This is a genomic window from Pseudomonas sp. MDT1-85 (assembly GCF_054898065.1).
Genome location: NZ_CM142715.1, coordinates 3028523 through 3085419 on the forward strand (window position 1 = coordinate 3028523; position 56897 = coordinate 3085419).

Annotated in this window: 50 protein-coding genes and 2 pseudogenes (2 of these 52 running past the window's edge); 31 read left to right on the top strand and 21 right to left on the bottom strand. The window is 59.0% G+C overall.

Annotated elements, in window-relative coordinates:
* From ACYZT2_RS13665 to ACYZT2_RS13700, 8 genes are all read left to right on the top strand, one after another.
* A protein-coding gene (locus tag ACYZT2_RS13665) for a DUF2341 domain-containing protein (RefSeq protein WP_461972875.1) crosses the window boundary here: on the top strand, nucleotides 1-597 show its 3' end. The gene continues 1212 nt to the left of window position 1, outside the view; only the last 597 of its 1809 coding nucleotides appear in the window; the start codon falls outside the window, past its left edge; it ends in the stop codon at nucleotides 595-597.
* An 11-nt stretch (nucleotides 598-608) separates the two neighbouring features.
* Nucleotides 609-1034, top strand: a complete 426-nt coding sequence (locus ACYZT2_RS13670; RefSeq protein ID WP_007901242.1) for an ExbD/TolR family protein — start codon at nucleotides 609-611, stop codon at nucleotides 1032-1034.
* 2 nt (nucleotides 1035-1036) lie between these two features.
* On the top strand, nucleotides 1037-1741 hold the full coding sequence (locus ACYZT2_RS13675; RefSeq protein WP_461972878.1) for an energy transducer TonB family protein: 705 nt from the start codon (nucleotides 1037-1039) through the stop codon (nucleotides 1739-1741).
* A 40-nt stretch (nucleotides 1742-1781) separates the two neighbouring features.
* Nucleotides 1782-3473: a putative porin gene (locus ACYZT2_RS13680; protein ID WP_461972880.1), complete on the top strand. Its 1692-nt coding sequence runs from the start codon at nucleotides 1782-1784 to the stop codon at nucleotides 3471-3473.
* 17 nt (nucleotides 3474-3490) lie between these two features.
* Entirely contained in the window at nucleotides 3491-4120 is a 630-nt protein-coding gene (locus ACYZT2_RS13685; RefSeq protein WP_461972882.1) for a DNA repair protein, read from the top strand.
* A gap of 20 nt (nucleotides 4121-4140) precedes the next feature.
* A complete protein-coding gene (locus ACYZT2_RS13690) occupies nucleotides 4141-4620 on the top strand; it encodes a YbjN domain-containing protein (RefSeq protein ID WP_461972884.1) in 480 nt (159 codons plus the stop codon).
* On the top strand, nucleotides 4617-5567 hold the full coding sequence (locus ACYZT2_RS13695) for a peptidylprolyl isomerase (RefSeq protein WP_461972886.1): 951 nt from the start codon (nucleotides 4617-4619) through the stop codon (nucleotides 5565-5567). The genes ACYZT2_RS13690 and ACYZT2_RS13695 overlap by 4 nt, the downstream gene beginning before the upstream one ends.
* A gap of 198 nt (nucleotides 5568-5765) precedes the next feature.
* Nucleotides 5766-6746 carry a LysR substrate-binding domain-containing protein gene (locus ACYZT2_RS13700; RefSeq protein ID WP_461972888.1) on the top strand — a complete coding sequence of 327 codons (981 nt, stop codon included), beginning with the start codon at nucleotides 5766-5768 and terminating at the stop codon, nucleotides 6744-6746.
* Nucleotides 6747-6940: 194 nt separating this feature from the next.
* Here ACYZT2_RS13700 and ACYZT2_RS13705 read toward each other — a convergent pair whose 3' ends face one another.
* From ACYZT2_RS13705 to ACYZT2_RS13725, 5 genes are all read right to left on the bottom strand, one after another.
* Nucleotides 6941-7276 (bottom strand): hypothetical protein, encoded by a 336-nt coding sequence (locus ACYZT2_RS13705; RefSeq protein ID WP_461972890.1) that lies wholly within the window; start codon nucleotides 7274-7276, stop codon nucleotides 6941-6943.
* A gap of 478 nt (nucleotides 7277-7754) precedes the next feature.
* Nucleotides 7755-8141, bottom strand: a complete 387-nt coding sequence (locus ACYZT2_RS13710) for an AAA family ATPase (RefSeq protein WP_461972892.1) — start codon at nucleotides 8139-8141, stop codon at nucleotides 7755-7757.
* A gap of 34 nt (nucleotides 8142-8175) precedes the next feature.
* Complete coding sequence (locus ACYZT2_RS13715; protein ID WP_461972894.1) at nucleotides 8176-8697, bottom strand: hypothetical protein; 522 nt, start codon at nucleotides 8695-8697, stop codon at nucleotides 8176-8178.
* Nucleotides 8694-9215 (bottom strand): hypothetical protein, encoded by a 522-nt coding sequence (locus tag ACYZT2_RS13720; protein ID WP_461972896.1) that lies wholly within the window; start codon nucleotides 9213-9215, stop codon nucleotides 8694-8696. Before ACYZT2_RS13720 ends, ACYZT2_RS13715 begins: the two co-directional genes overlap by 4 nt.
* Nucleotides 9212-9865, bottom strand: coding sequence for a hypothetical protein (locus tag ACYZT2_RS13725; protein WP_461972898.1), 654 nt, complete (start codon nucleotides 9863-9865; stop codon nucleotides 9212-9214). The genes ACYZT2_RS13720 and ACYZT2_RS13725 overlap by 4 nt, the downstream gene beginning before the upstream one ends.
* Nucleotides 9866-10158: 293 nt before the next feature.
* Here ACYZT2_RS13725 and ACYZT2_RS13730 point away from each other — a divergent pair.
* Nucleotides 10159-11143, top strand: a pseudogene (locus ACYZT2_RS13730) (LysR substrate-binding domain-containing protein).
* Nucleotides 11144-11802: 659 nt separating this feature from the next.
* On the opposite strand, the gene ACYZT2_RS13735 reads toward ACYZT2_RS13730, so the two are convergent.
* The 5 genes from ACYZT2_RS13735 to ACYZT2_RS13755 form a co-directional block, all read right to left on the bottom strand.
* The gene (locus ACYZT2_RS13735; protein ID WP_461972900.1) at nucleotides 11803-14286 is read right to left on the bottom strand and encodes a hypothetical protein; all 2484 of its coding nucleotides are present in this window, start codon (nucleotides 14284-14286) and stop codon (nucleotides 11803-11805) included.
* A gap of 306 nt (nucleotides 14287-14592) precedes the next feature.
* Entirely contained in the window at nucleotides 14593-14883 is a 291-nt protein-coding gene (locus ACYZT2_RS13740) for a type II toxin-antitoxin system RelE/ParE family toxin (protein ID WP_461972902.1), read from the bottom strand.
* A complete protein-coding gene (locus ACYZT2_RS13745; protein WP_253553759.1) occupies nucleotides 14876-15121 on the bottom strand; it encodes a type II toxin-antitoxin system ParD family antitoxin in 246 nt (81 codons plus the stop codon). Before ACYZT2_RS13745 ends, ACYZT2_RS13740 begins: the two co-directional genes overlap by 8 nt.
* 184 nt (nucleotides 15122-15305) lie before the next feature.
* Nucleotides 15306-15572: a short-chain dehydrogenase gene (locus ACYZT2_RS13750; protein ID WP_461972904.1), complete on the bottom strand. Its 267-nt coding sequence runs from the start codon at nucleotides 15570-15572 to the stop codon at nucleotides 15306-15308.
* Nucleotides 15569-15853 (bottom strand): DUF3077 domain-containing protein, encoded by a 285-nt coding sequence (locus ACYZT2_RS13755; RefSeq protein ID WP_048397630.1) that lies wholly within the window; start codon nucleotides 15851-15853, stop codon nucleotides 15569-15571. Before ACYZT2_RS13755 ends, ACYZT2_RS13750 begins: the two co-directional genes overlap by 4 nt.
* A gap of 540 nt (nucleotides 15854-16393) precedes the next feature.
* Here ACYZT2_RS13755 and ACYZT2_RS13760 point away from each other — a divergent pair.
* Nucleotides 16394-16909, top strand: coding sequence for a GNAT family N-acetyltransferase (locus tag ACYZT2_RS13760; protein ID WP_461972907.1), 516 nt, complete (start codon nucleotides 16394-16396; stop codon nucleotides 16907-16909).
* 126 nt (nucleotides 16910-17035) lie between these two features.
* On the opposite strand, the gene ACYZT2_RS13765 is transcribed toward ACYZT2_RS13760, so the two are convergent.
* The 4 genes from ACYZT2_RS13765 to ACYZT2_RS13780 all read right to left on the bottom strand — a co-directional run bounded on the left by ACYZT2_RS13765 (nucleotide 17036) and on the right by ACYZT2_RS13780 (nucleotide 20657).
* Nucleotides 17036-17728 carry an aspartate/glutamate racemase family protein gene (locus ACYZT2_RS13765; protein WP_461972909.1) on the bottom strand — a complete coding sequence of 231 codons (693 nt, stop codon included), beginning with the start codon at nucleotides 17726-17728 and terminating at the stop codon, nucleotides 17036-17038.
* A 116-nt stretch (nucleotides 17729-17844) separates the two neighbouring features.
* Nucleotides 17845-18159 (bottom strand): DUF2599 domain-containing protein, encoded by a 315-nt coding sequence (locus ACYZT2_RS13770; RefSeq protein WP_461972911.1) that lies wholly within the window; start codon nucleotides 18157-18159, stop codon nucleotides 17845-17847.
* An 87-nt stretch (nucleotides 18160-18246) separates the two neighbouring features.
* Nucleotides 18247-19176 carry a halovibrin HvnC gene (locus ACYZT2_RS13775; RefSeq protein ID WP_461972913.1) on the bottom strand — a complete coding sequence of 310 codons (930 nt, stop codon included), beginning with the start codon at nucleotides 19174-19176 and terminating at the stop codon, nucleotides 18247-18249.
* Nucleotides 19177-19274: 98 nt separating this feature from the next.
* Nucleotides 19275-20657: a hypothetical protein gene (locus tag ACYZT2_RS13780; protein ID WP_461972915.1), complete on the bottom strand. Its 1383-nt coding sequence runs from the start codon at nucleotides 20655-20657 to the stop codon at nucleotides 19275-19277.
* A gap of 237 nt (nucleotides 20658-20894) precedes the next feature.
* Between ACYZT2_RS13780 and ACYZT2_RS13785 the strand changes: the two genes are divergently transcribed.
* A complete protein-coding gene (locus tag ACYZT2_RS13785) occupies nucleotides 20895-21389 on the top strand; it encodes a hypothetical protein (protein WP_461972917.1) in 495 nt (164 codons plus the stop codon).
* 129 nt (nucleotides 21390-21518) lie between these two features.
* Here ACYZT2_RS13785 and ACYZT2_RS13790 read toward each other — a convergent pair whose 3' ends face one another.
* Together ACYZT2_RS13790 and ccoN are read right to left on the bottom strand one after the other, a co-directional pair.
* Nucleotides 21519-21740 (bottom strand): cbb3-type cytochrome c oxidase subunit 3, encoded by a 222-nt coding sequence (locus ACYZT2_RS13790; RefSeq protein ID WP_461972919.1) that lies wholly within the window; start codon nucleotides 21738-21740, stop codon nucleotides 21519-21521.
* 15 nt (nucleotides 21741-21755) lie between these two features.
* Nucleotides 21756-23183 carry a cytochrome-c oxidase, cbb3-type subunit I gene (ccoN, locus tag ACYZT2_RS13795; protein ID WP_461972921.1) on the bottom strand — a complete coding sequence of 476 codons (1428 nt, stop codon included), beginning with the start codon at nucleotides 23181-23183 and terminating at the stop codon, nucleotides 21756-21758.
* Nucleotides 23184-23623: 440 nt separating this feature from the next.
* On the opposite strand from ccoN, the gene ACYZT2_RS13800 reads away from it, so the two are divergent.
* The 4 genes from ACYZT2_RS13800 to ACYZT2_RS13815 all read left to right on the top strand — a co-directional run bounded on the left by ACYZT2_RS13800 (nucleotide 23624) and on the right by ACYZT2_RS13815 (nucleotide 27567).
* Nucleotides 23624-24847: a nitrite/sulfite reductase gene (locus ACYZT2_RS13800; protein WP_461972923.1), complete on the top strand. Its 1224-nt coding sequence runs from the start codon at nucleotides 23624-23626 to the stop codon at nucleotides 24845-24847.
* Nucleotides 24844-25338, top strand: a complete 495-nt coding sequence (locus ACYZT2_RS13805; RefSeq protein WP_461972925.1) for a DUF934 domain-containing protein — start codon at nucleotides 24844-24846, stop codon at nucleotides 25336-25338. Before ACYZT2_RS13800 ends, ACYZT2_RS13805 begins: the two co-directional genes overlap by 4 nt.
* Before the next feature lie 297 nt (nucleotides 25339-25635).
* A complete protein-coding gene (locus tag ACYZT2_RS13810) occupies nucleotides 25636-26604 on the top strand; it encodes a hypothetical protein (RefSeq protein ID WP_461972927.1) in 969 nt (322 codons plus the stop codon).
* Between the two features lie 285 nt (nucleotides 26605-26889).
* Nucleotides 26890-27567, top strand: a complete 678-nt coding sequence (locus ACYZT2_RS13815; RefSeq protein ID WP_461972929.1) for a DUF3313 domain-containing protein — start codon at nucleotides 26890-26892, stop codon at nucleotides 27565-27567.
* 132 nt (nucleotides 27568-27699) lie between these two features.
* Here the strand turns inward: ACYZT2_RS13815 and ACYZT2_RS13820 are convergent, their stop codons facing one another.
* Complete coding sequence (locus ACYZT2_RS13820) at nucleotides 27700-28125, bottom strand: YciI family protein (RefSeq protein ID WP_461972931.1); 426 nt, start codon at nucleotides 28123-28125, stop codon at nucleotides 27700-27702.
* 362 nt (nucleotides 28126-28487) lie between these two features.
* Here ACYZT2_RS13820 and ACYZT2_RS13825 point away from each other — a divergent pair, with 362 nt between their 5' ends.
* The 12 genes and pseudogenes from ACYZT2_RS13825 to ACYZT2_RS13880 all read left to right on the top strand — a co-directional run bounded on the left by ACYZT2_RS13825 (nucleotide 28488) and on the right by ACYZT2_RS13880 (nucleotide 46493).
* Entirely contained in the window at nucleotides 28488-28766 is a 279-nt protein-coding gene (locus tag ACYZT2_RS13825; protein WP_461972933.1) for a hypothetical protein, read from the top strand.
* A gap of 138 nt (nucleotides 28767-28904) precedes the next feature.
* On the top strand, nucleotides 28905-30902 hold the full coding sequence (locus ACYZT2_RS13830) for an S-type pyocin domain-containing protein (protein ID WP_461972935.1): 1998 nt from the start codon (nucleotides 28905-28907) through the stop codon (nucleotides 30900-30902).
* On the top strand, nucleotides 30892-31167 hold the full coding sequence (locus ACYZT2_RS13835; RefSeq protein ID WP_461972937.1) for a bacteriocin immunity protein: 276 nt from the start codon (nucleotides 30892-30894) through the stop codon (nucleotides 31165-31167). The genes ACYZT2_RS13830 and ACYZT2_RS13835 overlap by 11 nt, the downstream gene beginning before the upstream one ends.
* Before the next feature lie 107 nt (nucleotides 31168-31274).
* Nucleotides 31275-32858 (top strand): bacteriocin immunity protein, encoded by a 1584-nt coding sequence (locus ACYZT2_RS13840; protein ID WP_461972939.1) that lies wholly within the window; start codon nucleotides 31275-31277, stop codon nucleotides 32856-32858.
* A 47-nt stretch (nucleotides 32859-32905) separates the two neighbouring features.
* Nucleotides 32906-33350, top strand: a pseudogene (locus tag ACYZT2_RS13845) (SRPBCC family protein).
* A gap of 141 nt (nucleotides 33351-33491) precedes the next feature.
* Nucleotides 33492-33992 carry a thiol peroxidase gene (gene tpx, locus ACYZT2_RS13850; protein WP_461972941.1) on the top strand — a complete coding sequence of 167 codons (501 nt, stop codon included), beginning with the start codon at nucleotides 33492-33494 and terminating at the stop codon, nucleotides 33990-33992.
* Nucleotides 33993-34172: 180 nt separating this feature from the next.
* On the top strand, nucleotides 34173-35489 hold the full coding sequence (locus ACYZT2_RS13855) for an MdtA/MuxA family multidrug efflux RND transporter periplasmic adaptor subunit (RefSeq protein ID WP_461972943.1): 1317 nt from the start codon (nucleotides 34173-34175) through the stop codon (nucleotides 35487-35489).
* Nucleotides 35486-38590, top strand: a complete 3105-nt coding sequence (locus tag ACYZT2_RS13860) for an MdtB/MuxB family multidrug efflux RND transporter permease subunit (protein WP_461972945.1) — start codon at nucleotides 35486-35488, stop codon at nucleotides 38588-38590. The genes ACYZT2_RS13855 and ACYZT2_RS13860 overlap by 4 nt, the downstream gene beginning before the upstream one ends.
* Nucleotides 38587-41694, top strand: a complete 3108-nt coding sequence (locus ACYZT2_RS13865; RefSeq protein ID WP_461972947.1) for an efflux RND transporter permease subunit — start codon at nucleotides 38587-38589, stop codon at nucleotides 41692-41694. Before ACYZT2_RS13860 ends, ACYZT2_RS13865 begins: the two co-directional genes overlap by 4 nt.
* Entirely contained in the window at nucleotides 41691-43166 is a 1476-nt protein-coding gene (locus ACYZT2_RS13870; protein ID WP_461972949.1) for an efflux transporter outer membrane subunit, read from the top strand. The genes ACYZT2_RS13865 and ACYZT2_RS13870 overlap by 4 nt, the downstream gene beginning before the upstream one ends.
* Nucleotides 43167-43431: 265 nt before the next feature.
* Entirely contained in the window at nucleotides 43432-45513 is a 2082-nt protein-coding gene (locus ACYZT2_RS13875; RefSeq protein ID WP_461972951.1) for a putative bifunctional diguanylate cyclase/phosphodiesterase, read from the top strand.
* Between the two features lie 233 nt (nucleotides 45514-45746).
* Nucleotides 45747-46493, top strand: coding sequence for an SDR family oxidoreductase (locus tag ACYZT2_RS13880; RefSeq protein ID WP_007901312.1), 747 nt, complete (start codon nucleotides 45747-45749; stop codon nucleotides 46491-46493).
* 151 nt (nucleotides 46494-46644) lie between these two features.
* On the opposite strand, the gene mapR is transcribed toward ACYZT2_RS13880, so the two are convergent.
* The 3 genes from mapR to ACYZT2_RS13895 all read right to left on the bottom strand — a co-directional run bounded on the left by mapR (nucleotide 46645) and on the right by ACYZT2_RS13895 (nucleotide 50045).
* Nucleotides 46645-48054, bottom strand: a complete 1410-nt coding sequence (mapR, locus tag ACYZT2_RS13885; RefSeq protein WP_048397653.1) for a GntR family transcriptional regulator MpaR — start codon at nucleotides 48052-48054, stop codon at nucleotides 46645-46647.
* 131 nt (nucleotides 48055-48185) lie between these two features.
* On the bottom strand, nucleotides 48186-49616 hold the full coding sequence (gene ccoG / locus ACYZT2_RS13890; RefSeq protein ID WP_461972954.1) for a cytochrome c oxidase accessory protein CcoG: 1431 nt from the start codon (nucleotides 49614-49616) through the stop codon (nucleotides 48186-48188).
* Nucleotides 49617-49811: 195 nt separating this feature from the next.
* On the bottom strand, nucleotides 49812-50045 hold the full coding sequence (locus ACYZT2_RS13895; RefSeq protein ID WP_461972956.1) for a DUF3203 family protein: 234 nt from the start codon (nucleotides 50043-50045) through the stop codon (nucleotides 49812-49814).
* Nucleotides 50046-50175: 130 nt separating this feature from the next.
* On the opposite strand from ACYZT2_RS13895, the gene ACYZT2_RS13900 reads away from it, so the two are divergent.
* Nucleotides 50176-50676, top strand: a complete 501-nt coding sequence (locus ACYZT2_RS13900; RefSeq protein ID WP_461972958.1) for an MgtC/SapB family protein — start codon at nucleotides 50176-50178, stop codon at nucleotides 50674-50676.
* Between the two features lie 17 nt (nucleotides 50677-50693).
* On the opposite strand, the gene ACYZT2_RS13905 is transcribed toward ACYZT2_RS13900, so the two are convergent.
* Nucleotides 50694-50876: a hypothetical protein gene (locus ACYZT2_RS13905; RefSeq protein WP_461972960.1), complete on the bottom strand. Its 183-nt coding sequence runs from the start codon at nucleotides 50874-50876 to the stop codon at nucleotides 50694-50696.
* 216 nt (nucleotides 50877-51092) lie between these two features.
* On the opposite strand from ACYZT2_RS13905, the gene ACYZT2_RS13910 reads away from it, so the two are divergent.
* The 3 genes from ACYZT2_RS13910 to glgB all read left to right on the top strand — a co-directional run.
* Nucleotides 51093-53090: an alpha-1,4-glucan--maltose-1-phosphate maltosyltransferase gene (locus ACYZT2_RS13910; RefSeq protein ID WP_461972962.1), complete on the top strand. Its 1998-nt coding sequence runs from the start codon at nucleotides 51093-51095 to the stop codon at nucleotides 53088-53090.
* Nucleotides 53091-53255: 165 nt separating this feature from the next.
* Entirely contained in the window at nucleotides 53256-56597 is a 3342-nt protein-coding gene (gene treS / locus ACYZT2_RS13915) for a maltose alpha-D-glucosyltransferase (RefSeq protein ID WP_461972964.1), read from the top strand.
* Between the two features lie 2 nt (nucleotides 56598-56599).
* Nucleotides 56600-56897, top strand: the start of a protein-coding gene (glgB, locus tag ACYZT2_RS13920) for a 1,4-alpha-glucan branching protein GlgB (RefSeq protein ID WP_461972966.1). 1934 nt of this gene lie beyond the right edge of the window; 298 of the gene's 2232 nt are visible here — the first part of the coding sequence; it begins with the start codon at nucleotides 56600-56602; its stop codon lies off the right edge, out of view.

Sequence of the window (56897 nt, forward strand, 5' to 3'; positions counted from 1 at the left end):
GCGTTCCGCGAGCAGTTCGCCAAGGTCGGCACGCGCCTGGAGATGTTCGCCGACGATCAAGACCTCGCCCAGCGTTTGCAGCACTCATCCCTGTGGCGCTTGTATCAGGTGGCGGTGAAGGAAATCCGCACCCGCCGCGAGCAGGGCGCCGACACCTCATCGGTGTCGGCCGCGACCATCGAAGCGATTCGCTGCTCCATGGACGGGGTGCGCACCCGCGAAAATCAGGCGCTCAGTTCAAAACTCTCGACTCTGTCCAACGCCATTGCCGGCGGCCCATACATCGGCCTGCTCGGCACGGTGCTGGGGATCATGGTGGTGTTCCTCGGCACGGCCATGGCCGGTGACGTCAACATCAACGCCATCGCCCCGGGCATGGCCGCCGCGTTGCTGGCCACGGCCATGGGCCTGTTCGTCGCGATCCCGGCGCTGTTTGGCTACAACCGGCTGATCACCCGCAACAAGGAAGTCAGCGCCGACATGCGCGTCTTCGTCGATGAGTTCATCACCCGTCTGGCGGAGATGCACGGCGAAAGCCAGTCCAGTGAGGCGGCCCATCGCCGCGGCAATCACACCCACGCATCCGTACCGGCCTGAGGAGCACTGACATGGCTAGCGTCAATACCTCCCACGACGATGACGATGATGCCGCAGTGGACAGCATCAACATCACGCCCCTAGTGGACGTGCTGATGGTGGTGCTGGTGATGTTCATCCTCACCGCCACCGCCCAGGTTTCCGGCATCCAGATCAACCTGCCCAAGGCCAGTGCCTCGGTGTCGCTGTCCGAAGCCAAGACCAAGGCGATCTCGGTCAACGACGGCGGTCAGGTGTTCCTCGATGCCTACCCGGTGACCCTGGCGGAGCTCGAAGACCGCTTGCGCATCGAGAAGGCGCAGAACCCTGATTTCCCGGTGATCGTGCGCGGCGACGCCACCGTGCAGTACCAGAAAGTCATCGAGGTGCTGGACCTGTTGCGCCGGCTTGAACTGTCCCAGGTCGGTCTCGTCACCGGCAAACCGACCCAGGGCTGACCATGACCGCACAACTCCCCATCCGCCCGTCGCCCGTCAAGTCGTCACCCCTGCGCTTTGTGAAGTGGGGCGCCGGGTTGCTGCTCGCCGGCGTGGCCGCGTGGTTTCTCTGGCAGTGGGCCAACGACATGAGTGGCGTGCGCCGGGAAGCGCCGAAGGTGCCGACGATTATCCCGTTGCCGCCACCGCCACCTCCGCCGCCGGAAAAACCGCCGGAACCGGAAACCCCCGTGGAAGAAAAAATGGTCGAGCCTGAACCGACGCCCGAGCCAGAAGAGGTCAAGCCCGAAGAAGAGGCGCCGCCATCGCCCGTCGATGACCTGGCCAACCCGATGCAAATGGACGGCGACGCCCAGTCCGGCAATGACGCCTTCAACATCGGCGCCGGCAAGGGCGGCGGCATGGCCGGTGCCGGAGGCGGGCGCTTGGGCAACGGCACGTACAGCCAGTTTTTGGCGTTCACCTTTCAGCGCTTGCTGCGGGAAAACCCGGACCTGCGCAACCTGGCTTTTTCGCTGCAGACCGACGTCTGGCTGAGCAGCGTGGGCGAGATCACCCGGGTGGAGCTGGTGAAGTCCAGCGGCAACCCGGAAGTCGACACCCAGGTGCTCACCGCGTTGCGCGGCGCGCCGCATTTAACCGAACGGCCACCGGCCTCCATGACCTTGCCTGTGCGCTTGTCCCTGCAAGGGCGGCGTCCGGGTTAACCGAACATTTTCAGGTTTTGCCAAAAGGAGTTGTGTGCAGATGATTTCCAACGTGAATCGATTGTCCCTGGCGGTCGGCATGGTCATTGCGACCCTGGTCGGGCACGCAGTGGCAGCCCCTGCGCCCTCGGAAAACGCCACGATCAATCTGATCCGCTTGCTGGTGCAGCAAGGTGTGTTGAAGCAGGAACAGGCCGACGGCCTGATCGCTCAGGCGGAAAAAGAAGCGGTGCAGGCGCGTCAGGCCAGCACGGCGGTTGCTGCCGGCCCGGCTGCGGCGCCCGGCGATGTGCGTGTGCAATATGTGCCGGCCGCGGTGCGCGATCAGATCCGCGACCAGGTCAAGGCCGAAGTCATGGCCACCGCCAAACAGGAAAACTGGGCCCAGCCCAATACTTTCCCGGACTGGGTCTCGCGTATCAGCTTCGACGGCGACATTCGCCTGCGAGACGAGTCGCGCTACTACTCGGGCACCAACAGCAACGAAATCGTCGACTTCGCCAAGCTCAACAACAACGGCCCATACGACGTGAACCCCAACAGCAGCACCAGCCTGCCGCCGTTGCTCAACACCCGTGAGGACCGTGAAAACCTGTTCCGCCTGCGGGCGCGCTTGGGCATGAAAGCGGTGATCTCGCCCGAATGGACCGCCGGCATTCGCATCGGCACCGGTTCGGACAATAACCCGGTGTCCACCACCCAGACCCTCGGTGGCGGCTTCGGCAAAAAAGACATCTGGCTCGATCAGGGTTACCTGACCTGGAAACCGTCCGATCAGCTGACCCTGACCGGCGGGCGGATTGCCAATCCGTTCTTCGCAACCGACATGCTCTATTCCACCGACCTGAACTTCGACGGCGTGGCAGCGATTTTCGATCACAAGCTCAATCGTGATTGGGGACTGTTCGGCACCGTCGGTGCGTTCCCGGTGGAGTACACCAACGACACCAGCAGCAGCAACGGTTTCGACAAGGAAGAGAGCGACAACAAGTGGCTGTACGGCGCGCAGATCGGCGCCAACTGGGCGATCAACTCCAGTAACCGCTTGAAAGGCGCGTTGGCCTACTACCGTTTCGACGACATCGAAGGCCAGCGCTCCAGCCCTTGCGAACCCTGGGCCGGCGCACCGGGCTGCGACAGCGACGGCAGTCGCTCGGCGTTCATGCAAAAAGGCAACAGCGTGTTCCTGCTGCGCGACATCACGCCAAACCCGCTCAACCCGTCCACCACGGCGCAACCGCAATTCGTCGGCCTGGCCTCGGAATTCAACCTGCTGGACCTCAACCTGGTGTGGGACACCGACCTGCCGGAAGACTTCAAGCTGCGCAGCCAGGCCAATTACGTGCGCAACCTCGGTTACGACGAAGGCGAGATGCGCAAACGCTCGGCCGGGCAGATCGTCAACAACCTCGACAGCGATGGCAACATCGAAAGCGGCGCCAATGCCTGGATGGTCCAGTTCACCCTTGGCAGCGCTCTGGAGCTGAAGAAGCAGGGCGACTGGAATTTCTTCGCCGGCTACAAGTACATCCAGCCGGACGCCTTGCCGGACGGTTTCAACGACTCGTCGTTCCACTTGGGTGGCACCAACGCCAAGGGTTATTTCCTCGGCGGTAATTACGGCCTGGCCAAGAACGTCGTCGCCACCGGTCGCTGGTTGAGTTCCGAAGCGGTATACGGCGCGCCGTTCGACATTGACGTCATGCAGCTTGAGATCAACACGCGCTTCTAAGGCGCCGGGAGAGGGTTATGAACACTCGATTTTTGCTGCTGGGGCTGGGGTTATTGATAGCACAGGGGGCGAGCGCCGAAGGCATGGAAGAACGCCTGCGTACCCAGTTGCGCAGCACCACCCAGCAGCTGCAAACCCTGCAAAGCCAGCAGGCTCAGGCCAGCGCCGCGCAAGTGGCGGCCGAGGGTCAGGCCAAGGCCGCGCAGGCGCAAATCAAGCAACTGACGGCGGAACTGGCCAAGGTCAAAGGCGTGGCCGAACAACTGGCCGGCCAGCATGACAGCCTGCAAAATAAGGCCCAGGCGCAAGCGGCAGCCAGCAGCGAGCAGGTCGGCAAGTTCAAGAAGGCTTACGAAGAATTGTTGGTGATGGCCCGGAGCAAAGAAGCCGAACGCGCCCGGCTCGAGACGCAACTGGCTGAACGTGACACACAAATGCAGCAATGTTCGGTCAAGAATCAACAGATGTACGGCGTGGCCAAGGAGATCCTCGCGGCCTACGAAAAGATCGACGTCGCCGAGGTGATGAAGATCCGCCAACCGTTCGCAGGCGCAGCCAGGGTCAAGTTCGAAGAACTGGCCCAGGGCTTTGGCGACGAACTCTACAAGACACAATTCGACGCGCCCCAGGCCGCGATCGCTCATTGAATGACAGGGAAGACTTTCACATGACTCAATTGATCAGCCACGTATCGCCACAATCCCTCACCGACGTGCTGCAAGCCGCCGGTTACCGGGTCAATCAAACCGAACAGAACGGCATCGTGCAATTGCTCAGCGCCAGCCAGGGCATCGGTTACGCAGTGCGTTTCGGCAATCCGGCGACCGAGCAGGGCAGCTACGTCGACTTCACCTTCAGCTGCGCCTTGAGGGTGCAGGGCGAGTTGCCGGCCGGGCTGGCGGAACTGTGGAATGCATCGCGACGCTTTGCCCGGTTGTCGGTGCAGGGCGAGTTTCTGGTGATGGAGATGGACGTGGTGGTCGCCGCCGGCGTGAGCGACGATCACCTGCGCGGCAACCTTGAACTGTGGGATCGCTTGCTTCAGGAGTTCATCGTTTACCTGCGTGAATACAGCCAGAACGCTGCGCAATTTCAGGCTCAGGCTGAAATCGCCGAGGCGCCGGCGCAAGAGGTGCCAGCCCTGTGAAAAAACGTACGGTAGTGGCCGGCGCAGGTGCGTTGGCCGTGCTGGTGATTGCCGTTGCGTTGGGACTGCGTCCGGGTAATGACCCGATCGCCGCTCAGCAGCCGGCGCCATCGGCGGTATTGGCAACGAATGAGCCTGCGGTCGCGCGACTGGGCAATCAGCAGGTCGCCCCTGAAGAACTCAAAGCGCTGCTCGCCACCTTGCCGACGGAAGCTCGCGAACAACTGCGGGCCAATCGCGGGGCGCTGGAAAGCTGGATTCGCTCGCGCCTGGCCGAAAAAGCCGTGCTCGAACAGGCGGACGCCCAAGGCTGGCGGCAGCGTCCGGAGGTCGAACGGCAAACCCGCGCCGCCACCGAGCAGATCGTTTTTCGCGACTACTTGCAGTCGGTCAGTCAGGTGCCGACCGATTACCCCAGTGCCACCGAATTGCAGCAGGCGTATGAGGCCGGCAAGGCCGGTTGGGTGACGCCGCCGATGTACCGGGTCAGCCAGATTTTCCTCGGCGTGGCCGATCCGCAGACACTCGAAACGGTGCGCAAGCAAGCGCTCGAACTGAGTAAAAAAGCCCAGGCCGCGCCGACGGAATTTGCGGCGTTGGCGAGTCAGTATTCGCAAGACCGCGTCAGCGCCGAACGGGGCGGCGACACCGGGCTGCAACCATTGCAGCAACTGGTGCCGGAAGTGCGCGCCACGGTGGCGCGGCTGAAAGTCGGCGCAGTCTCCGATCCCGTACAAAGCGCAGCCGGTTTCCACGTGATCAAACTCACCGAACAGCAACCGGCCCGCACCGCGACCCTGGAAGAACTGCGCGAACGCCTGACCCAGGCCTTGCGTGCCCAGCGTCAGGAACAGATCGCCAAGGCCTATCTGGAAGGTATGCTCAATACGGCGACGTTGAGTATTGATGGGGCGGTGTTGAATAAGGTTCTGGAGGAGAAACTTTAGTTTGGCGGTGTGGCGCGGGACGCCTTCGCGGGCAAGCCTCGCTCCTACAGGATGGAGTTGAGCCGGCTTTTGTAGGAGCGAGCGATGCGGCGATCCGACTTGCCCGCGAAAGCGTCATCACATCCACCATCGACCAACCCTATCTACCCCAATCGCAACGCACGCTCAAAACCAACAAAGATCGACAGGGAGTCATCGATGTCATTCATAGAACCCACAGGACGTCAGGGTGTTGTCGAATACCGATCCCCGCAGGGGCCATCGGAATCCTGGCTGGCACGGGCCGCCGGGATTGATGCGGAGGTGGCGCAATACTTTCTGGTCAGCGCCCGTTGTGGCTGTTTCATGCAGGCCGCGCGCAGCCTCAATGTGCGAGCAACCTTGCTGCGCAAGCACCTGGCGCAGCTGGAAGATCATCTGCAACGTTCGCTGTTCAAATTCCAGGGCAGTTCGCTGACCTTGAGTCGTGACGGGCAGCAGTTGCAGGCGCAGTTGATTGCGCTGGTGCACGAGCGCAAGTTGCCGGTGATCGAACAACCGTTGATTCGCCTGGCCGTGGCCGAATCGATCCTGCACGACATCCTCGGCCGCGATCTGGTCTCGCTGCTGCGCCGCAACGCCAGTGTGCGCATGGACATCATCTCGCTGGACAGCGAACTGTCGCTGCAAGCGGTCAGTGCCGACGTCATCCTCTGGCTCGCCCACGGCGAAACCCCGCACCCCGGCCCGACCTTCGCCACCAGCGAACCGCAACATCTCGCGCGCCTCGACTACCTGCCGCACATCGCCAAACGCTACAGCCGCGTGACTGCGCGCCCGGAAACTCCTGATGACCTGGCGGATTTCATGCTGGTGCAATGGCAGCATGATCGTCAGATTGACAGCTTTCGGCCGTGGAATGAGCTGGTCGAACAGCGCTTGGCCGGAGTGGTGCAAATGCAGTCCTACGAATTGATGCTGGAGATGATCCGCTGCAGTGCGTGCATCGGGTTATTGCCGGCGTACATGAGTCGCTTCGACCGTGGTTTGGTGGCATTGCCCGGACTCTTTGCCGAACCCATGCAATTGCAGGCATGGCTGGCGGTCAACGCCGACTCGCAGAACGTGCCCGAAGTCCAGACTCTCACCGACCTCATCCATCACACCTTCAACGAACGCCAGGAGTGGTTCCAGACCTGACGCATTCCCCTGCAGGAGTGAGCCTGCTCGCGATTACGCCCTGCCAGGCAACCAAACTCCAACTAAACGCACCCAATCCAACTGTCGGCTAGCCTGCTAACGAAAGCGTCCGATCAGCTATTAAAGATCTCACTGAACGGGCGCAACAGGAAAATTGCAATTCCAGCTCAGACCCGCAACCGAATCGCCAATACTCATAGCCTCCCCGACACAACTACGGTCAAGGTTCGGGCTGCCGATGTTGCGCCGGATCCATACAGCGCCTTGGCGGTAAAACTGTGCGACGCTACGGCCAGGCCGGCAACGGTCATTATCCAGCCCCCAGTTGTCGCATCAGCAGTCGCTTCACCTTTGGATACCGCACCGTCGAACACCTCGACTTTCTGGCCTTTGGCAGCGATGCCACTGAGGGTCACGGCAGTTTCCACCGTGGTCCCGCCCTGCGGAATTTCGGCGCCGCTGGGGGAGCCTTTGATTGACGTTAGCATTGGTGCGTCGGCTGAGGTTTCCGTCTGTTTGAAAGTCGTCATGTTGAAGCTCCTGCGTTGTGTTTGGACAGGAACTATCAAAGCACTTTAAAAAAGATCGCACACCTGTCAGATCTGACAGGTGCATGAGGGAATCCGACGAGTGGTGTCTTCCTCTAGATTTGTCAGTGTCAGATCCGCAAACGAATCTACCGCCCCAACACATCCATCGCATCACAGCCCACGTAACAACATCGCCGCCGCCTGCGCCAATTGCTGCACATAAGCACCTTTGGCTGACGAAATATCCAGACTGGTCAGACGCTCCATCATTTGTGTCACTGCCAGCAATGAACTCTTTGCGCTGCTTTACAATAAATCCACCTAATCGCGCAGATCGCTATCGCTTTGATAACTCTATTTTTTTGCTTCGGTCAAATTAAAAACTGAATCGGGGCGGCAGCTTCAATAATGTTTTTTCTTCACTTAGGCACAAATGCCAGAGCTTTGAAAATGTTGTACGGGAGCCCTCCTGAAATACTCAAACTGCCGTGAATGGCACAAAGAGCTGGGTGCAGGCGACGTTTTCGATAGAGTTCAGGTCGGGATCGAACGTGCTTCCGGAAAATAAATAAGACCAGTTATCGCCATTCTCAAATCCGATGCTGTAACCCGGCAATATCTGACGTGGCGGATTCTCGCGTGGCAACGAGGACAAGATCTCCGGATGCTTCAACGCCCTGATCATGTCGATGACTGTTGATTTACCCGAACCATTTTCGCCAATGAAAATGTTGATATTGCCAAGCGTAATCGGCTCGCTACGTTGCAGTTCATTCAAGTGCGTGAAAAAAACATTTGAATCTACAGCGTGCTCAGGAGTATTGAGCGTGCGTATGGCCGACAGCCAGATATGCTTTATTTTCATTTATTGACAGGCCTCCTGGCCTGGAAAGTAGAACTCATGGGCTGTAAGGAATCAGCCGGTCATCATCCATTTCTCGTAGCAACTGATCGAGCATCTGCCGCTTGTTTTCCACGCTCGCGATCGGCACGTACCAGGCGATCACGCTCCAGCCTTCGCGGGAGTAGTTGTAGGTCTTCAACGGTTCGCCATCCTTGAAGACCATGCCGCGCAGGTTGTCCTTGTAGTGATAAGGCATCGGGAACGTGAACAGCGTAAAAACGTTTAACAACCCCAGCAGGTTGACCCCGCCCTCACGCGGTTCGGTGATCAACAGGCTGTAGCCGTTGCGGGTGTAACCGCCGTCGAGCAGCGAAAATGCGCCGGTTTCTTTCAGGACGCTGACGGTTTCCCGTTGATGTTGTTCGTCTATGCGCGAGTATGCAGGCCCGAGGCCGAGTGTTACCGGCACGTAGGCCTGGTTGGCGCGGTAGTCGAGTGGCTGCAAGGTGTTGGCGCAACCGCCGAGCGTCAGCGCGGCGCAGAACAGGGCGGCGACTTTTAGCGAAGAGCGATTCATTGCGCGGTCACTACGGCAGGGACCAGCCGATCATGCTGTACGTCCTGCGCGAACGCGCGGGCGATGCGGCTGAGGTTCTGGTCACGCATCTCACCGCCCGGATTCAGCAGCCACGTGTATTTATGAGTGCTGTTGCGATAGGTGTATTGCTTCAGACGCTTGTTGCCCTGGAACACGGTGAACTCGCTCTGGGTGTTGATTTCGTCCGACAATGGCAGCAGAAACAACGTCGCGCAGCTCAGCAGAATCACCGGAAAGGGCGGCAGATCGCGCTGGACGTTGAGTTTGACTTGTACGTTGTACTCGTCGCCTTTGCCACTGCCGGTTTCGATGGTGCGGAACACGCCGGTCTGGCGCAGGTGATTGCGCAAGCTGGAGGCGTTTTCCGGGTCATCGACCATGACGTGGATCGGCGCCAGATAATCCTGACCGTCCGCCAGTGTGCGCACAGGCAAGGTGTTGGTGGCCGCGCAACCGGTCAACAGGGCAGCAGTGGTGAGGGCGATGATTTTTTTCATGGTTTGACGTCCACGGCCGCACCCGGAGTGGGGCCGGCAAAGATGTAGGGTTCGGCGCTTTTCAGGTCGAGTTTCAGCGGTTGCAGCGTGGGAAGCCCTGGGGCCAGACGTTGAGCGATGACAGCATCGCGGGCGTTCTGATTGCTCCAGCGGAATGCGCAGAAACCTGCGGTCAGGCAAAACGAGCGAAATTCGCCGATGTAATAGGCCTTGCCGGCCTCGAGGCGTAGGGGCAGGTTGAATTTCTCTCGCGCTTCGGAGGAGCTGTAAACGGTGCCAAGGCCGGGGTGGTAACGCGCGGAGAAAAACTGAAAGTCATAGAACTCGTAATCGCCCGGCTTGAGCGGTAGCACGAATACACTCGCCGCACCGGTACCGTCCTGAACATCCTGCGGCGTGGAGTAGGCGCCTGCCATCTTCCAGATACCGGCGGCGCTGTAGTCGGAACCGCGCTTGCGGAAAAAGATGCGCTGATTGTCGGCGGCGGACAGCTTAAGTGACTGTGGCCCGATCGAGCCGACAAGGTAACTGACCGGCTCGTCGGCTTTGGGTTGTAGAGGCTCGCTGACCCAAGAGGCGCTTTCGGTAATGCAGCCGCTGAGCGTCGCGGCCAGCAAAACAGCCGCGCCGAGTTTGAATAACTGAAACATGAACATCCCTGAATCTGCGTGTATTGATTGACGGCAAACAGAAAGGTCAATCAATGCCTTCCTGGCTTTGCGCTTTTTTACGGGTGCGCAGAATAAGGGAGGTGGTGGCATTTGGCTAGCGCTGATGGTTGCACTGCGTACCCGCAGGAGCGAGCCTGCTCGCAATGGCGGTGTGTCTTTCGACATTTGCGGCGCTGATCCACCGCTATCGCGAGCAGGCTCGCTCCCACAGGGGATCATGGAACATTCATAGCGCCGCAATAAACCCAACAAAGATCGACAGGGAGTCATCGATGTCATTCATAGAACCCACAGGACGTCAGGGTGTTGTCGAATACCGAACACCGCAGAGGGCATCCGAATCCTGGCTGGCACGGGCCGCCGGGATTGATGCGGAGGTGGCGCAATACTTTCTGGTCAGCGCCCGTTGTGGCTGTTTCATGCAGGCCGCGCGCAGCCTCAATGTGCGGGCAACCTTGCTGCGCAAGCACCTGGCGCAGTTGGAAGATCAGTTGCAACGTTCGCTGTTCAAGTTCCAGGGCAGCGCGCTGACCTTGAGTCGTGAAGGTCAGCAATTGCAGGCGCAGTTGATCGCGTTGGTGCACGAGCGCAAGTTGCCGGTAATCGAACAGCCATTGACTCGCTTGGCCGTGGCCGAGTCGATCCTGCGATATTCTCGGCCGCGATCTGGTCTCGCTGCTGCGGCGCAACGCCAGTGTGCGCCTGGACATCATTTCCCTGGACAGTGAACTGTCGCTGCGAGCGATCAGTGCCGATGTGGTGGTATGGCTGGCGGGCACCGATTCGCCATTGCCAGGCCCCAGTTTCGCCATCAGCGAACCCCAGCGTCTGGCACGGCTGGACTATCTACCACACATCGCTAAAAGGTATTCACGGGTCGCGGCGCGGCCGGACAGCCTGGGTGACCTGGCCGATTTCATGCTGGTGCAATGGCAGCACGACCGTCATGTCGCCGCTTTTGGCCCATGGAACAGTTTGGTGGAGCAGCGCTTGGCGGGGGTGGTGCAACTGCATTCCTATGAACTGATGCTGGAGATGATCCGCTGCAGCGCCTGCATCGGTTTGCTGCCGCACTACATGAGCCAATTCGACCGGGGGCTGGTGGCGTTACCCGGGCTCTTCAAGCAATCGATGCAGCGCCAGGTGTGGATGGCGGTCAATACCGACTCCCGGAACGAGACCGGGGTGCAGGGGATTGTCGAGCTGATCCATAACACTTTCAACGAACGGCGGGAGTGGTTTGGATTGATCGGCTAATCCTCTGGCAAGAACACTTCTGTGGCGAGGGAGCTTGCTCCCGCTGGGCTGCGCAGCAGCCCCAAAACCATTCAACCCGTTTGTATCCGATAAAACCGCATTCACCGGGTTTACAACTGCTCAATCGGAACCAATACACACCCGTGGCCCGCCATGACCCTCCAAAGATGAGCAGCTGCCTTCCCCCCGGCAGCTCCAAAGTTCAATGTTAGAGCTGGCAAAGACTGCGTTTTTTGTTTTTTTGCCTCCCCGGATTGGCGTAGTGCCAAGGATTTTGCGGCGGTTGACTGCAGTGATCTGCGTCCGCGCTCTCTCCTGTCCTCTCGCCCGTCACGGCTCATCCGTGATCGTGTTTGTCGGCCTGGATTTTTTAACGACGCGCGCCTTTCTCTGCTTGGGCCTTCTTTTGCTCGATGCTTTTTTATGGGGACTGTGCGCGGGGCATCAGTCTTGATATCTCTGGGGCCAAAGGCACCGATGTGCAACAACTGGCGCATGCGGCGGCGATATTGCTGCGCGATGGTTGTGATGTGATGGTTGTGCTGGGGCGGCGAATTGGCGCGCGGGTCTGACGTCGAAGCCCAGACCTACTGTCGCGAGGGGCTTGTCAGAACGCCGCATCGCCCCCTTCGGCTGTTTGGTCTTTCTCTCTCTCGTTGTTATGTCTGGGCATTAAATTTCATGTCATCAACTCGAATATCAAGTAGGCTGCCGCTGCTTATTTCGGCTCCCCTAACATCAAGCTCAATTCGTTTAATATTAGATGCTTCAACTGTTACGCTTGTATAGTCAGCATGTCCTGTTGCCGGTATCCTCAATTTTCTTAGCGGCGTAGCTCCATCTCCATAAAAAGTAGCAAAAAACACCCCGTTTGGAGTGCCTTGAGAATATATGGAATATATAAAGTCCACGCGAGAGCAAGGGACTCTTAGGTTTAACGTTGCGCTCGATGCGGCATGGGGTCTGCAAACAAAGTATAGAAGCGTGCCTCCGGTCTGGTTTATTGTTCTTACGTAGCTCGAATTGACTTGTGTGGAAGTGATCGTCATGTAGGTTGTTTCGAGAGTACTTATAATTTGCACGGGATACTGTGAAAAATCTTCTGTAAAAGACACAGGTAGTATTGAAAATACTCTTACTTGTGAGGAAGGTTGCGAACCATACAGCGCCTTAGCGGTAAAACTATGTTTCGTCGTGGTCAGGCCTGTAACTATTAGCATCCAAGCGCCTGAAGTGGCATCAGCGATGGCTTGCCCCTTGGATAACGTGCCGTCCAACACAATGACCTTCTGACCCTTGGCGGCGACGCCGCTCACCATAATTGCTGTTGCTGCGGTGAAACCGTTATTTGGAATTTCAACGTCGCGGGGAGAACTTCTAACTGAGGTCAAGGTGGGAGCGCTGGCCTCTGTCACGGTCAAGTTGCGAACATTCGAATACACCGCCGTGTTGTGATACAGCGACTTCGCATACAACCGCCGTGCACCCAGCCGTATGGTGATGATGTGTTCCCAGATCCCAGTTGTCTCGTTGGCGGTCACGGTTCCCTTGGACACTGCGCTAGCACCGTTGCCGTCGAAAATCTCGACCCGCAGCCCTTTGCTGGCGGTGCCGCGCAGCTTCAACGTCGTGCTGACCGTGAGGCCGGCCTCAAGCACTTCCTTGCCAGCGCTGTCCAATACGTTGTCGAGCGTCGGCACCGCCAACTCCACCGCCTTGATGGTGTACACCCGATCCGGAAACACCACCGCATTCGCTTCAACATTGCTCTTGTCCAGCGCCACTTTGTATTTGATCGTCAGCATTGTGCCGTGCCCCAGTTGCTTGAGGTAGCTGTTGACCAGCCCCTCGGGCCAAAAGCCTTGATTGATCCACGTGGCATTGACTTGGGACGGCAGCCCTGACCAAATCGCCAACTCATGTACCGAATCGTTTGACTTTTTCCCCTCAAGCCGCAGCCAGCAGGGTTGTCCCGCTTCAATCAATGTATGGAGCAACGCATGAATGGTCGCGTTTTTAGCACCCAGCGCCAGTACATCCAGATAGTTATTGGCATCGGCTTCCACAATCATCGGTGGGATCAAGGCCGTTGCCGGCAGTGTCAAAATGTTCAACAGCAAAGGCGGGGATTCGGTGGCGATGCCGTTGCGCGCGAACACATAGGTAGCGGTTATCTGTTGTCCCAGGCTGTACGCCAACACCGAGCGTGGCACCGCAATCACCAGTCCCGCGCTGACCAGTCGTTGCGGGCTTGTGTAGGAACCCGCCGCTACGTCCGTGGCGCCTTTCCACTTCACCCATAACTTGTCGTTTGGCAGTAACGGGCCTTGCGGCACTAATACCCGGACTTCCGAATTGACCGGACTGAATTGATTGCCGTTCATGCCCCGCACCGTAGGGGCCTGCAAGGACACGCGACCGAGGTGGATATCCAGACGCTTTTCGGGTGACCTGGCGACGTTGCCCAACTGGTCGAACACTTTGAACTCCACCACCGCACTTGGATTATCACCGGCCTTCTCAAAGGAATCGGTAAACAGCGTGTGGGTGATCGGTGTCGGCGCGTCGGGCACATCGAAGCGGAATGTCGCATCTCCCACAGAAAATTCGATTCGGTCAAAATTGCGTCGATTGTTATAAGTGAAACCGAACGGCACACCCTGCGCGGCACGCTCCGGTCCGACCCCGTCCTGAATCACATCCGGCGGGAGCACCACATCCAGCGTATCGGGAAGGCGCAGGTGGTACAGCACCAGCAAATCCCGGGATTGCTCAACGTTGCCGCCTACGCGGGTGACCTTGTAATACAGGCCATTAACGCCTTGATCCAACCACCCGTGAGGCAAGTACAAACGTATACGTAATTGCTCTTCACCTGGCGCAACGGTTTTGCCGGTAATGGGTGTGGGGTGGCCTTGTTTGTAGAGATCGATGCGGTCATCGGCCGCCATGGTCCAGGAGAGGAGTTTAAGTTCTGTCCAGGGGTCGATCAAACACTCGAGGCCTTGTGCCTGGCCATCGTAAAGCACCTTGGGAATCCCGCCGTGTGCAATGCCATCCGGTTTCACTGGTGTCACCCAGCCCTGGATGATGACCGGATACAGGACAAACAATTGGTTGAACGTCGAAGACTGGATATCCATGAGGTGCTCCTGAGCGGCTGGGCTTTGCCCAATCGGGCAAGGCACATCTCACACCAGGAAGCAGAAATTCGCACCTGTCAGATCTGACAGGTGCGCACGGTTTTGCGACGAGCGGTCGGGCTGTGGTCGAAATCAAAACAAAAAGATCGCAGCCTTTGGCGACTCCTACAGGGTGTACTTGATCCCTTTTAGGAGCTGCCGAAGGCTGCGATCTTTTTGATCTTGCTGGTATCAGGCGCGCAAACGAATCTGCCGCCTTCAAACATGCCCATCAACCACATCGCCCGAGCAGGTTCCGAGACGGCGTCAGAGGTTGCGCTGCGCTTCCATCCGATCATGCAGGACTCTGATGATCGCTATCCCATATGCAGTGATTCGAAAATAGATCATGTGCCGCTCCACGCTACAGCGTCGATAACCGGGACGGACAACGTCGCACGCCGGTGCTGTTTTCGGGCGCAGGGCTAACTGCTCAAATGCTGTAGTAATGATATCGATGTAACGATTGGCCTGATCCAGACCCCATTGTTGCGCCGTGTAACTCCAGATCGCCTCAAGGTCGCCCTCGGCGGCGGGGGTAAGACGATATTCAGCCATGCGCGGTCAACATTCTCTTCTTGAACGCCTCGGGATCGAACGGGCGAGGTTTTCCACTGGATTCACCTTCCCGCAGGGCGGCGCGAATTGTTTCCAGCTCGGCGTTTCGCTCCTGTTCACGGCGGATCAAATCGCGGATGTATTCGCTGTCGTTGGTGTAATGACCTGCTTCTATCTGGGCTTTAATCCAGTGGTCTTGCTGGTCGGTGACGGTAATGGTTTTGCGTACGGTTCCCATGATTGGGCCTCCGGATAGGTGGGCGCGTGCTCGCAAGCTATCATACTATTGGTGCGTTAACGAGCATTGAACCCTTCGCCGCAGGCACTAGGCCCGGCACCTTTAAAAGCAAAAGATCGCAGCCTTCGGCGACAAATCCCATGTAGGAATTGCCGTAGGCTGCGATCTTTTGATCTTGCTGGTATCAGGTGCGCAAACGAATCCGCCGCCCCAGCACATCCATCACATCACAACCATCGCGCAGCAACATCGCCGCTGCATGCGCCAGTTGCTGCACGTCGGAGCCTTTAGCCCCAGTGATATCAAGGCTGGCCAGGCTTTCCATCATCTGCGTCACCGCCAGAAAACGGCTGGCTGCGCTGCTGTGCAGCACATCCAGCGGTGCTTGGGTGGCAACGAGTAACACTGGAATGTTGTCTTCGTTCTGAGTCATCGGCATATGCGGATTCATGCGTCACCCCCCGCCTGAGCGGCGTGCAAACCGTCGACTGAAGCTTGCACCAATGAGCGTGCGGTGCCGAGCATCTGCTGACTGGCCCAACGCAACGAAGCACTGTGTTCCGGGCGGGTGGCGGTGGGGGCTTGATGGGCGAGGGCTTCGGCACAGCTGAGGTAGACCGAGGCGTGCTCCAGGGCGTCGAGTAACGGGATGCCGGGTTGTACGGCGAAGAGGTGATGGTCGACGTGGTCGCAGCGGGCGAAGGGGGTGGATTTTGTGGTTGGATCGGTCATGTGTGTAGCTCCTGAGAAAAATTAGAGCTGCCACTAGATCGCCGTCAAACGAAATTAGGGTGGCAACTGCACGCAGGTTGACGGACCGGTCTCAAGGCACCCGGCGCATCCGAAGATGCCCCACGTACAGTTGCCATATCACTTTGCTGCGGACGAAAGTGTACGCGTGCAAAGTAAAGGAACTATACGCCTTGAGAGATACAACCGAGCCGTCAAACCCGATCACGAATGAGTCGTGACAGGCGCGAGGATAGGGAGTGAGGGCAGGGCAGTCAACCGGCGAAACGCTGCTTTGCGTGTAGGTCTGTGCTGGTATGAATTCCATTCGTTCATAACCTCAACAAGCCACCCCAACCCCGTAGGAGCTGCCGAAGGCTGCGATCTTTTGATCTTGTGTTTTCCGGGTACAGCAAAAGCAAAGTCAAAAGATCGCAGCCTTCGGCAGCTCCTACAGTCAAGGATGCATTCGCCGGATCTGGCAGATGAAGGGTGCGGCGGTTTAGAGTGATCGGCCACACACCGATCAAGGACGAATCCACCATGCCCGACCACAACCCCGCCATTCACCTCGAACGCTTCAGCGAGCAGCACATCGAGGGCATTACCGCGCTCTACAACGACCCGGCCGTGGCCCGGCAGGTGCTGCAAATGCCGTTTCAGTCCACCGAAGTCTGGCGCCAACGCCTGATGGCGGACAACGAGCGGGCGGTGAAACTGGTGGCGCTGCATCAGGGAACGGTCATCGGCAACATTGGCCTGGAACAGTTTTCGCGGATCCGCCGCAGCCACGCCGGGAGCTTCGGCATGGGTGTCGCCGTGGCTTGGCAGGGCAAGGGCGTCGGCTCGAAACTGCTGGCAGCAGCGCTGGACATCGCCGACAACTGGATGAACCTGCAACGGGTCGAGCTGTCGGTGTACGCCGACAACGAAGCGGCCATCGGCCTGTACCAGAAATTCGGTTTCGAGACCGAAGGCCTGTTTCGTGACTATGCGGTGCGTGACGGTCGGCTGGTCGATACCCTGAGCATGGCGCGCCTGCGTCGCACCAGTAAGTGAAAAAATTTGAGCGACGAAAGTCCTGTAGGAGCGTGGCTTGCCCGCGAAGAGTGCGCCGCGGTTTTTCAGGTATTACGCGTCATCGTTCTTCGCGGGCAAGCCTCGCTCCTACAGGTTCTGCGCGAGTCAGTCGCCCAACGCAAACTCCACCGCCGCCTGCGCATGCAGTTCGGTGGTGTCGAGCAGGGGCAGGGCGCTGTGTTCGGGTTTGATCAGCAGGCCGATTTCGGTGCAGCCGAGGATGATCGCCTGGGCGCCGCGTTCGGTCAGCGATTCGATCACCCGTTGATAAACCTGGCGCGAGACCTCGCTGATCACCCCGACGCACAATTCGTCATAGATGATTCGATGCACGGCCTGACGTTCCTCGGCCTCCGGCACCAGTACCGTCAGGCCCTTGGCCGTCAGACGAGCCTTGAGGAAATCCTGCTCCATGGTGAACGCGGTGCCCAGCAAACCCACCCGTAGCGCACCGACGTCCAGTGCCGCCTGAGCGGCGGGCTCGGCAATGTGCAAAAAAGGAATATCGATCGCGGCCTGAATCTGCCCGGCCACCTTGTGCATGGTGTTGGTACACAGCACCACGCACTCGGCACCACCCGCTTCCAGACGCCGGGCCGCATCCACCAGAATCGCCGCCGCGTCGTCCCAGCGCCCGGCGTGCTGGGCCTGTTCGACAGGGCCAAAGTCGACGCTGTACATCAGCAATTTCGCCGAGCGCAACGGCCCGAGGCGATCGCGCACCTGCTGGTTGATGAGACGGTAATACTCGGCGCTGGACTCCCAGCTCATGCCGCCGATAAGGCCGATGGTGCGCATTGGATTTCCTCAGGCTATGGCCTGTGTTGATAGGCCAGGCCTGAAGGGAGTTTCCATTTGTTCGATGGCGGACACCAGCGATAAATCAACTGCAATGCTCATGTTTTGGTGAAGTGTCATGGTGCCTTTTCAGGCAAGGGAACTACGTGGTTGCAGCCGGCCTCCAAGGTTTTTGCATACCCCACATCAGGTCGCCACGGTTCCAGGATCCACTGCGGTTTATCCCTCGCTATCGCCAGATGACAAATCAACTGATGACGCAGCCCATGGGTATTTTTCCAGTAGCGGCTATTGGAATAGTCGCGGCTGAGTTCATCCCACAGATAGGGAGTCCCTTCTGGCGGTGTTTTCCTCGCACAGGGTGTGGGCGTGATTGCAAAGGCCCACTGATAGTCCCGATAAAACCATTGCGCACTTTCAATATATTTCACACAGCGTTCCACGGTCAGGATGTAGCTAAAGGGGTGAGCTGATGCCCAACATCAAACCGACACTCATCAGGCACCGCTGTAGGGTCTTCATTGAGCCACCGCCTGGTCGGCCTGAACGTAACTAAAAGTGGCGGTGCCAGTGGCGCTGGTGGCAGGCGTCAGACGGATGATCGGAACCACGATTTTCGGGTTGGTCGAATTGTAGAAATCGCTTTGGTTGTACCGCGCATCGGCGAGCGGTTTCGGATCGCTGCCTCCGGCGATATAAAAGAACGCCATGATAGGGAAAGTGTTGGGCCGGCCCGATGCCCACGTTTTAATAATGACTTCATTGTGTCCGTTAAACCCTGCAGCACCCAATAATGACTTTCCCAGTAAGGATTGGTAGAACGCGGGACCGGAGTAGGTATTTCGATCATCCCTGATGTCGAATCCGCATTGACGCAGATTTGGATTGCCTCCTGCGATATTCCATACGCTCAACCATTGTTGCGCAGTGGTCACGCTAGCATTCTGACAGAGTTGACTTTGAACGGGATAATCCTTGTAAGGACCGCAAACTGCCGTCGTGCTTCGGTGCCACCCCCAAGCGTCCATTGGATACGAACACAAATACTCCAGATCAATCTTGTCGGTAGGTGCTTCGAAAATGGGATACAGGATGTAGCCATTGCCGTAACCCCATGCCAGCCGTCCAAAATTTGCATCGGCTCTGAGGTACGAGAACGAAACGCCGCCACTTTTTATCGATGTGGGGCTGGGATCCCAGACCTTATAAGAGGCGTCTTTTACCGTAACTCTGAGGGTCACGCCCGAGCACAGGAACGCGGGTTGTGAGTTGGAGTTATTGCAATTGAGGAATTTTCGACTGTAAAGCGTGTTCAACTGAGTGGCGATGGCGGGCCCATTCAGCGCCTGGACATTATTGAACGCTCCTACTTCACTCGGTGGTTTTGTATCGACCTGAGTGCAACCCACCACCAACGCGATTAACAGCCAACCGACAATTTTTTGCATGACAGGGCTCCTCGTCAAACACTGACGTGATCTGGTTTTAGTTCATGGGTTAGCAAGCGCTGGGCGCTCAACTAAAGATAATCAGAATAAGCGGATGGCTATAAAGAGACTCTTAGCAGCCATGAAAAAATAAGCGGTTCCACGGTGCCGATTCTTTTTAGCGTGTAATTGAACAGTACGCGACGTCCTCGGTTTTCCGTCAGCCATGCCTGCTGTATCGGCAAATCTGTATAAGAGCTTTGGGTGACAGGAACTTCCTCACCGTATCGGGTAACGACACCGAAAAGTGCAAGGCGTGCTTTGTAATTGTCCTCCAGCGTTGGGTAATACACCCTGAGGTTGAGCTTGTCCGAGGAGAGTGTGGGTTCTGGAAGGTGGTGTTTTTGCCCGGTGATTGTGATGTTAAGGTCTTTGGATTGCAGATCTTCGGTGGTGCCTGGCAGCCTCACGGTATAACTGATCTGCGCGCCGCTGCCGAGACAATCAACCACTTCCAGCCTTGGAACCAGAAATCTCAGTACCTCTCCGGCATAGGCAACGGTTTGAATCTCGCTGCCATAAGTCGAATTGCGCCCGAGCCAATAGACTTTGACAGTTTGCCCGGAGGCGGAGCCGGTGTAAGCAACCTCGACCGTGGCGAACTTGGCCTCATAAAAGTCTTTCTCGAAGTTCAATCGAGTGCCGCCGAGTTCCCTGGCTTCCAGCACTTTTGGCTGTTTGAGATCCAGCACCGGTTTTTGGATGTGCACATCGATATAAGTGGTTTTCGACCAGATTGCTCGCGGGCCGGTCGAGTTGCCGACTTGATCGACAACTCTGAAACGCATAGCGAAATGGGGATTGTCCCGCGGGAACGCATCGGCGAACAGCTTCAGAATGACGATGCCGGCTGCGGCCTGGGGGGCCGTTACGGTGCGCAAAACCGTATGTCCATCACAATCCAGCGTGATTTTGTCGTATGCACGCATGTAGACGTAGCTCAGCCTGACGTCCACTCCTTGCGCGACGCGAGCGGCATCCAGTCCGTTGTCGATGACATCCGCGGGAAGCGTCATCAGGAGATTGGGGTTGTCCCCGGAGCCCACCACTTCGCCCGCCGGGCGAGGGGTGTGATACAGCACCACAAGATCGTCTGATGTCTCGGGGCCCTGACCGACACGTGTGACTCTCAAGCGAATCCGGTTGACGCCGTTGCGCAGAAAAGCAGCTGGCAGATCCATCGTGAACCGCTGGTTCTCCTCACCCGGATTGATGGTTTTGTTGTCCACCGCTGTGGGCTCCTCGTTGATGAGGAGTTCTGCAGTGTCGTAAGTAGCTTGAGAAAACCAGGGATCGATCAGCACTTTCACCAGCGAGTTGACGATGAGGGAAAGTGCCAGGCCTCCTGTAACGTCCGGGTCAGGATGGATGACCGGGATCGTCAACCCGGAGATGATCACCTTATCAATTTTTAAAACCCCGACGTCTTCCTTGCTGCTCATGGCTCGCGTTCCTTGATCGCTATATGGGCCTTGCGGACAGGTTTATCTAATACCCGGTCGTCATGCCCCGCAACTGATAGATCTGACAGGGGAGCCCTGAAAAACAGGCAAAAGGCGACCGTTCGTCGCGTTGATCTGCCGCGGCACTGTAGCCGTTCGCACCTTTGCCATACACAAGCCGTCAGCATCTGCCATGCTCAACGTCCGCAGCACCGCTTCAACCAAAGGAACACTGCAATGGACGACGTACAGCAACTGGGCGAGATGCTTCGCCACTATGCAGATAGCGAAGCGCACAAGAAGCAACTGTTTGAGTCCCAATCGGCCGTGTGGGCGACGCGCATTGGTGAGTTGTTCGATCAGATCCAGCAGTGGCTGGCACCGGTCCTGACGCCGAATCTGTTGGAAGTGAGCCGCGAGGCGTATGTCGCGTCCGGGGCGAGCGTGCCGCTCGAGACGTCGACGTTCAAGACCGAGAAACTGAGTATTGTGATTGCCGGCAAACCGGTGGAGTTTGTGCCGGACGTGATGGGCGCGGGTGGGCAGATTTCCCTCGCAGTGATGGGCTTGACCGCCGCGCGTTATGGCAGCATTTCGCTGGTGTGCCTGCCACCGTCCAGCAATTGGCAGTGGCGCAAGACCAATGGCTTGAAAGACCCGGACACCTTTGCCTTCGATGCGAATTTCCTGGCGCAGCAGCTGCAGGGCCTGATTCCCCGCGAGCGCGGCTGAACTCTTTGGGCATTGCACATTACCCTGTGGGAGCGAGCCTGCTCGCGATGGCGGTTTAGCAATCAACATTTATGTTGACTGACCCTCCGCTATCGCGAGCAGGCTCGCTCCCACATTGATCGTGGTGCCTCAGATTTCGAGGTTGCCCCAGCCCGGTTTTAACGCTTCCGGCGCCACCGCTTTCACGGTTTTGCCCGTGGCCAATTCCACCCGCCGCGCCACTTCGGGGTCATCGGCGAACGGAATCAGGCTGGCATCGTCCAGGCTCTCGGCGGTCTGGTGTTTCAGGCAATACTCGACCGCCAACCAAAGCCCCAAAACGCCCAATAAATTCAACCCCATCTCGATCATGTCAGGCTCCTTGCCTCAGGCAATCTGCGCTTCAAGTTCGGCCATTTTCACGTCCGACACCCGCACCGTGCGCCAGGTGTTGTAGGCCATCAGCAACATGCCGCTGAGGAAGAACACTCCGCCGACAAAGCGCACCACAAACCCCGGATGACTGGCTTGCAAGGCTTCAACGAAGGAGTAGGTCAGCGTGCCGTCATCGTTGATCGCGCGCCACATCAAACCCTGAGTGATGCCGTTGACCCACATCGAGGCGATGTACAGCACGGTGCCGATGGTCGCCAGCCAGAAGTGCGCGTTGATCAGGCCGATGCTGTGCATCTGCGTGCGGCCGAAGACTTTCGGGACCATGTGGTAGATGGCGCCAAAGGTGATCATCGCCACCCAGCCCAAGGCCCCGGCGTGAACGTGGCCGATGGTCCAGTCGGTGTAATGGGAGAGGGCGTTCACCGTTTTGATCGCCATCATCGGCCCTTCAAAGGTCGACATGCCGTAGAACGCCAGTGACAGCACCAGAAAGCGCAGGATCGGATCGGTGCGCAACTTATGCCAGGCACCCGACAGGGTCATCATGCCGTTGATCATCCCGCCCCAACTCGGCGCCAGCAGAATCAGCGACATCGCCATGCCCAACGACTGCGCCCAGTCCGGCAGCGCGGTGTAGTGCAAATGGTGCGGGCCAGCCCAGATGTACAAGGTGATCAGCGCCCAGAAATGCACGATCGACAAGCGATAGGAATACACCGGCCGATTGACCTGTTTCGGCACGAAGTAATACATCATCCCGAGGAAACCGGTGGTCAGGAAGAACCCCACCGCGTTGTGCCCGTACCACCACTGCACCATGGCGTCGGTGGCCCCGGAATACACCGGATAGGACTTGAACCAGTCCACTGGAATCGACAGGTGATTGACCACATGCAGCATGGCGATCACCACGATAAACGCACCGAAAAACCAGTTGCCGACGTAGATGTGTTTGGTCTTGCGTTGCACCACGGTAGTGAAAAACACGATGGCGTAAGCGACCCAGACTACCGTCATCCACACCGCGCCGGAGAATTCGATTTCGGCGTATTCCTTGGTGGTGGTGTAGCCCAGTGGCAGGGTGATCAGCATGACCACGATCACCGATTGCCAGCCCCAGAAGGTGAACGCGGCGAGCTTGTCGGAGTACAGCCGCACCTGGCAGGTGCGTTGCACCGCGTAGTAACTGGCGGCGAATTGCGCGCTGCCGGCAAAGCCGAAAATTACCAGGCTGGTGTGCAGCGGGCGCAAGCGGCCGAAGGTGGTCCATGGCAGGTCGAGGTTCATCTCGGGCCATACCAGTTGCGAGGCGATCCATACCCCCATTGCCATGCCGACGACACCCCAGACGATGGTAGCCACGACGAATTGGCGAACGACCTTGTAGTTATAGGCCTGTCCGATTGTTGCTGTGCTCATGGTCAGTTCTTCCACGGTTGCAAAGTCTTGCCAGGCCACCCGGTCTGGCATGCCATGAACTGTAGAAACCCTGCCGCGAACAAAACAGACTCAGAAAAACCGAGTTTATGCGGATCAGATGCGGCGCATGCCTGCGGCCATACGCCGCGTTCTGATACGGTTTTTTAGTGTTTAGGTGAATCTGTAACGCGCTGCGCTGCTGCTTCATAGTCCACACCATGAGAACAACCGAAAACCCCGTAGCAGCTGTCGAGCCTGCGAGGCTGCGTTCGGCTGCGCAGCAGTCGTGAGTCCGGCGACGCGGTCTGCCTGATGCACCGCAGTGCCTGGTTTTACGACGGCTTCGCCGCCGAACGCAGCCTCGCAGGCTCGACAGCTGCTACGGGGGATGCTGAACCGCGGGTAGAGGGTGAGATCAATCCTGATGAGGTGGCAGCTACATGTATCAGTACGACGACTATGACCGGGCCCTGGTGTTCGAGCGTGTTGCGCAGTTTCGGGATCAGGTCGAACGTTTCATGGCAGGCGATTTGAGCGAAGAAGAGTTCCTGCCCCAGCGTTTGCAGAATGGTCTGTACATGCCAAAGCATGCGCGCGTTGGCGGCGGCTTGGGGCGCACGCCGATCCTCGGTTTGCAGATTCGCGAAGGTTTGCCGTGGCAGCACTTGCTGTCCTACGTCGAGGCGGTGCTGCGGGTCTACAACCGCCATGGGCGGCGCGATAACAAGTACAAGGCGCGGATCAAGATTCTGGTCAAGGCCTTGGGGATCGAAGCGTTCGCCAAGGAAGTGGAGGAGGAGTGGCAGCATCTCAAGGACGGTCCGGCGCAGTTGACCGACGTCGAGTACGAACGGGTGGCCAGTGCTTTTGTCCCTCCGGACTACCGTTCCTTGGCCGACACCGATCTTGATTTCGGCACACGCCTGGCCGAAAACCCGGCGTTCGCCCGTTGGGTGGCGCGCAATGTTCAGCCGCACAAAGTGCCGGGTTACGCAAGCGTGGTGCTATCGACCAAACCGGGCATCGCCGCGCCGCCGGGGGATGTCACGGCCGAGCAAATGGAAGTGGTGGCCCAGTGGTCCGAGCAGTTTGGTTTCGGTGAAATCCGCATCGCCCATGAACAGAACATCGTTCTGCCGGATGTGCCCAAGGCCGACCTTTACCCACTGTGGGGTCTGGCCTGCGAGCAAGGCTTGGGATGCGCCAACATTGGTTTGCTGACTGACATTATTGCTTGCCCGGGCGGTGATTTCTGCGCGCTGGCCAACGCCAAATCAATCCCTATCGCGCAAGCGATTCAGGCGCGTTTCGAGGATCTGGATTACCTGCATGACCTGGGTGATATCAGCCTGAACATCTCCGGCTGCATGAACGCCTGCGGCCACCATCACATCGGCAATATCGGCATTCTTGGCGTCGATAAAAACGGCAGCGAGTGGTACCAGATCACCCTCGGCGGCGCCCAGGGCAAGAACAGCGCGTTGGGCAAGGTTATCGGCCCGTCCTTCAGCGCCGCCGAAGTGCCTGATGTCATTGAACGGATCATTGGCACGTTCGTTCGTTACCGGGAAAGCGAAGAGCGGTTCGTCGATACCTTGGCGTGCATCGGTCTGGAGCCGTTCAAGGCGCGGGTGTACCCGAAAATGCTGGAGGTGTCGGCATGAACAATCTGATTCGTTTGCAAGACGGCGGCGCCGAGTGGGTGCGCGATGATCCGTGGCAGTTGATTCGTGAGGTAATGGATGTGTTGCCAGCGGGACCGCTGATACTGCCGTTACCCCAGTGGCTGGCCCAGAATGCCGACAGGACGTCAGCGCTCGAAGGCGTCTGGCTGGGGCCCGACGACGAAGTGACAAACCTGATGCCGTGGTTTCCCAACCTGCCGCTGATTGCCCTGGACTTCCCGAATTTTCGCGACGGACGCGCCTACAGTCAGGCCTATCTGTTGCGTACCCGTTTCGGTTGGCAAGGCGAATTACGCGCGATTGGCGACGTACTGCGCGATCAACTCAGCCACATGCGCCAATGCGGTTTCGACAGCTTTGCCGTGCGCGAGGACAAATCTGCTGAAGATGCGCTGAAGGGATTGGCGGGGATGAGTGTGCTTTATGGGCGCTCGGTGATCGAGCCGCGGCCGTTGTTTCGGCGGCGCTGAAGCCCCGTGGCGAGGGGGCTTACCCCAATACTGGTAAGTTAAGAGTTTTGAGCGACGAAAATCCTGTGGGAGCGTGGCTTGCCCGCGAAGAATACACCGCGGTTTTTCAGGTATTACGCGTCATCGTTCTTCGCGGGCAAGCCACGCTCCCACAGGTTCTGTGTTTTAACTTACCGGCTCGGAGCAAGCCCCTTCGCCACAGGGATCTCTCTTGTCTGGGTATTTTTGCTTGGGCCACTGATGGCATTTTGGTAGAGTCCGCGCCTCATAAGGAGTCAGCAAAGAAAGGAGTCTGGTTTGAGCGGGGGCAAAAAGATTTTAGGGCTTTTCGCGTTGCTGCTGATGGCGGCTCTGTGGGGCAGTTATTTTTACGTGTTCAAAGAAAACCGTAACGGCCAGCTCGGGGAGACGTTCAGCAGTTACGCCTGGTGCGGCACACCGCCGGCCAGCGATGCCACCGGCTCGGGCAGGGACCGACTGTCGCTGCACATCGCCAACAACGTCCACGGCGAGTTCATGCTTTCGGGCGCGGTGATCGTCTCCGAGCGAACCTTTGATCGTTATGACCTGAGCCGCAACGAACTGCGGCTGCGCATGGAGCCCATGCAGTGGTCCTACGGCATTGCGCCGATTCTCATGGAACAGGTCAAGATCAACCCCCTGAGCCGCAACCTGTCTTCGACCAACAAAAGTGCCTATGCCGAACTTGAGTCCAGACCCATCGGCGTCCTGGGGCGGTCGACGGACTTTCCGTTCGACACCTATCGCTACGGCTACAAACCGGTGCTGTACATCCTCAAGGGCAACGAGCGCATCGATTTGAAGTTCAGGAACATCACCACCAGCATGGAGATGTCGAACACCTTTACGCCGACCCAGAAGTACAACCGTGTCGAGTACATCAACGAGAAAAATTCGTTGATTAGCGAGGAAGACTACAAGCCTTACGGCGCCAACGAATGCGCGTTCAGCGTCGAGCGCAAGGGCTCGTTCAAAGTGATTGTGCTGCTGTTGTTGCTGGTGATGTGCCTGCCGCTGCTTCATGTGTTTTATCGCGATGAGCCGGGCATCGATTTTCTCGCGACGCTGGTGAGTATTGGTGCGATCCGGGTGTTTCTGGTGGGGCCGTTGAACGACTTCCAGCTGTACACCATCGACTTCCTGTTCGCCGCGGTGATTATCCTGGTGGGTACGGTGTCGTTGATCAAGGCGATGCGGGCCAATAGTCGGCGGGAGCTGGCGGCGAAAAGCGGATCTTCGTGGTGATTGACCAGGTTTTTCCAGATGGGATTTTGTGTTGTTTGAGCTGATGTCTTCGCGGGCAAGCCTCGCTCCTACAGGTCCGGGTCGTATGCAGTGCTGCCAACCACCCAAACCATGTAGGAGCGAGGCTTGCCCGCGAGGGGGCCTTTGAATAGTGCCGCGATCACTTCAACGGCTGCGGCAATAGATGAATATTGTATGTTTTGATAACAAAATGCCGGGCATTGGCTATACCTGTAATTCCTATCTGCAATATTGTTGCCTGGCCTTCCGACAGGAGTTACAAGCATGAAGCTTGCATTAATGATGAGCACACTGTGCATCGCCTCTATCGGGGTGGTGGGTTGCTCCAGCAAAGTCGTCGAGCCAGACCAGTATTCCGGCTTTCTCAAGGACTACAGTCAGCTGAAGGAAGCCAAGTCGCCTTCGGGTGCCGTGGTGATGCGCTGGATGGACCCCGAGCTCGATATCAACAAATTCACCAGTGTCTACGTCGAACCGACTCAGCTCTACCCCAAACCGCAACCGACGGTGAAAATCCCTCAGACCACACTGAACGGCATCACCAGCTACTACGATCAAGCACTTAAACGCGAAATTGGCAAATCCCTGCCACTAGCCAACGGTCCCGGCCCTGGCGTGATGGTGGTGCGTGCGGCGATTACCGCCGTCAGCAGCAAGACCGAAGGCCTCAAGCCTTATGAGGTCATCCCGATCGCTCTGGTGGCAGCGGCAGTCAGCACTGCCACTGGCATTCGCGACCAGGAAACCGATCTGGCCACCGAAGCAGTGTTTCTCGATGGCGGCAGCAACAAAGCGCTCGCTCAGGTCGTGCGCAAGGGCACCGGCAAACCGCTGGAAAACTCAGATCAGGTGATGAAGCCCAATGACGTGAAAAACGTGATCGATGGCTGGGCGTCGGATCTGCATCAGTCGTATCTGAAACTCAAGTCCGAGTCCAAGTAATGCGGCGGGGCTGAGGGCCTCTTCGCGAGCAAGCTCGCTCCCACATTGATTCTGTTCGATCACAGATTTTGTGTACGCCAGAGATCAAATGTGGGAGCGGGCTTGCTCGCGAAAGCGGTCTTTCAGTGTGCTTCAGTGCTTCTTCCCCTGCGCACGCACTCGTTCTTCCTGCTCGCGCAACTGCGGTGTGAATTCGGCACCGAAGTCTTCGGCCTCGTACACCTGGCGAATCTCGATCTCGGCCTCTGTCCCCGGCATCGGGTTAGGGCAGCGTTTGACCCACTCGATCGCTTCCTCTTTCGACTTCACCTGCCACAGCCAATAGCCGGCGATCAGCTCCCTGGTGGCGGCGAACGGACCGTCGACCACCGTGCGCTGGTCACCCGAGAAACGCACACGGGCGCCTTTGCTGCTGGGCTGCAGGCCGTCGCAATCGATAAGAATGCCGGCCTTGGCCAGTTCCTCGTTGAAATTGCCCATCGCGGTCATCAGTTCTTCGCTGGGCATCACACCGGCCTCGGAATCCGGGCTGGCTTTCACAATGATCATGAATCGCATGGTCTTGTCTCCGTGGGATTTGAGTGACTCATTTCCTGGTCGAATGGCGGTCGCCTGAATCGACAGTACCTCTAACAAAAGACCGCAAAAAGAATGGATGGGTTACCGGTGTGAGCACCTCGATTTAAATCCACACCGATAACTATGTACCGCACCTGACCACTGCTCCATTGACATGCTGTGCCCTACAGACAAGGAGTGACTGTATGGCACAGAACATATTGAACGATGAATCGACAGGGGAAGTTGTCATCAGGCCGGGACCCTCATCCTCGGGCAGCGTTTTCAGCGTCGGCGGAGGGGTTTCAGGCGGATTCGGTGGTACGAGCAGCAAGAAGAGAAAAAGGGCCCGAAAACGGGCCATGGAAGCGCATCGTCAAGCACAAGAAAAAGCGCGTGTGCAGGCGCAAGCCGAGGCCGCGCGGGCGCAAGCTGCTGCCGCACAAGCCCAGGAACAGGCACGCGCCCAGGCGTTGAATCAGTTTCTTGCGGGGCTGGCGCAACGTCATGACACCGTCAGAGCCGAGGTGGACCGTCGCTTTGCCGACAAGGCCGGGCAACTCTCGGCATCCCTTGAGCACGAAATCTCGGCTGCGCGACGGCCGCCCAACAGCGACTCGAGCGAACGCTGGCAGATTTAACTGATCACCAAAGAAAAAAACGAGGTCGACGGGCTCATCGCCCGCAAGACCGTTGAACTCAATGCAAAAAACGCGGTTGCTCGATCTTTCGATGGGCACGATCCATTCACCCGCACCTCGAATGATTACCTGGCACGATTGGGGGCGTTCGGCCAAGCGCTCAATGATGGTCACCAAATTTGGGAAAACGCCTACAACGCGGCCCATGAAGCGCGGTTGCTGACCTCGCAAATCAATGGGCTCACGGATAAATCCAATGCGCTGGCCAGACATCACGCTGACCAGACCATTGTCTGGTGCGAAAGGGAAGCCATCTGGGAGGCCCAGCGTCAGTACGCCGAGCAGCGTGAAGCCCGCGTTCGCTTCAAGCAGCAGGCTGATGAAGATGTACGGGTTGAACGGGTCAGGCAGGCCAACACGCTGACGGCTCCTGTTACTTCGGTTGCCGCTGGCGGAATGGTTTTGACGCGTGACAGCGTATTTGTGGCGCAGCAAGCTGCAGCAGCGCTTGAGACGGCTGTCCAGTCTGCCGTCAATACCCTCATCGATTTTGGACGCATCGCAGCAAAAACGGGACCGGTGTTCGTCACCGCAATGGTGTACTCGCCAACCCTTGGCAATGGCGAGTTGAGCGCCGAGCAGCGTCGGCGTTTATTTCAGGCTGTCGGGGTGCCGGCGCAAGCGTTGGGCCTTGCTGACCGGCAAGCGTTGCAATCGATTGCCGATGCGGGCGGTTCGGTGGAGGTCGCGTATCGACTCAAACCTGAAACCGTAGCGCAAGGCACTGCGATCATCGTTGCCAGCACAGGTGGGGAGATAGGTGCCCATGTACCTGTCGTCAACGCAGTGCTTGACCCGTTGACCGGCCGCTATAGCGCCGAGATTCCCGGTTCGCCAACCAGGCACCTGCAATTCACACCGGACACCCCTCAGGTTGTCACTGCCAGTCAGCCAGGGCTGAGCGTGTTGACACCACAGGTCGAGGCCATTGCGACGGGCGTCGATCTGCGTATCAGCGATTGCATAGTGTGCGTGCCTGGCCAGCCGCCGATTTACTTCACTTTCAATCTGCCACCCATGGGTTCGGGCGTTGTCACGGGGATCGGTAAACCGGCGGCGAATGACTGGTGGAAAACTGCGGGCCAGCCTCAGGGCGCAGCCATCCCGGTACAGATTGGTGACCAGTTCCGAGGCCGGGAAATCAACTCGTTCGGTGCTTTCGACGAAGCGCTGTGGCGAACGCTGGGCGAGCATCCGGCTCTCACCGCCCAATTCGATGAGGTCAACAAAAAACGCATCGAACAAGGCTTCGCGCCTTATGCGCCGAAAAGTACCTGGGTCGGTGAGCGACGCGAGTTCGAACTGCGCTATCAGGAGCGGGCAGAACTCGGCGCCAATCCTTTCAACCTCGACAAAATCAGCATCACCACGCCGCAAAGCATCCAGGGGCGGCTGGGGATCACTCCAGCGGCTCTGCCCTGGCCGATTCGTCCGGTCGGCGTTGGCACCTGGACTCCCTTGGTTCCACCAGGTATCGAACACCTCGGTCCTACAACCTCACCGGTTACACCGTCGATTCCTGCGGTTTATCCCGGCGCACCCGTCATCCCGGTCCTACCGCCAAACGAGACGTTTCCGGCTGTTGACGAAGGGCAGATCGGTGCCAGTATTCCTGGGTATCCGGCGGACATGGAATTGCCTTCGTCGGATGTTCTGTTCCTGGATCGGCGAGACGATTCAGGTATGGCGATGGGGTTTGGGAAGCCGGTTTCCGGAGTATGGCTCGGCGACGCTGCACGAACGGAGGGTGCGCCGATTCCCGAGCAGATTGCGGATCAGTTGCGGTGGATGGAGTTTCGTAATTTTCATGGGTTCAGGCGGGCGTTTTGGAAGGCTGTTGCGGCGGATTCTGAATTGAGTAGCCAGTTTAATGGAGGCAACCTGGACAGAATGCGAGATGGGTCTGCTCCTTTTTCTGCTGTTGTGGATCAAGTCGGGGGGCGTATGGTTTTCGAACTTCATCATAAAATCGAAGTTTCAAAAGGTGGAGATGTCTACGGCTTGGACAACATATCGGTGATGACTCCAAAACGTCATATTCAATTGCACAAAGGGAATAGCAATCATGATTTTTAAAGAGAGGCTGGAGGATTACAACGAGGCGGAGTTTTTATATTTTTTGGAGGAGTTTTTCCATCAGACAAGTGGTTTGAAAGGAAGAGCGTTGGAGGATTACAGGGACAAACTACTCGCACATTTTGAGTTGGTAACCGAACATCCAGGCCGTTCAGACGTCATCTTTTACCCAAAAGAAGGCCAAGAGGACAGTCCAGAGGGCATTCTGAAAGAAGTCAAAGAATGGCGCGCACTTAACAATAAACCCGGCTTCAAGCCAGAGTAACTACCCTGCTTGAAACGCAAACAACTCAAAGGCATCTGCTCATAACAACTTGAGCAGATGCTGTTATCTGGCAGCCGTTGTGTGCCAGAAACAAGGAAGCAATAAAGATGGAACTTAAAGCACCACTCAAGGATTACACCGAGCCCGAATTCCAGGCACTGGTCGACAGAATCTGGGCCGTCGATCTGCCGAAACAGGACCATGACCGACTAATCAATCATTTCGATAGCATCGTCGGTCACCCCAAAGGGGCAGACCTGCTGTTTTATCCGCCAGAGGACGATACGAACACCTATTCATCGGGCTCGGTCGTGTACTACGTCAAAGACTGGTACCACAAACAGAACCGTGCAGCATTCAAGGGGGAGGAGGCTCCTGTTCCACGTCCGGTTGTTGCAAGACCGGGAACGCCGTTGACCCTGGCGCAGATGACGCAACAGCGCATTGCCCATAATCTGGCGGACGTGCAAAAAGCCGCCGTCGATCTGGTGGCCTCGGAGCGGGCGGCGGAACTGGCACTCAATCTTTTCGAGCAACGGATCAAACATCTGCGTCAGCGACAGAGCGCCCAAGTGGACATCCATGGGCGCGAGGCAGACATTCGTGCTCTGGAGGTCGCCGAGTTTGAAGCGCGCCTGGCAGCTCGCCGGTACGAATACTGGAAAATGAGCCTCACATTCAAGCGAGACAGCGCCCGGCGCGACCTCTCCTACGCCCGGTCCGAGCACGCACAGTGGCAAAACATAGCCCACCAGATCAACGTTACTTACGATCGTTATCTGACGAAGTTGAATGACATCAATCAACGTCTCCACCGCTTTCAAGTGGACGCTGAAGCGCTGCTGGTGGCCACGCAAACACAACTTGTTGATCAGCGTTATCAGCAGGGAACAGGGCCGAATCAGGCGTCCGAACTGCTTTTTGCGCCGCTTGCCTTTGCCAATGCGCGACCGGGTATTCTTCTCGATGGCGGCCTTTCGCAACCCTTGGAGATCCAACGGGTGGCATTGCAAAAAGCCATACGCTCGGCAGTGGCGGAGTTTACCTGGCAGATCACCTCGGGAGCGCAAGACCATCAAGGTCACTACGCAGCGGTGCTGCAATTCGATTTTTCCAGTCGAGCCGAAGTGGGGAGGTATGGGCTCAGCGTTCCTCTGCTCGAGTTGCTGCCAATCGAGGGCCAGGATTGGCAAGGCATGGCCGCGACGGGTGCCGAAGTCAATCTTCCGTTCAGGATGAGCAGCGGCACGTACTCCGTTCCACCAGGGACGATGTCCCGAGGCCTGAGGGAAATAAAGACGTTGCTACAGGTGGCCATTACGCCGACTAATGGCGGTGTATTGTCGTCCAGAGTGAGGGTGCGAGCCGCCGTCTGGAATGAGCACCTGAAGACCTACTGCTTCACCGCCGACGGGCCGGCGCCGATGATCGTGAGTTGGAGCGCGCCAGCCAACCTTGAAGCCATCTTGACCCTGGCGCCAGCCCCCGAGTATCGACTGGGATTCCTTCGGTCTTTGCCTGTGCCTGTATTGGAGTCTTTCAGTGACATGGCCGCGATTCGTTTCGACGACTATGTCGTAGTCTTCCCGCCAGCGTCTGGCCTGGACCCGCTTTACATCGTGTTCAGAGACCGGCGTGAATATCCCGAAATGATCATTGCTGAAGCAAAGCCTGACGCGACTGTGCTCTAACGCAGCTGCTGATCAACCACCCGCCAAACAAAGGAATGTTACCGTCTATGCCTGTTCTGGAACTCACTACCCTGATCCCCAACCGCACACCTGAGCTAGTCCTCGAATTCTGCCTGGAAGGCGCCAACTTCCCGAAGATCTTTGCGCGTCACACTGTTGAGTAATATCGATTTAAGTAACCTGCGCATCGAAGCCGGGCGCCAGTTTCGCTTTTGCCATTGGATGTTCAATATCATTCCTGTGGGCTGGACGGTGGTGATCCGCGAAGTTGGCGAGCACCATTTCATCGATGAAATGCTCAAGGGGCCAATGGCTGCCTTTCGTCATGAACATCGGGTGGCGGCGGGTGAGGGCGGTACGCTGTACACCGACCGCGTGACCTACGCGGCCATGGGTGGCGCGCCGTTGGAGTGGCTGGTGGTCAATGCCTACATGCGGCGGATTTTCGAAGCGCGGCACCGCAATATGTTGCGGTTGCTCGGATCAATGTAGGGGTTTTGCGTGACGATTTGTATCCAGTTTTGTGCGACGAGATATCACAATTTGTATCTGGGCATAGGTCGCCAGACCATTTCGTGGTTAACTTCGGCCTCGTCAAAATTCTCTACATCAACGTTCAGAAGGACTCCGTTCATGGCTCAAGTCACTCTTAAAGGCAACCCGGTTCAAGTCAACGGCCAATTGCCACAAGCCGGTTCTCAGGCGCCAGCCTTTTCCCTGGTTGCCGGCAATCTGTCCGACGTGACCCTGGCGAGCTTCGCCGGCAAGCGCAAAGTGCTGAACATCTTCCCAAGCGTTGATACCCCGACCTGCGCCACTTCCGTGCGCAAGTTCAACGCCCAGGCCAATGACATCGCCAACACCGTGGTGCTGTGCATCTCCGCTGACCTGCCGTTCGCCCAGGCTCGTTTCTGCGGCGCCGAAGGCCTGGAAAACGTGCAGAACCTGTCGACCCTGCGCGGTGCCGAGTTCATCGAGAACTATGGCGTGGCCATTGCTGACGGCCCGCTCAAAGGCCTGACCGCCCGTGCCGTCGTGGTTCTGGACGAAAACGACAATGTCCTGCATAGCGAGCTGGTCAAGGAAATCGCGGAAGAGCCGAACTACGATGCAGCGCTCGCAGTCTTGAAATAAGTAAACCTTTACAATTGTTAACGGCCTGGCCCTGTCCAGGCCGTTTTCATTTGTGCTTCAGTGTCTTAGCCAAACCTCCTGTTACGTAAGCCAAAGGTAAATTGCCGGTAAAGGCGCTTTGCTTAATACCCATCAGTGCTTATCGTTCAGCCTCCTGTAGAAAGAAGCTTCACGCGCCCAATGGTTGATCATTCCATGCAATCCTCCGCTTCCCGCAATCCTCGTCGCTGGCTCTTCGGCCTGCTTGTCCTGTTGGTCATCGCTGGCCTGTGCTGGAAATTCTGGCCCGCAGGCAGCAGCCCGAAGGAGGGCGCAGGGCAGAAAGCCGTTGCCGGGCAGACCGGTCGGTCGGGGGGGATGCGTCCAGGGTTTGGTGGGGCATCCGGGCCGGTCCCTGTGCGCGTGGCGCTAGCGGTCAAAGGCGATTTCCCGCTGTATTACAAGGCGCTGGGCACCGTCACCGCGCTGAACACCATCAATGTGCGCAGCCGGGTGGGCGGCGAACTGATCAAGATTTCGTTCGAAGAAGGGCAGATGGTCAAGGCAGGCGATCTGCTGGCCGAAATCGATCCGCGTCCTTACCAGAACGCCTTGCTCCAGGCCGAAGGCACCTTGCTGCAGAATCAGGCACAACTGAAGAATGCTCAGGTCGATGTCGAGCGCTATCGCGGCCTGTACCGCGAAGACAGTATCGCCAAGCAAACCCTGGACACCGCCGAAGCATTGGTCGGCCAGTACCTGGGCACGGTCAAGACCAATCAGGCAGCAGTCAACGACGCCAAGCTCAACCTGGAATTCACCAAAATTCGCGCGCCGATCGCCGGGCGTGTGGGCCTGCGTCAGCTGGACGTCGGCAACCTCGTGGCGGCCAACGACACCACGGCGCTGGTGATCATCACCCAGACTCAACCGATCAGCGTGGCGTTCACCTTGCCGGAAAACAGCCTGGATACAGTGCTGGCGCGCTATCGCACCGGGGCCAAATTGCCCGCGGAAGCCTGGGATCGTGGCGACACCAAACTGCAGGCCACTGGCGTGTTGCAGAGCCTGGACAACCAGATTGACGTCACCACCGGCACCCTGAAATTCAAGGCCCGCTACGAGAACCGCGATCAAGCGCTGTTCCCCAACCAGTTCGTCAACGTCCACTTGCTGGCTGACACCCTCAAAGGCGTGGTGCTTGCGCCTTCGGCGGCGATCCAGTTCGGCACCAACGGCACGTTCGTCTATGCCATGGACGGCGACAGGAAGGTCACCATCCGCCAGTTGAAAGTCGGCGCCAGTGACGGTGACAACACGGTGATCACCGAAGGCCTGGCCGCTGGCGATCGGGTGGTGCTGGAAGGCACCGACCGCCTGAAGGAAGGCAGCGAAGTGGAAGTGGTCAATGATCCCAAGGACGTGCCAACCACCCCGACCGAACACCTACAAGGCAAGTCGGCCGCCACTGCACCTGACGCGACGGCCACCGACAAGGCGAAAAAGGGCGGAGCATGAACATCTCGCGGCTGTTCATCCTTCGCCCGGTCGCCACGACCCTGAGCATGCTGGCGATTATTCTGGCCGGCGTGATTGCTTATCGGCTGCTCCCGGTGTCGGCGTTGCCTCAGGTTGATTACCCGACTATTCGCGTCATGACGCTCTATCCCGGCGCCAGCCCGGATGTCATGACCAGCGCCGTGACCGCGCCGCTGGAGCGTCAATTCGGGCAGATGCCCGGCCTGACCCAGATGGCGTCCACGAGTTCCGGCGGCGCTTCGGTGCTGACCCTGCGGTTCAGCCTCGACATCAACATGGACGTCGCCGAGCAGCAGGTTCAGGCCGCGATCAACGCCGCGACCAATTTGCTGCCCAAGGACTTGCCGGCACCGCCGGTGTACAACAAGGTCAACCCGGCGGACACCCCGGTGCTGACCCTGGCCATCACCTCCAAAACCATGCTGTTGCCCAAGCTCAATGATTTGGTCGACACGCGCATGGCGCAGAAAATCGCCCAGATCAGCGGCGTCGGCATGGTTAGCATTGCCGGCGGTCAGCGTCAGGCGGTGCGCATCAAGGTCAACCCAGAGGCCCTCGCGGCCAACGGCCTGAACCTCTCGGACGTGCGCACGTTGATCGGCGCCTCCAACGTCAACCAGCCCAAGGGCAACTTCGACGGCCCGACCCGGGTGTCGATGCTCGACGCCAACGACCAACTGACTTCACCCAAGGACTACGCCAATCTGATCCTCGCCTACGCTAACGGCGCGCCATTGCGGCTCAAGGACGTGGCGGAGATCGTCGACGGTGCCGAGAACGAACGTCTGGCGGCGTGGGCCAATGAAAATCAGGCGGTGTTGCTGAACATCCAGCGCCAGCCCGGCGCCAATGTCATCGAGGTGGTCGACCGGATCAAGGCCTTGCTGCCGAGCATCACCGACAACCTGCCGGCCGGCCTCGACGTCACGGTACTCACCGACCGCACCCAGACCATCCGTGCCTCGGTCACCGACGTGCAGCACGAACTGCTGATCGCCATCGCGCTGGTGGTGATGGTCACGTTCCTGTTCCTGCGGCGGGCCAGCGCCACAATCATTCCGTCGGTGGCCGTGCCGCTGTCGTTGATCGGCACCTTCGGTGTGATGTACCTCGCAGGCTTTTCGGTCAATAACCTGACCCTGATGGCGCTGACCATCGCCACCGGTTTCGTGGTGGACGATGCGATCGTCATGCTGGAGAACATTTCCCGATATATCGAAGAGGGCGACAGCCCGCTGCAAGCGGCGCTCAAGGGCGCCAAGCAGATTGGCTTCACCCTGATCTCCCTGACGCTGTCGCTGATTGCGGTACTGATTCCACTGCTGTTCATGGCGGACGTGGTGGGGCGCTTGTTTCGCGAGTTCGCGATCACCCTGGCGGTGGCGATCCTGATTTCCCTTGTCGTCTCCCTGACCCTGACGCCGATGATGTGCGCACGGCTGCTCAAGCGTGAGCCCAAGGAAGCGGAGCAGGGCCGGTTCTACCGCTCCAGTGGCGCGGCCATCGACTGGATGATCGCCGCCTACGGGCGCAAATTGCAGTGGGTGCTCAAGCATCAACCCCTGACCTTGATGGTGGCCATCGGCACGCTGGCATTGACCGTGTTCCTGTACATGGTGGTGCCCAAGGGCTTCTTCCCGGTGCAGGACACTGGCGTGATCCAGGGGATTTCCGAGGCGCCGCAGTCGATTTCCTTTGCGGCGATGAGCGAGCGTCAGCAGGAACTGGCCAAGGTTATTCTGGCCGATCCGGCGGTCGAGAGCCTGTCATCCTACATCGGGGTCGATGGCGACAATTCGACGCTGAACAGCGGCCGGCTGCTGATCAACCTCAAGTCCCACGGCGAGCGCGACTTGAGCGCCACTGAAGTGATCGCGCGTCTGCAACCAGAGCTGGACAAGCTGATCGGCATTCGTCTGTTCATGCAGCCGGTGCAGGACCTGACCATCGAAGACCGGGTCAGCCGCACGCAGTACCAGTTCAGCATGTCGTCGCCCGATTCCGAGTTGCTCAGCCTGTGGAGCGGGCGGCTGGTGGACGCCCTGGCGCAACGGCCGGAGCTGACCGACGTCGCCAGCGATTTGCAGGACAAGGGCTTGCAGGTTTATCTGGTGATCGACCGTGATGCGGCGTCGCGGGTCGGCGTATCGGTGTCGAACATCACCGATGCGCTGTACGACGCTTTCGGTCAGCGGCAGATTTCCACCATTTACACCCAGGCCAGCCAATACCGCGTGGTGCTGCAATCGCAATCCGGCGAGAAAATCGGCCCGGATGCGCTGAACCAGATTCACGTCAAGACTACCGATGGCGGTCAGGTGCGCCTGTCCAGCCTGGCGCATGTCGAGGAGCGTCAAGCGCAACTGGCGATCACCCACATCGGCCAGTTCCCCGCGGTGATGATGTCGTTCAACCTGGCGCCCGGCGTGGCACTGGGGCATGCGGTCGAGATCATCGATCAGGTGCAGAAAGACATCGGCATGCCGATTGGCGTGCAGACTCAGTTCCAGGGCGCGGCCGAAGCGTTCCAGGCGTCGCTGTCGAGCACTTTGCTGCTGATTCTGGCGGCGGTGGTAACCATGTACATCGTGCTCGGCGTGCTCTACGAGAGCTACATTCACCCGATCACCATTCTCTCGACGTTACCCTCGGCGGCGGTCGGCGCCTTGCTGGCGTTGCTGTTGAGCGGCAATGACCTGGGCATGATCGCGATCATCGGCATCATCCTGCTGATCGGTATCGTGAAAAAGAACGCGATCATGATGATCGACTTCGCCCTAGAGGCGGAACGTAACCAAGGCATGGACCCGCAAACCGCGATCTATCAGGCGGCGCTGCTGCGCTTCCGGCCGATTCTGATGACCACCCTGGCGGCATTGTTCGGCGCGGTGCCGCTGATGCTGGCCACCGGTTCCGGCGCGGAATTGCGCCAGCCTTTGGGTCTGGTGATGGTCGGTGGCTTGCTGGTGAGTCAGGTGCTGACGCTGTTTACCACGCCCGTCATCTACTTGTACTTCGATCGCCTCGGGCGGCGCTGGGGCCGTAAGCCCGAGTCTGTGGAACCGGTAGAACAGCCATGAACCTGTCCGGACCTTTCATCAAGCGCCCCGTCGCAACGATGTTGTTGAGCCTGGCGATCATATTGCTGGGCGGCGTGAGCTTCGGCCTGTTGCCGGTATCGCCGCTGCCGCAGATGGATTTCCCGGTGATCGTGGTTCAGGCGAGCTTGCCCGGCGCGAGCCCGGAGGTCATGGCCTCGACCGTGGCCACGCCGCTCGAACGTTCCTTCGGCGCCATCGCCGGGGTCAACACCATGAGCAGCCGTTCCAGCCAGGGTTCGACCCGAGTGATTTTGCAGTTCGACCTGGACCGCGACATCAACGGCGCGGCGCGGGAAGTGCAGGCGGCGATCAACGCCTCGCGCAATTTGTTGCCCAGCGGCATGCGCAGTATGCCGACCTACAAGAAGGTCAACCCGTCCCAGGCGCCGATCATGGTGTTGTCGCTGACCTCGGATGTGCTGGAAAAAGGCCAGCTCTATGACTTGGCCTCGACCATCTTGTCCCAAAGCCTGTCGCAGGTGCAGGGCGTGGGTGAAGTGCAGATCGGTGGCAGTTCGTTGCCAGCGGTGCGCATCGAACTCGAACCCCAGGCGCTCAACCAGTACGGCGTGGCGCTGGACGATGTGCGCAACACCATCGCCAACGCCAACGTGCGCCGGCCCAAGGGCTCGGTCGAAGACGGCGAGCGGTTGTGGCAGGTTCAGGCCAACGATCAACTGGAAAAGGCCAAGGATTACGAGTCGCTGATCATTCACTACGCGGACGGCGCAGCGCTGCGCCTGAAGGATGTGGCCAAGGTCAGCGACGGCGTCGAGGACCGCTACAACAGCGGCTTCTTCAACGACGACGCGGCGGTGTTGCTGGTGATCAACCGCCAGGCCGGCGCCAACATCATCGAGACGGTCAACGAGATCAAGGCGCAGTTGCCGGCGTTGCAGGCCGTGCTGCCGGCCAGCGTCAAGCTGAACCTGGCGATGGACCGTTCGCCGGTGATCAAGGCCACTCTGCACGAAGCGGAAATGACCCTGCTGATTGCCGTGGTGCTGGTGATTCTGGTGGTGTTCCTGTTCCTCGGTAATTTCCGTGCTTCGCTGATTCCGACCCTGGCGGTGCCGGTGTCGCTGGTGGGCACGTTTGCGGTGATGTACCTCTACGGGTTCTCCCTGAACAACCTGTCGCTGATGGCGCTGATTCTGGCCACCGGTCTGGTGGTGGACGACGCCATCGTGGTGCTGGAGAACATTTCCCGGCACATCGACAAGGGCGTGCCGCCGATGAAGGCCGCGTACCTTGGGGCCCAGGAAGTCGGTTTCACGCTGCTGTCGATGAACGTCTCGCTGGTGGCGGTGTTCCTGTCGATCCTGTTCATGGGCGGGATCATCGAAAGTCTGTTCCGCGAGTTTTCCATCACCCTGGCGGCGGCCATTGTGGTGTCATTGCTGGTGTCGCTGACGCTGACGCCGATGCTCTGCGCCCGCTGGCTCAAGCCGCATTCGCCGGGACAGGAAAACCGCCTGCAACGCTGGAGCCAGCGGGCCAACGAGTGGATGGTCGGCAAATACGCCAGCAGCCTCGACTGGGTGCTGCGTCACCGTCGGCTGACCTTGCTCAGTCTGTTCGTGACGATTGGCGTGAATATCGCGCTGTATGTTGTTGTTCCCAAAACCTTTTTACCTCAGCAGGACACCGGCCAGTTGATCGGTTTCGTGCGCGGCGACGACGGATTGTCGTTCAGTGTGATGCAGCCGAAGATGGAAATCTTCCGCCGCGTCGTGCTCAAGGACGAGGCGGTAGAGAGCGTCGCGGGGTTCATCGGGGGCAACAACGGCACCAACAACGCCTTCATGCTGGTGCGGCTGAAGCCGATCAAGGAACGCAACCTGTCCGCGCAAAAAGTCATCGAACGCCTGCGCAAGGAAATGCCCAAAGTGCCCGGTGCGCAGTTGATGCTGATGGCCGATCAGGACCTGCAATTCGGCGGCGGCCGCGAGCAGACCTCCTCGCAATATTCCTACATCCTGCAAAGCGGCGATCTCGGCGCGTTGCGCGAGTGGTATCCGAAAGTCGTCACCGCGCTCAAGGCGCTGCCGGAACTGACGGCGATTGACGCACGCGAAGGCCGTGGCGCCCAGCAAGTGACCCTGATTGTCGATCGCGATCAGGCCAAGCGTCTGGGCGTCGATATGGACATGGTCACCGCGGTGTTGAACAACGCCTACAGCCAGCGTCAGATTTCAACGATCTACGACAGCCTCAACCAGTATCAGGTGGTGATGGAGGTCAATCCGAAATACGCGCAAGACCCGATCACCCTGAATCAGGTCAAAGTGATCACTGCCGACGGTGCGCGGATTCCGCTGTCGACCATCGCTCACTACGAAAACAGCCTGGAAGACGACCGGGTCAGCCACGAAGGCCAGTTCGCTTCGGAAAGCATCGCCTTCGACATGGCCGAAGGCGTGACGGTGGAGCAGGGCTCGGCGGCCATAGAGCGGGCGATTGCCAAGGTCGGTTTGCCGGAAGACGTGATTGCGAAAATGGCCGGTACCGCCGATGCGTTCGCCGCCACCCAGAAGAGCCAGCCGTGGATGATTCTTGGCGCGCTGGTGGCAGTGTATCTGGTGCTGGGCGTGCTGTATGAAAGCTACATCCACCCGCTGACCATTCTCTCGACCTTGCCGTCGGCCGGGGTCGGGGCGTTGCTGTCGATCTATGTGCTCGGTGGCGAGTTCAGCCTGATCTCCTTGCTTGGGCTGTTCCTGCTGATCGGCGTGGTGAAGAAAAACGCCATTCTGATGATCGATCTGGCGCTGCAACTGGAACGGCATCAGGGCCTGGAGCCGCTGGAATCAATCCGTAGCGCTTGCCTGCAACGTCTGCGGCCGATTCTGATGACCACTCTGGCGGCGATTCTCGGCGCTTTGCCGTTATTACTGAGCCGTGCCGAAGGGGCGGAAATGCGTCAGCCGCTGGGCCTGACCATCATCGGCGGGCTGGTCTTCAGCCAGGTGCTGACGCTTTACACCACCCCGGTGGTTTACCTCTATCTCGACAACCTGCGCCATCGCTTCAACCGCTGGCGTGGGGTGCGTACCGATGCTGCTCTGGAAACTCCGCTATGACTGACCGTTCGCTTATCAACCAGGTTGCACCGCTGATCACGGCCCGAGGCTCGCGTTTGCTGAGCCTGGCGCTGTGCGTGGCGATGCTCAGTGCCTGCGCCATCGGCCCGGATTACCAGCGCCCGCAAGCCGCCGCGCCGGCACAGTACAAGGAAGCGGCTGGCTGGCGTCAGGCCAACCCTGGCGACTCTCAGGCGCGCGGTGCCTGGTGGGAGTTGTATGGCGACCGGCAGCTCAACGGCCTGATCGAAAAACTCAACAGCGCCAACCAGACCGTTGCCCAGTCCGAAGCCCAGTACCGCCAGGCCCAGGCCTTGGTGCGCAGTGCCCGGGGGGCATTTTTCCCGACGGTGGACCTGACCGTCGGAAAAAACCGCTCCAGCCAGGGCACCGGGAGCAGCAGCTCGAGCTTGAGCAGTACCTCCAGCGGTATTCGCGATACTTACACCGCGCAGGCCGGGGTCAGTTGGGAAGCGGACGTCTGGGGCAAATTGCGCCGAGGCCTGGAAGCCGACACGGCCAACGCCGAGGCGAGTTTTGCCGATCTGGCGGCGATGCGCCTGAGCCAGCAATCAGAGCTGGTGCAGAACTACCTGCAACTGCGGGTGATCGACGAACAGAAACGTCTTTTGGAGGCGACAGTCGAGGCCTATCAACGCTCGCTGAAAATGACCGAAAACCAGTACCGCGCCGGTGTCTCCGGCAAGGACGCAGTGGCCCAGGCCACCACTCAGCTCAAAAGCACCCAGGCAGAGATGGTCGACCTGATCTGGCAGCGCGCGCAGTTCGAGAACGCCATCGCCGTACTGATTGGTCTGCCGCCGGCCGAGTTCAGTCTGGCAGAAACCAAAGACATCCCGGCATTGCCGCAGGTGCCGCTAAGCCTGCCTTCGCAGTTGCTGGAACGCCGCCCGGACATCGCTTCCGCCGAGCGCTCGGTGATGGCCGCCAACGCCAACATCGGCGTGGCCAAAGCCGCCTACTACCCGGACCTGACCCTGAGCCTGAACGGCGGCTATAGCAGCAGCACCTCTAACAACTGGATCAGTGTGCCGAACCGCTTCTGGTCGGTCGGCCCGCAACTGGCCATGACCCTGTTCGACGGTGGACAGCGCTCGGCGGAAGTCGATCGCAGCGAAGCGGCCTACGACGAGACCGTCGCCAAGTACCGCCAGACCGTGCTCGATGGCTTGCGTGAAGTGGAAAACTATCTGGTGCAGCTCAAGGTACTGGAAGACGAAGCCAAGGTGCGCCAGGAAGCCCTGGATGCGGCGCGAGAATCCCTGCGGTTGACCCAGAACCAATACAAGGCCGGGGTCATTGCTTATCTGGATGTGGTGGTGGTTCAGGCCACGGCGTTGAGTAACGAACGCAACGTGTTGAGTTTGCTGCAGAGCCGCTTGATCGCCAGCGTGCAATTGATTGCCGCACTGGGTGGCGGGTGGGATGGGCAGACAAACAGCGAGCTGTAGCAGCTGCCGAGCCCGCGAGGCTGCGTTCGGCGGCGCAGCCGTCGTAAATCCTGTGTACACGGACTTCCTGAAGCACCGCACCGTTTGATTTCACGACGGCTGCGCCGCCGAACGCAGCCTCGCAGGCTCGGCAGCTGCTACAAACGTTTCATCGTCTTGATGGCCTTTTGATGACTTTGTGGATGCGTTCGTCCGCGGAATCAGTACAATCGCCGCTTTGCTCCCCGAGTATGAATGCAGCACGGGGGCGGTCGCGAGAAGTCCCATGCTCATCGGTAGTTATTCCATTACGCTGGTTTTCATATCGCTCTGTGTGGCGATACTTGCCTCTTATACCGCGCTCGACCTCACCGGTCGCATCGCCACGGCCAAGGGCCGGGCGGTGCATCTGTGGACGGCGGGCGGCGCTTTTGCGATGGGGATCGGTGTGTGGTCGATGCATTTCATTGGCATGCTCGCGTTCACATTGCCGATCGATCTGGGCTACGACGCGACCCTCACGGCGCTCTCCCTATTGATTGCAGTCCTGTCCTGCGGTTTTGCTCTGTGGCTGGTCAGCCAGCCACAACTGCCGGCCTGGCAGCTGGCATTCGGCGCGCTGGTCATGGGCGCTGGCATCAGTGCGATGCATTACACCGGCATGGCCGCGATGCGCATGCAGCCGGGCATCGATTACGACCCTGCACTGTTTAGTGCGTCGCTGCTAATCGCCGTCGGCGCGTCGGGCGCGGCGTTGTGGATCGCTTTTCGCCTGCGCCGGCACGCGCCGTATGTGCGCCTGATCCGCGGCGGTGCAGCGGTGATCATGGGTATCGCCATCGTCGGCATGCACTACACCGGCATGGCAGCGGCACGCTTTGCCGACGGCAGTTTCTGTGGCGCGGCGGCCGATGGCCTGAACGGCGAGGGCCTGGACAATCTTGTTCTGATCACCACCCTTGCCGTGTTGAGCATTGCCTTGCTGACCTCGATCCTCGATGCACGCCTGGAAGCTCGCACCGCCGACCTCGCTCAATCGCTGACCGAAGCCAATCGCGAACTCACCCAACTGGCGTTGCACGACACCCTGACCGGGCTGCCGAATCGAGTGTTGCTGGCCGACCGTATCGATCAGGCGATGTCGAGGGTGCAGGAGCAGGGTGGCTGTTTTGCGTTGATGTTCATTGATCTGGACGGCTTCAAACCGGTCAACGATGCTTTTGGACACCACATGGGCGACCAGTTGCTGCGTGAGGTCGGCCTGCGCCTGCGTGAAGATTTGCGCAGCCAGGACACCCTGGCGCGAATCGGCGGTGATGAATTTGTGTTGCTGGTGCAGCTCGCCGAGCCGAATGATGCGCTGAACCTGGCGGCACGACAGGTGGGGCTGATCGCGCGCTCGTTCCGGGTCGCGGAACATGACTTGCAGATTTCCGCCAGCGTCGGTATCGCGCTCTATCCGGGCAACGGTCAGACCGCCGAGGAGTTGCTGATGAACGCCGACGCCGCGATGTACCACGCCAAGGGCGCCGGGAAAAACGGCCACCGCTTCTTCGACGCCTCGATGAACAGCAACGCGCGCAAACAGCTGCAGTTGCTGCAAGACCTGCGCAACGCCGTCGATCAGCAGCAGTTCAGCCTCTACTATCAACCCAAGTTCGACGCCGGCAATGGCCGACCGGTGGGTGCCGAGGCTTTACTGCGCTGGGAGCACCCGACCCAAGGCATGCTGCAGCCGGACACGTTCATTGACCTCGCGGAGAAGACCGGGCTGATCATTCCGATCGGCGAGTGGGTGCTCAACGAAGCTTGTCGTCAGATGCGCGAATGGTACGTGCTCGGTTATACCGATTGGCGCATCGCGGTGAACCTCTCGGCCTTGCAGTTTTGCCATGCCGGGCTGGTGCAGAGCGTCGCCAAGGCCCTGGCCACTCACCATTTGCCGGCCAACAGCCTGACCCTGGAAATCACCGAAACCACTGCCATGAGCGACGCTGATGCGAGCATGACGGTGCTGCAGGAACTCTCGGAAATGGGCGTTGACCTGTCCATCGATGACTTTGGCACCGGCTATTCGAGCTTGATGTACCTCAAACGCCTGCCGGCCAATGAATTGAAAATCGACCGGGGTTTCGTCCGTGATCTGGAACACGACAGCGATGACGCGGCCATCGTCTCGGCCATCGTCGCCCTCGGCCAGGCGCTGGGCTTGCGGATCGTCGCCGAAGGGGTGGAAACCGATGTCCAGCAAGACTTCCTGACCCAATTGGGCTGCGACTCGTTGCAGGGTTACCTGCTGGGGCATCCGTTGCCGGCCGATCGTTTCATGGCAGATATTCACCGGGGGGAGCAATTGGCTGCCGGCTGATAGACCCCTGTGGCGGGGGGCAACCCCTGTAGGAGCGAAGCTTGCTCGCGAAGGCGGTGTGTCAGTCGACATCATTGTTGCTTGATGTACCGCCTTCGCGGGCAAGCCTCGCTCCTACAAGGTCCGCCCCTTGGGTTTGTGTCATTGGAATTGACGCAGGCCCATGCAAAACCTGCCAATGGCGGTTATTCTTGGCCCCGACTGCATACGCTTGTAACGGGGGAAATGCCAGCATGGACAAAGTCATCGTCATCACCGGTGCCAGCCGCGGAATTGGCGCCGCCACGGCCCTGTTGGCCGCAGAGCAGGGCTATCGGATCTGTATCAACTACCAGTCCGACGAGCAGGCGGCGCACAGTGTGCTGGAACAAGTCCGCGCACTCGGCGCCCAAGCCATTGCGGTGCGCGCCGATGTCAGCATCGAAGACGAAGTGATCGGTCTGTTCCACCGCGTAGACACCGAACTCGGACGGGTCACGGCGCTGGTGAACAACGCCGGCACTGTCGGGCAAAAGTCGCGGATCGACGAAATGTCCGAATTCCGTATTCTGAAAATCCTCAAGACCAACGTCCTGGCGCCGATCCTCTGCGCCAAACACGCGATCCTGCGCATGTCACCCAAACATGGTGGGCAGGGCGGCAGCATCGTCAATGTGTCGTCGGTTGCTGCCCGCTTGGGCGCCCCCAGCGAATATGTCGACTACGCAGCGTCCAAAGGCGCGCTGGACACCTTCACCATCGGCCTGTCCAAGGAAGTGGCGGGCGAGGGGATTCGCGTCAACGCCGTGAGGCCGGGCTACATCTACACCGATTTCCATGCATTGAGCGGTGATCCGGATCGGGTGAGCAAGCTGGAGTCGGCGATCCCGATGGCTCGGGGTGGGCGGCCGGATGAAGTGGCTGAGGCGATTGTGTGGTTGTTGTCGGATAAGGCTTCTTATGCGACGGGGACTTTTGTTGACCTTGGTGGTGGGCGCTAATCCTTAAGGTTGGCGCCGTCTGTTCTGGCCTCATCGCGAGCAGGCTCGCTCCCACAGTGTGCTGCGGTGTGAACACAATCGTGTTCTCAACATTGCACCTTGTGGGAGCGGGCTTGCTCGCGATGGCAATTCTCCAGACAACATCAAACCTTCAGAACGACCGCACAATCCGCCCCAACGTCTCCATCGCCTTCTCCGAATCTTCAGTCCAGGGGCTGCCGTAATTCAACCGAATGCAATTTCGAAACCGCTGGGTCGGTGAAAAAATCGGCCCCGGCGCAATGCTGATCCCTTGCGCCAATGCCATCTGGAACAACTTCAACGAATCCATCTGCGGCGGCAGTTCCAGCCACAAAAAGTACCCTCCCGCTGGCTGACTGACGCGGGTCTGGGCCGGGAAGTAGCGGGCGATGGCGGCGAGCATGGCGCTTTGCTGTTCCTCCAGGGCGTAACGCAGTTTGCGCAGGTGCCGGTCGTAGCCGCCGTGTTGCAGGTAGTCGGCGATGGCGGCCTGGGCGGGCATCGAGGCGCAGAGCGAGGTCATCAGTTTCAAACGTTCGATTTTTTGCGCATACCGTCCGGCAGCGACCCAGCCGATGCGGTAGCCGGGGGCCAGGCTCTTGGCGAACGAACCGCAGTGCATCACCAACCCTTCGGTATCGAAAGCCTTGGCCGGTTTCGGCGCCTGTTGCCCGTAATAGAGCTCGGCGTAGACATCGTCTTCGATCAGCGGCACCTGATGGCTGCGCAACAGTTCCACCAATTCCTGCTTCTTCGCCTCGGGCATGGTCGCGCCCATGGGATTCTGGAAACTGGTCATGCACCAGCAGGCCTTGATCGGATGCCGTTCCAGCGTCTGGGCAAGCACGCCGAGGTCGATGCCGTCTCGCGGGTGCACGGGAATTTCAACCGCTTTGAGCTTTAGCCGTTCAAGCACTTGCAGGCTAGCGTAGAACGCCGGGGCTTCGATGGCCACCAGATCGCCGGGTTCGGTCACCGCTTGCAGGCACAGGTTCAGGGCTTCGAGGGCGCCATTGGTGATCAGCAGTTCTTCCATGGGCAACATCAGCCCGCCGACCATGTAGCGCAGGGCGATTTGTCGACGCAGTTGCGGGTTACCCGGCGACATGTCCGTGACGACCATGCGCGGGTCCATTTCCCGGGCGGCACTGGCCAGTGAACGGGACAGGCGTTGCAGCGGGAACAGCGTAGGGCTGGGAAACGCCGAACCGAAGGGCACGGTGTTCGGGTCCTTGATCGAGTCCAGCACCGAGAACACCAGTTCGCTGACGTCGACTTCGGTGGACTCGTTGACCTGGCTGCTGATCACCGGCTCCGAGAACGGGCTCGGTGCATGCGCATTAACGAAATAGCCGGAACGCGGCCGGGCACGGATCAGGCCACGGCGTTCGAGCAGGTAATAGGCCTGGAACACTGTCGATGGACTGACGCCGTAGGTCTGGCTGGCGTAGCGCACCGATGGCACCCGCTGGCCGGGACCGAGGACGCCGGAGCGGATCAGTTCAGCGATGTCATCGGCGAATTTTTCGTAGCGTTTCATCGAGTGCCTGGTTTGGTGTCATTCAGAAAAATCGAGGTGATTTCTTCGCGAGCAGGCTCGCTCCCACAGGTATTGCATTGTTCTTGTGGGAGCGAGCCTGCTCGCGAATGGCAGCACCGCAGTCTAAGGGATCAACGATTGATAGGCGCAACAAACCGGCTGTTGGCCACGCTGTAGATGTCCGGTTCATCGCTGTCGACAATCTTGAAACCGATGGTCTGCGAGCTGCTGCTCGGGCGATCCGTGGTCATGGCCACCGATACCGGTACATCGACGATCTCACCGGGGGCCAGGCTCAGTTCGGTATTGCCTTGCAGCTGAAAGCCATCGCCATCGACCAGAGTCAATCGATAGTCCTGAGGTTGCTGGGTCTTGTTGATGACCTTCAGGCTGTAGATGTTTTCGATCTGGCCTTCACTGTTCTCACGGAACAGGCCACGGTCCTTGCTGACGTCCAGCGACACCATCGGCCGTTCCACCAGCGCCAGGGCGAGGGCGCCGATCATCACCAGCAGCACGGCGGTATAACCGATCAAGCGCGGGCGCAGCAGATGGGTCTTGCCACCCTGCAACTCATGCTCCGAGGTGTAGCTGATCAGCCCACGGGCGTAGCCCATTTTGTCCATGATCGAATCACAGGCGTCGATGCATGCGGCGCAACCGATGCATTCCATCTGCAAGCCGTCGCGGATGTCGATGCCGGTCGGGCAGACCTGCACGCACAACTGGCAATCGATGCAATCACCCAAACCGATTTCGGCAGGTTTCACCTCACGTTTGCGCGGGCCACGGTTTTCGCCGCGGGCCACGTCGTAGGAAATGGTCAGGGTGTCCTTGTCGAACATCACGCTCTGGAACCGCGCATACGGGCACATATGCATGCACACCGCTTCGCGCAGCCAACCGGCGTTAATGTACGTGGCACCGGTGAAGAACAGTACCCAGAACAGGCTGACACCGCCGACCTGCAAGGTCAGCAGTTCTTCGGCCAGCGGACGGATCGGTGTGAAGTAGCCGACAAAGGTCAGGCCGGTGAGCAGGCTGATCGCCAGCCACAGGGTGTGTTTGGCCGAACGACGGATCAGTTTGTTCAGGCCCCAGGGTGCGGCTTGCAGCTTGATCCGCTGGTTGCGCTCGCCTTCGGTGAGCTTCTCGCACCACATGAAGATCCAGGTCCAGGAGCTCTGCGGGCAGGTGTAACCGCACCAGACCCGGCCTGCGAACACGGTGATCGCAAACAGGCCGAACGCGGCGATGATCAGCAGCGCCGAGAGCAGGATGAAATCCTGTGGCCAGAAGGTTGCGCCGAAGATGTGGAATTTGCTTTCGGAGAGGTCCCAGAGCACCGCCTGGCGGCCACCCCAGTTCAGCCATGCCGTGCCGAAAAACAACAGAAACAGAACCCCAGCGCCACTCATGCGCAGGGTGCGGAACAAACCCGTGAAGCTGCGGGTGTGGATCAGGTTGTCGCTGGACTTGGCCTTTATCTTTGGGCGCAAAGGCTCATTGTTTTTTATAAATGAGGCCGGTTCAACGGTTCGGACGGGGATTCTATCGCTCATGGTCTTTCGCTCATCAGCCTCCATCAGGCCTGAGCACTATGACCAGCGATCTGTTTGCATAACAGGCTCAGCTAAAGCAATAAAAAGCGGATCAGATGAGTTTCCAGCAGCAGCCTGCGACAACTTGATGCACCCGCAACGGCTGGCCGCAAACACCTATGCCAAGCGTCTGCGGCGTGTGTTGATGCGGGTCAGTCAAATCACCGAATCACTGTCCGTGGCCTTCAAATGTCGGCGACCGTCCACTGCGCCTGCTACGGTCAATGCATCGGCTTCTGCTTCGGTGATGTAGATGCGCTGGTCGTCGAGGTCGACCGCCGACATGGATTTTTCCCCGTCGGTGAGGATGGTCACGTCGGAGCAAAAACGGATTTCTTCGCCGTTTTGGGTGATGAAGAAGCAGGTCTGGTTTTCGATGCGCACAGTCATGGAGGTGTCCTTTTTTCTGCGGATTCTGAAGTGTTAGGGCGCATCCGCCGATCATCGTTCTGTGCAACCGATTAATGGTGGATGCGGTCCATCCTCTATCGAGTCATTAAATCATCACAAGGACTGCGCCATGGACGCTTGGTGGCACGAGGTTTGGGTGACGCTGCAAGCGGAGTTCGCCGACATTGGCGATGCTTCACAGCTGACGCGTATTACGGTGCGCTTGCTGATGGCCGCCTTGCTGGGCGGCATTTTGGGTTTCGAACGTGAGCAAAAGGGCAAGGCCGCCGGGGTGCGCACCCACATGCTGGTGGCGCTGGGCGCGGCGTTGTTTGTACTGGTGCCGCAGATGTCAGGATCCCAAGCCGATGCCATGAGCCGCGTGGTGCAGGGCGTGATCGCCGGCATCGGCTTTCTCGGCGCCGGGACTATCCTGAAAAACACCGATGGCGATGAGGGCCATGTCAAAGGCCTGACAACCGCTGCCGGTTTGTGGATGACGGCGGCCATTGGTGTTTCGGCCGGAATGGGCCGCGAGGCGACGGCGGTGCTCAGTACGTTGCTGGCATTGGTGATTCTCGGTGTGATGCCTATCGTCGTGCGCCAGATTGAAAAGGATCGAAACCCGTAATTGAGCCTTCATGCAGTTTACGGACTCACGATCTCCGGCGGCTGGGTGCTCGGCGGCTCTTCCCGGGGTGGCGGGCTGGTGCCTGGCGGTTCCTGCTCGGGGATGGGGCCGGGTTCGGTCGGCGGGGTTGGGGGTATGGGCGGAATTGTCGGCTCATCGATGTTCGGATCGGGTGTCTCGGCGGGGATAGGAATACTCATCGAAACAGTCTCCAGTGGCAGATGGCGTGAGTCGTGCTTAAGTTGATTGACCCGTACTCAGGGAATTTGATTCCCCGAAAGACTTGGCAAGTCCCTCTGAACTTTTACCGGCGCCTGCTGTTCGGAACTTAAGTGAGTTCATGCCGGGGCAGATCGCTTCGTGTGAACGACGACCAGGCACAAGAGCGTCCTTGGGGCGTTAAGGAGAGATGCTCGATGACCGCTGAGAAACCCACAGAGTTGAGCTACAACCCGCATATACCGCTGTCGCAGGCGTTACTGCTGCCGCGGATCGTGATCGAAAACACCATGCCGACCCTCAATGGCGGGCAATTCGCCGTTAAAGCCGTGATTGATCAGGACGTGGTGGTGACCAGTAAAGTGTTTGCCGACGGTCACGACAAATTGGCCGTGCGCATCCGCTGGCGTGCTGATGGCGACGAAACCTGGCAGAGCGAGGTGATGACCGAACTGGGCAATAACGGTTGGCAGGGCCAGTTTCGTGTCAAGAAGCAGGGGCGTTATGTGTTCTGCCTCGAAGCCTGGATCGATCAGTTCGCCAGTTTTTGTTATGAGCTGGAGAAAAAACACGCCGTCGGCGTTTCGGTCAGCCTGGAATTGCAGGAAGGGCGCACGCACGTCCAGCAGGCAGCCGAACGCTCCGAAGGCCCGCTCAGTGAACAACTGGCGGCGTTGCACCATGAGCTGTCCAGTCTGCTCGAAACCGAGCAAGTCGCCTTGTTTCTGCACCAACGCAGCGCGGACTTGATGGCTCAGGCCGACCATCGTCCCTTCTTGAGCCTGAGCCCGGAATACCCGGTGGAGGTGGAGCGCACGCTGGCGCAATTCGCCAGTTGGTATGAATTGTTTCCGCGCTCGATCACTGATGATCCGGCGCGCCACGGCACCTTCAACGATGTGCATTCGCGGCTGGCGACGATCCAGGACATGGGCTTCGACGTGCTGTACTTCACGCCGATCCACCCGATCGGCCGCAGCTACCGCAAAGGCCCGAACAACTCATTGATCGCCGGCCCCGACGATCCGGGCAGTCCTTACGCCATCGGCAGTGAAGAGGGCGGGCATGAGGCGATTCACTCGGAACTGGGCAGCCGCGAGGACTTCCGCCGACTCGTCGCGGCCGCCGCCGAGCATGGGCTGGAAGTGGCCCTCGACTTTGCGATTCAGTGTTCCCAGGACCACCCGTGGCTCAAACAGCACCCGGGCTGGTTCAACTGGCGGCCGGACGGCACGATCAAATACGCCGAGAACCCGCCGAAGAAATACCAGGACATCGTCAACGTCGATTTCTATGCCGTGGACGCGATTCCCAGCCTGTGGATCGAGCTGCGCGACATCGTGGCCGGGTGGGTCAAGGAGGGCGTGAAGCTGTTTCGCGTCGACAATCCTCACACCAAACCATTGCCGTTCTGGCAGTGGCTGATCGCCGATGTGCGGGCGTTGTACCCCGAAGTTATCTTCCTGGCCGAAGCCTTTACCACGCCGGCGATGATGGCGCGCCTGGGCAAGGTCGGTTATTCCCAGAGCTACACCTATTTCACCTGGCGCAACACCAAGAGTGAGCTGGCGACCTATTTCACCGAACTCAACGACTCGCCGTGGCGTGAATGCTACCGGCCGAATTTTTTCGTCAATACGCCGGACATCAACCCGGCGTTCCTGCATGAATCCGGGCGCCCCGGTTTTCTGATTCGTGCGGCGCTTGCGACCATGGGCTCAGGGCTGTGGGGCATGTATTCGGGTTTTGAGCTGTGTGAAGGGGCACCGGTGCCGGGCCGGGAGGAATACCTCAATTCCGAGAAGTACGAGATCCGCCCACGGGACTTCAACGCGCCGGGCAACATCATTGCCGAAATCGCCCAGCTCAACCGCATTCGCCGGCAGAACCCGGCGCTGCACACGCACCTGGGCCTGAAGGTCTACAACGCCTGGAACGACAACATTCTGTACTTCGGCAAACGCAGCGTAGACGGCAGCAATTTCATTCTGGTGGCGGTCAGCCTTGATCCGCATCACGCCCAGGAGGCGAATTTCGAATTGCCGCTGTGGGAAATGGGCCTGCCCGACGATGCGAGTACCCAGGGCGAGGACTTGATGAACGGCCACCGCTGGACCTGGCACGGCAAGTACCAGTTCATGCGGATCGAACCGTGGCATCTGCCGTTCGGGATTTGGAGGATTACCGCCGCTTGAGTGCGCTGCGCAGCTCCGACGGCAGGCGATTAACCCTGTAGGAGCTGCCGAAGGCTGCGATCTTTTGATCTTCGCTTTTAAAGGCAAAAGATCGCAGCCTTCGGCAGCTCCTACGGAGGATTAGCACATTCGAAAGATGTGCAGAGAATTCAACAGGAGTTACAAATGGCGAAGAAACCCAGGTCAGCCACCTTCATCAAGGACCCGCTCTGGTACAAGGATGCGGTGATCTACCAGGTTCACGTTAAGTCTTTTTTCGACTCCAACAACGACGGGATCGGCGACTTTCCCGGCCTTATCGCCAAACTCGATTACATTGCCGATCTGGGCGTCAACACCATCTGGCTGTTGCCGTTCTACCCCTCGCCACGACGCGACGATGGCTATGACATCGCCGAATACCGTGGCGTGCACCCTGACTACGGCACCATGGCCGATGCCAAGCGCTTCATTGCAGAATCCCATAAACGCGGACTGCGGGTGATTACCGAACTGGTCATCAACCACACTTCGGACCAGCACGCGTGGTTCCAGCGCGCGCGCAAGGCCAAGCCCGGTTCGGCGGCCCGGGACTTCTATGTCTGGTCCGATAACGATCAGAAATACGATGGCACTCGCATCATCTTTCTCGACACCGAGAAGTCCAACTGGACCTGGGACCCGGTGGCCGGTCAATACTTCTGGCACCGCTTCTATTCCCACCAGCCGGACCTGAACTTCGACAACCCGCAGGTAATGAAAGCGGTGCTGTCGGTCATGCGTTACTGGCTCGACATGGGCATCGACGGTCTGCGGCTGGACGCGATCCCGTACCTGATCGAGCGCGACGGCACCAACAACGAAAACCTGCCCGAGACCCACGACGTCCTCAAGCAGATCCGTGCCGAGATCGACGCCAATTACCCCGATCGCATGCTGCTGGCCGAGGCCAATCAGTGGCCGGAAGACACTCAGCTGTATTTTGGTAATACCGACGCGAGCGGCCAGAACGGCGACGAATGCCACATGGCCTTTCACTTCCCGTTGATGCCGCGCATGTACATGGCGCTGGCCCAGGAAGATCGTTTCCCGATCACCGATATCCTGCGGCAGACCCCGGAAATCCCCGCCAACTGCCAGTGGGCGATTTTCCTGCGCAACCACGATGAGCTGACCCTGGAAATGGTCACCGATCGGGAGCGCGATTACCTGTGGAATTACTACGCCGCCGACCGTCGGGCGCGAATCAATCTGGGGATTCGCCGGCGTCTGGCGCCGTTGTTGGAACGTGATCGCCGCCGCGTGGAACTGCTTAACAGCCTGCTGCTGTCGATGCCCGGCACGCCGACCCTGTATTACGGCGATGAAATCGGCATGGGCGACAACATCTACTTGGGCGATCGCGACGGTGTGCGCACGCCGATGCAGTGGTCGATCGACCGCAACGGCGGTTTTTCCCGTGCCGACCCGGCCAGCCTGGTGCTGCCGCCGATCATGGACCCGCTCTACGGCTACTTGTCTGTCAACGTCGAAACCCAGGCCGGCGACCCTCATTCGTTGTTGAACTGGAACCGACGCCTGCTCGCGGTGCGCAAGCAGTCCAAGGCTTTCGGCCGCGGGACGCTGAAGATGCTCTCACCGAGCAATCGACGGATTCTGGCGTATACCCGCGAATTCACCGGCCCGGACGGCAAGCACGAGATTATTTTGTGCGTGGCCAACGTGTCCCGCAGCGCGCAAGCGGCGGAACTGGATCTGTCGGCTTACGTCGGCATGGTTCCGGTGGAGATGCTCGGCGGTAATGCGTTCCCGCCCATCGGCCAGTTGAATTTCCTGCTGACGCTGGCGCCTTACGGTTTCTATTGGTTCGGGCTGGCGGCGGAAAACCAAATGCCGAGCTGGCACGTGGAACCGGCGCAAAGCCTGCCGGACTTCACCACCCTGGTGCTGAAGAAACGCATGGAAGAGCTGCTCGAAGCACCGTCCCGCCACACCCTGGAGCAGGGCATTCTGCCGAGCTGGTTGCAGAATCGCCGCTGGTACGCCGGCAAGGACGGCGTCATCGACAACGTCAACCTCGCTTATGGCGTGCGTTTCGGCGACCCGCAGCATCCGGTGTTACTGGGTGAAATCGACGTCACCAGCGGCGGCCAGACCAGCCGTTATCAGTTGCCATTCGGTTTTATCTCCGAGGAGCAGGTCGGCGCGGCGTTGCCGCAGCAGCTGGCACTGGCCAGGGTCCGGCGTGGGCGTCAGGTCGGCTTGATCACCGATGCCTTCAGCCTCGACAGCTTCGTTCATGCCGTGTTGCAGGGCATACAGGCCGGCACGGTGTTGTCATCCGACGGTGGCGAGATTCGCTTCGAGCCGACCGACGAACTGACCAGGCTTGGCCTGACGGCCGAGTCGGAGGTGCGCTACCTGTCCGCCGAGCAATCCAACAGTTCGGTGGTCATCGGCAGCAGCCTGGTGCTGAAACTGATCCGCAAGGTCGCGTCAGGGGTGCACCCGGAACTGGAAATGAGTGCGTACCTGACCCATGCCGGTTTCCAGAATATTTCGCCGCTGCTGGGCGCGGTGACTCGTCGCAACGCGGCAGGCGAGGACACGCTGCTGATGATCGCCCAAGGTTACTTGAGCAATCAGGGCGACGCGTGGGAGTGGACCCAGAACAACCTCGAACGGGCGCTTCGCGATGAACTCGCCGATGCTGTGTCCGAGCAGGAGCAGCACTACAACGCCCTCGGCGAGCTGAAGGATTTTGCCGGCATGCTCGGCCAGCGCCTGGGGGAAATGCATCAGGTGCTGGCGTCCCCGAGCGCCAACCCGGACTTCGCCCCACAGATCACTACCCAGAAAGACGCCCTGGCTTCGGCCAAGGATGTGGCGGCGCAACTGGAACATGCCCTGAAGTTGCTCCAGCAGCATCAAACTGAACTGAACGCTGCGGACCAGGCCTTGGTCAGTCGCTTGCTGGACAACAAAAAAACCATCATCAGCCATGTTCAGGAGTTGGGTAAGAAAGCGGCGGGTGGCCTGCGCATTCGCGTCCATGGTGACTTGCACCTGGGGCAGGTGCTGGTGATCAAGGGTGATGCCTATCTGATCGATTTCGAGGGCGAACCGGCGAGGCCGCTGCATGAACGCCGAGGCAAACACAGCCCTTACAAAGATGTCAGCGGTGTGTTGCGCTCCTTCGATTACGCCGCGGCGATGACGATCAACGTGCATAACGTCGATAACACCGCCGAGGCCCAGGCAGCGCGTCAGCGGGTCGCCGATCGTTATCTGGAAGAGGCGCGGCAAGCATTTGTCGACGCTTATCGGCTGGCGGCAGCTAGTCTTGCTCATGCATGGCAAGATCCTGAAGGCGAGGACGCCGCGCTGGCGTTGTTCGGTCTGGAGAAGGCGGCTTATGAAGTGGCCTATGAGGCTGAAAATCGCCCCACCTGGCTGCCCGTGCCGTTGCACGGTTTGTACGGGTTATTGAGTGGGCTCAAACCCTTTTCCGATCTTGGTGGAGAGTAGTCATGAGTATCTCGAACAAGGAACAGGGGCACGTTGAACAGGCGCTGCTGCCCAGGGCGCGGGATATCGATGCGTTGGTACGCGCCGAGCACCAAGACCCCTTTGCAATTCTCGGCCCGCATGGCGATGGCGCTGGCGGGCAATTCATTCGCGCCTATCTACCCGACGCCTTGAGCGTGCAGGTGGTGGACAAGGAATCCGGGGAAGAGCTCGGCAGCCTTGAGACCACGCAAACGCCGGGGCTGTTTGTGGGGCATTTCGAGCGGGCTCGGCCCTATTTGTTGCGAACCCGTTGGGCCG

Excerpts from the sequence above, each read along its gene's own strand:
- ACYZT2_RS13670 (WP_007901242.1), top strand. The coding sequence starts at position 609 with ATGGCTAGCGTCAATACCTCCCACGACGATGACGATGATGCCGCAGTG.
- ACYZT2_RS13675 (WP_461972878.1), top strand. The coding sequence starts at position 1,037 with ATGACCGCACAACTCCCCATCCGCCCGTCGCCCGTCAAGTCGTCACCC.
- ACYZT2_RS13680 (WP_461972880.1), top strand. The coding sequence starts at position 1,782 with ATGATTTCCAACGTGAATCGATTGTCCCTGGCGGTCGGCATGGTCATT.
- ACYZT2_RS13685 (WP_461972882.1), top strand. The coding sequence starts at position 3,491 with ATGAACACTCGATTTTTGCTGCTGGGGCTGGGGTTATTGATAGCACAG.
- ACYZT2_RS13690 (WP_461972884.1), top strand. The coding sequence starts at position 4,141 with ATGACTCAATTGATCAGCCACGTATCGCCACAATCCCTCACCGACGTG.
- ACYZT2_RS13700 (WP_461972888.1), top strand. The coding sequence starts at position 5,766 with ATGTCATTCATAGAACCCACAGGACGTCAGGGTGTTGTCGAATACCGA.
- ACYZT2_RS13705 (WP_461972890.1), bottom strand. The coding sequence starts at position 7,276 with ATGACGACTTTCAAACAGACGGAAACCTCAGCCGACGCACCAATGCTA.
- ACYZT2_RS13710 (WP_461972892.1), bottom strand. The coding sequence starts at position 8,141 with ATGAAAATAAAGCATATCTGGCTGTCGGCCATACGCACGCTCAATACT.
- ACYZT2_RS13715 (WP_461972894.1), bottom strand. The coding sequence starts at position 8,697 with ATGAATCGCTCTTCGCTAAAAGTCGCCGCCCTGTTCTGCGCCGCGCTG.
- ACYZT2_RS13720 (WP_461972896.1), bottom strand. The coding sequence starts at position 9,215 with ATGAAAAAAATCATCGCCCTCACCACTGCTGCCCTGTTGACCGGTTGC.
- ACYZT2_RS13725 (WP_461972898.1), bottom strand. The coding sequence starts at position 9,865 with ATGTTTCAGTTATTCAAACTCGGCGCGGCTGTTTTGCTGGCCGCGACG.
- ACYZT2_RS13735 (WP_461972900.1), bottom strand. The coding sequence starts at position 14,286 with ATGGATATCCAGTCTTCGACGTTCAACCAATTGTTTGTCCTGTATCCG.
- ACYZT2_RS13740 (WP_461972902.1), bottom strand. The coding sequence starts at position 14,883 with ATGGCTGAATATCGTCTTACCCCCGCCGCCGAGGGCGACCTTGAGGCG.
- ACYZT2_RS13745 (WP_253553759.1), bottom strand. The coding sequence starts at position 15,121 with ATGGGAACCGTACGCAAAACCATTACCGTCACCGACCAGCAAGACCAC.
- ACYZT2_RS13750 (WP_461972904.1), bottom strand. The coding sequence starts at position 15,572 with ATGAATCCGCATATGCCGATGACTCAGAACGAAGACAACATTCCAGTG.
- ACYZT2_RS13755 (WP_048397630.1), bottom strand. The coding sequence starts at position 15,853 with ATGACCGATCCAACCACAAAATCCACCCCCTTCGCCCGCTGCGACCAC.
- ACYZT2_RS13760 (WP_461972907.1), top strand. The coding sequence starts at position 16,394 with ATGCCCGACCACAACCCCGCCATTCACCTCGAACGCTTCAGCGAGCAG.
- ACYZT2_RS13765 (WP_461972909.1), bottom strand. The coding sequence starts at position 17,728 with ATGCGCACCATCGGCCTTATCGGCGGCATGAGCTGGGAGTCCAGCGCC.
- ACYZT2_RS13775 (WP_461972913.1), bottom strand. The coding sequence starts at position 19,176 with ATGCAAAAAATTGTCGGTTGGCTGTTAATCGCGTTGGTGGTGGGTTGC.
- ACYZT2_RS13780 (WP_461972915.1), bottom strand. The coding sequence starts at position 20,657 with ATGAGCAGCAAGGAAGACGTCGGGGTTTTAAAAATTGATAAGGTGATC.
- ACYZT2_RS13785 (WP_461972917.1), top strand. The coding sequence starts at position 20,895 with ATGGACGACGTACAGCAACTGGGCGAGATGCTTCGCCACTATGCAGAT.
- ACYZT2_RS13790 (WP_461972919.1), bottom strand. The coding sequence starts at position 21,740 with ATGATCGAGATGGGGTTGAATTTATTGGGCGTTTTGGGGCTTTGGTTG.
- ccoN (WP_461972921.1), bottom strand. The coding sequence starts at position 23,183 with ATGAGCACAGCAACAATCGGACAGGCCTATAACTACAAGGTCGTTCGC.
- ACYZT2_RS13800 (WP_461972923.1), top strand. The coding sequence starts at position 23,624 with ATGTATCAGTACGACGACTATGACCGGGCCCTGGTGTTCGAGCGTGTT.
- ACYZT2_RS13805 (WP_461972925.1), top strand. The coding sequence starts at position 24,844 with ATGAACAATCTGATTCGTTTGCAAGACGGCGGCGCCGAGTGGGTGCGC.
- ACYZT2_RS13815 (WP_461972929.1), top strand. The coding sequence starts at position 26,890 with ATGAAGCTTGCATTAATGATGAGCACACTGTGCATCGCCTCTATCGGG.
- ACYZT2_RS13820 (WP_461972931.1), bottom strand. The coding sequence starts at position 28,125 with ATGCGATTCATGATCATTGTGAAAGCCAGCCCGGATTCCGAGGCCGGT.
- ACYZT2_RS13825 (WP_461972933.1), top strand. The coding sequence starts at position 28,488 with ATGGAAGCGCATCGTCAAGCACAAGAAAAAGCGCGTGTGCAGGCGCAA.
- ACYZT2_RS13835 (WP_461972937.1), top strand. The coding sequence starts at position 30,892 with ATGATTTTTAAAGAGAGGCTGGAGGATTACAACGAGGCGGAGTTTTTA.
- ACYZT2_RS13840 (WP_461972939.1), top strand. The coding sequence starts at position 31,275 with ATGGAACTTAAAGCACCACTCAAGGATTACACCGAGCCCGAATTCCAG.
- tpx (WP_461972941.1), top strand. The coding sequence starts at position 33,492 with ATGGCTCAAGTCACTCTTAAAGGCAACCCGGTTCAAGTCAACGGCCAA.
- ACYZT2_RS13855 (WP_461972943.1), top strand. The coding sequence starts at position 34,173 with ATGGTTGATCATTCCATGCAATCCTCCGCTTCCCGCAATCCTCGTCGC.
- ACYZT2_RS13860 (WP_461972945.1), top strand. The coding sequence starts at position 35,486 with ATGAACATCTCGCGGCTGTTCATCCTTCGCCCGGTCGCCACGACCCTG.
- ACYZT2_RS13865 (WP_461972947.1), top strand. The coding sequence starts at position 38,587 with ATGAACCTGTCCGGACCTTTCATCAAGCGCCCCGTCGCAACGATGTTG.
- ACYZT2_RS13870 (WP_461972949.1), top strand. The coding sequence starts at position 41,691 with ATGACTGACCGTTCGCTTATCAACCAGGTTGCACCGCTGATCACGGCC.
- ACYZT2_RS13875 (WP_461972951.1), top strand. The coding sequence starts at position 43,432 with ATGCTCATCGGTAGTTATTCCATTACGCTGGTTTTCATATCGCTCTGT.
- ACYZT2_RS13880 (WP_007901312.1), top strand. The coding sequence starts at position 45,747 with ATGGACAAAGTCATCGTCATCACCGGTGCCAGCCGCGGAATTGGCGCC.
- mapR (WP_048397653.1), bottom strand. The coding sequence starts at position 48,054 with ATGAAACGCTACGAAAAATTCGCCGATGACATCGCTGAACTGATCCGC.
- ccoG (WP_461972954.1), bottom strand. The coding sequence starts at position 49,616 with ATGAGCGATAGAATCCCCGTCCGAACCGTTGAACCGGCCTCATTTATA.
- ACYZT2_RS13895 (WP_461972956.1), bottom strand. The coding sequence starts at position 50,045 with ATGACTGTGCGCATCGAAAACCAGACCTGCTTCTTCATCACCCAAAAC.
- ACYZT2_RS13900 (WP_461972958.1), top strand. The coding sequence starts at position 50,176 with ATGGACGCTTGGTGGCACGAGGTTTGGGTGACGCTGCAAGCGGAGTTC.
- ACYZT2_RS13905 (WP_461972960.1), bottom strand. The coding sequence starts at position 50,876 with ATGAGTATTCCTATCCCCGCCGAGACACCCGATCCGAACATCGATGAG.
- ACYZT2_RS13910 (WP_461972962.1), top strand. The coding sequence starts at position 51,093 with ATGACCGCTGAGAAACCCACAGAGTTGAGCTACAACCCGCATATACCG.
- treS (WP_461972964.1), top strand. The coding sequence starts at position 53,256 with ATGGCGAAGAAACCCAGGTCAGCCACCTTCATCAAGGACCCGCTCTGG.